The following is a 57671-nucleotide window of genomic DNA, read 5'->3' on the forward strand; positions in this document are numbered from 1 at the left end:
ATGGCTGAAGGCCCCCACCGGTGTTGGTGGGGGCCTTCAGAATGGTGTGTACGGCGGTGTCCTACTCTCCCGCACGGTCGCCCGTGAAGTACCATCGGCGCTGAGGGGCTTAGCTTCCGGGTTCGGAATGGGACCGGGCGTTTCCCCCTCGCTATTGCCGCCGTAACCTGGCGGAACCATCATCCAGTTGTATCTACCCTCCAAACCCATGACCACCTGGTGGGGTGGCCGGTTTGGGGGTGGGTGGTTCCAGAACCGTACAGTGGACGCGCAAAGTTGTTGCGTGTTGTGCTCGTTTCTTCCTCATGTCCCACCCTCGTATGCACGCGGTGCGTGCGTGTGGGGGTGTTGTGTGTTGGAAGTTGTCGGCCAATTAGTACCGGTCAGCTTCACGACTTTCGTCGCTTCCACATCCGGCCTATCAACCCCATGGTCTATAGGGGGCCTTCCCACCAAACGGTGGTGGAAACCTCATCTTGAAGCAGGCTTCCCGCTTAGATGCTTTCAGCGGTTATCCCTCCCGAACGTAGCCAACCAGCCGTGCTCCTGGCGGAACAACTGGCACACCAGAGGTTCGTCCGTCCCGGTCCTCTCGTACTAGGGACAGCCCTTCTCAAGTTTCCTGCGCGCGCAGCGGATAGGGACCGAACTGTCTCACGACGTTCTAAACCCAGCTCGCGTACCGCTTTAATGGGCGAACAGCCCAACCCTTGGGACCTACTCCAGCCCCAGGATGCGACGAGCCGACATCGAGGTGCCAAACCATGCCGTCGATATGGACTCTTGGGCAAGATCAGCCTGTTATCCCCGGGGTACCTTTTATCCGTTGAGCGACGGCGCTTCCACAAGCCACCGCCGGGTCACTAGTTCCGACTTTCGTCCCTGCTCGACATGTCTGTCTCGCAGTCAAGCTCCCTTGTGCACTTGCACTCAACACCTGATTGCCAACCAGGCTGAGGGAACCTTTGAGCGCCTCCGTTACTCTTTAGGAGGCAACCGCCCCAGTTAAACTACCCACCAGGCAATGTCCCTGGTCCGGATCACGGACCGAGGTTAGACGTTAGTAACGACCAGAGTGGTATTTCAACGATGACTCCACACACACTGGCGTGCATGCTTCACGGTCTCCCACCTATCCTACACAAGCCGCAACCAACACCAATACCAAGCTATAGTAAAGGTCCCGGGGTCTTTCCGTCCTGCTGCGCGTAACGAGCATCTTTACTCGTAATGCAATTTCGCCGAGTTCATGGTCGAGACAGCGGAGAAGTCGTTACGCCATTCGTGCAGGTCGGAACTTACCCGACAAGGAATTTCGCTACCTTAGGATGGTTATAGTTACCACCGCCGTTTACTGGGGCTTAAATTCTGAGCTTCACCCCCACAAGGGGGTTGACCCGTCCTCTTAACCTTCCAGCACCGGGCAGGCGTCAGTCCGTATACATCGTCTTGCGACTTCGCACGGACCTGTGTTTTTAGTAAACAGTCGCTTCTCCCTGGTCTCTGCGGCCCGCCAGGCTCACACCCGCTAGTGGTGATCACCCATAGGGCCCCCCTTCTCCCGAAGTTACGGGGGCATTTTGCCGAGTTCCTTAACCATGATTATCTCGATCGCCTTAGTATTCTCTACCTGACCACCTGAGTCGGTTTAGGGTACGGGCGGCTAGTCCCTCGCGTCGAGGCTTTTCTTGGCAGCAGAGGATCACCACTTTCCACCATACGGTGTCATCATCCGGCCTGAGGCTATGTGAGACACGGATTTACCTGTGTCTCGCCCTGCACCCTTGAACGATCCAAGCCATAAGGATCGCGCGGCTACCTTCCTGCGTCACCCCTGTTAATACGCTTACCTACTACCGGTTCGGGTCCCACGCGCCCCACCCACTCGCCCCGAAGGGCGATGAAGGTGGTTTGGGTGGTTAGCATCACCGGGCTCGGTATGGGCGGTCCTTCGCCGGTCACGGGAGTATCAACCCGTTGTCCATCGACTACGCCTGTCGGCCTCGCCTTAGGTCCCGACTAACCCAGGGCGGATTAACCTGGCCCTGGAACCCTTGGTCATTCGGCGGACGGGGTTCTCACCCGTCTTTCGCTACTCATGCCTGCATTCTCACTCGCGTAGGATCCACCACTGGGTCACCCCGCAGCTTCACCTCCCACGCGACGCTCCCCTACCCACCACAACCCCTGAACCACCCCACAAGGGGGGGCTTGGGACATGCTGTGGTGCCACGGCTTCGGCGGTGTGCTTGAGCCCCGCTACATTGTCGGCGCGGAATCACTTGACCAGTGAGCTATTACGCACTCTTTCAAGGATGGCTGCTTCTAAGCCAACCTCCTGGTTGTCACTGCAACTCCACATCCTTTCCCACTTAGCACACGCTTAGGGGCCTTAGCCGATGATCTGGGCTGTTTCCCTCTCGACTACGAAGCTTATCCCCCGCAGTCTCACTGCCGCGCTCACACTTACCGGCATTCGGAGTTTGGCTGACGTCAGTAACCTTGTAGGGCCCATCGGCCATCCAGTAGCTCTACCTCCGGCAAGAAGCACGCGACGCTGCACCTAAATGCATTTCGGGGAGAACCAGCTATCACGAAGTTTGATTGGCCTTTCACCCCTACCCACAGGTCATCCCCTCAGTTTTCAACCTAAGTGGGTTCGGTCCTCCACACGCTCTTACACGTGCTTCAACCTGCCCATGGGTAGATCACTTCGCTTCGGGTCTAGAACGCGCGACTCAAACGCCCTGTTCGGACTCGCTTTCGCTACGGCTTCCCCACACGGGTTAACCTCGCCACACGCCACTAACTCGCAGGCTCATTCTTCAAAAGGCACGCCGTCACCCCAACTATGGAGGCTCCGACGGATTGTAAGCATCCGGTTTCAGGTACTATTTCACTCCCCTCCCGGGGTACTTTTCACCTTTCCCTCACGGTACTTGTCCGCTATCGGTCACCAGGTAGTATTTAGGCTTAGCAAGTGGTCTTGCCAGATTCACACCGGATTTCACGGGCCCGGTGCTACTCGGGAACACATCCACACCACACGCGTCGCGGTACGCCTACAGGGGTCTCACCCTCTACGCCAGGCCTTCCCAGACCTTTCAGCTCCCACAACGATCACTGCAGCGCCCCTTTCGGCAGAAAGGAACGGACATGCCCCACAACCCCGCACGCACAACGCCTGCCGGCTCATCACGCACGCACGGTTTAGCCTGATCCGCTTTCGCTCGCCACTACTCACGGAATATCTCTTCCTGCGGGTACTGAGATGTTTCACTTCCCCGCGTTCCCTCACACGCCCTATACATTCAGGCGCGCGTGACCACCCATGACGGTGGCCGGGTTCCCCCATTCGGACATCCACGGATCACAGCTCGTTTGCCAGCTCCCCGCGGCTTATCGCAGGCTACGACGTCCTTCATCGGCTCCTGGTGCCAAGGCATCCACCGAATGCTCTTAAAAACTTCCCTCACCACCACCCACACACGAAAACGCGTGCGGACGGTGGAACACAATTAAGGAACACAACACTCAACAAAACATACAAAGATGCTCGCGTCCACTGTACAGTTCTCAAACAACCCACCCACACCCACCAACCCCCACCACAACAGTGGCAGGCTCGGTGAGCAGGGCACCAAGACAACCAACCCCACACCAACTCGTGGGGGTGGGTGGTCTCAGGACCCAACAGCGCGTGACCATCTCAGATGTTCCACCCATGAGCACCACCCACACCCCCAAGCACCAACGGCTCGGGCGGAACCAGCAGGCCACTCGGCCCACCAACCAACCCCCACACCAGCCGACCGGCCAACCGGGCCAGCTCCCGAAAAGAGGGGGCCGGCCCGCAGTGCCAGGACAGCGGACAGAAGGGGGTTTGTGAGTGCCAGATGCTCCTTAGAAAGGAGGTGATCCAGCCGCACCTTCCGGTACGGCTACCTTGTTACGACTTCGTCCCAATCGCCAGTCCCACCTTCGACGGCTCCCTCCACAAGGGTTGGGCCACCGGCTTCGGGTGTTACCGACTTTCGTGACGTGACGGGCGGTGTGTACAAGGCCCGGGAACGTATTCACCGCAGCGTTGCTGATCTGCGATTACTAGCGACTCCGACTTCATGGGGTCGAGTTGCAGACCCCAATCCGAACTGAGACCGGCTTTCTGGGATTCGCTCCACCTCGCGGTATCGCAGCCCTTTGTACCGGCCATTGTAGCATGCTTGAAGCCCAAGACATAAGGGGCATGATGATTTGACGTCATCCCCACCTTCCTCCGAGTTGACCCCGGCAGTCTCCCATGAGTCCCCACCATTACGTGCTGGCAACACAGGACAAGGGTTGCGCTCGTTGCGGGACTTAACCCAACATCTCACGACACGAGCTGACGACAACCATGCACCACCTGTATACCAGCCTTACGGGGCACCTATCTCTAGATGTTTCCGGTATATGTCAAGCCTTGGTAAGGTTCTTCGCGTTGCATCGAATTAATCAGCATGCTCCGCCGCTTGTGCGGGCCCCCGTCAATTCCTTTGAGTTTTAGCCTTGCGACCGTACTCCCCAGGCGGGGCACTTAGTGCGTTAGCTACGGCGCGGACCCCGTGGAAACAGGCCCCACACCTAGTGCCCAACGTTTACGGCATGGACTACCAGGGTATCTAATCCTGTTCGCTACCCATGCTTTCGCTCCTCAGCGTCAGTGATGGCCCAGAGACCCGCCTTCGCCACCGGTGTTCCTCCTGATATCTGCGCATTTTACCGCTACACCAGGAATTCCAGTCTCCCCTACCACACTCTAGTCTGCCCGTACCCACTGCAGGCGCGAGGTTGAGCCCCGCGTTTTCACAGCAGACGCGACAAACCGCCTACGAGCTCTTTACGCCCAATAATTCCGGACAACGCTTGCGCCCTACGTATTACCGCGGCTGCTGGCACGTAGTTAGCCGGCGCTTCTTCTGCAGGTACCGTCACTTTCGCTTCTTCCCTGCTGAAAGAGGTTTACAACCCGAAGGCCGTCATCCCTCACGCGGCGTCGCTGCATCAGGCTTTCGCCCATTGTGCAATATTCCCCACTGCTGCCTCCCGTAGGAGTCTGGGCCGTGTCTCAGTCCCAGTGTGGCCGGTCACCCTCTCAGGCCGGCTACCCGTCGACGCCTTGGTAGGCCATTACCCCACCAACAAGCTGATAGGCCGCGAGCCCATCCTCCACCGATAAATCTTTCCACACCCACTCATGCGAGCAGATGTCATATCCGGTATTAGCCCCGATTTCCCGAGGTTATCCCGAAGTGAAGGGCAGGTTACTCACGTGTTACTCACCCGTTCGCCACTGATCCACCCAGCAAGCTGAGCTTCACCGTTCGACTTGCATGTGTTAAGCACGCCGCCAGCGTTCGTCCTGAGCCAGGATCAAACTCTCCGTAAAAGTTTCGCACCCCAACCAACCCACAGGCCAGCCAGAGCGACTATCCATACGAAGACCAACCCAACCCCCAACAAGGAGCCAGGCGATCCCAACCAACCCCACCAACCCAGGAAAAACAAGCTGGCAGAGCCAAAAAAACAAACAAAAACATGCGAGGACACCAACACGCACAACCAACCCACAACGAGCCGGCCACGACGCATCGACACCCCCACACACATGGCATCAAAAACAATCACGCACTGTTGAGTTCTCAAACAACCCACCCACAACACCCAGACCCAGAAACACCCAGGCCCACAGCATCAGGGCAACTTGACTATCTTAACCACAAGTTCATCCGGCCTCTGACCACTTCTCGCGGTTTGTGACTGGACTTACTTCCGGTCCATCCTCCGGGGCGTCGGCTGAGCCAGCGCTCCTTGTGGATGTTGTGCCTTGGCCCGGCGGATCTGGGAGCTTGCGCCCCGTCCGATCCGGTGTCCCGGTCCGTGCGGCGAGATGCCACATTACGCGGGCCGGATCGACCAGGTCAACCTGATCCGGGCCCTTCGCAGGTGACCTGCCGCACCGCTCGGTGAGCGGGGGCACGGAGTCCTCGGCGCGTCGCTCGCCGCCCCTCGGGCTCAGCCCTGGTGGGTCTCCACGATCGCCATGTTCTTCTTGCCTCGACGCAGCACGACGACCCCGCCGGCGAGGAGGTCGCCCGCTGCGAGGAGTCGTTCGTCGTCGTCGATCTTGTGTCCGTTGACCGAGGCACCACCCGAGGCGATCGTCCGCCTGGCCGCGCCCCGGCCGGCCTCGAGGCCGGTCGCGACGAGCAGGTCGACGATGCTGGTCTCCCCCACGACCCCGGTGGCTCGCGGGAGCTCGGCGGTGGCGTCGCGCAGGGTGTCGGCGTCGAGGTCGCGCAGGTCGCCCTTGCCGAACACCGCGGCGGAGGCTGCCTGGACGCGTGCCGTCGCGTCGGCGCCGTGGACCAGGGTGGTGACGTCCTCGGCGAGCGTGCGCTGGGCGGCGCGGGCGAAGGGCCGGTCGGCGACCTCCGCGGCCAGCGCCTCGATCTCCTCGCGGGTGCGGAAGGTGAAGATCTTGAGGAAGCGGACCACGTCGTCGTCGGCCGTGTTGAGCCAGAACTGGTAGAAGGCGTACGGACTCATCATGTCCGGAGCCAGCCAGACGGCGCCGCCCTCGGTCTTGCCGAACTTCGTGCCGTCGGCCTTGGTGATGAGGGGGGTGGTGAGCACGTGGACGCTCGTGCCCTCGACCTTGCGGATGAGGTCGAGGCCGGAGACGAGGTTGCCCCACTGGTCGTTCCCGCCCGTCTGGAGGGTGACGTCGTGGCGGCGGTAGAGCTCGAGGAAGTCCATGCCCTGGAGCAGCTGGTAGCTGAACTCCGTGTAGCTGAGCCCCTCGCTCGAGGCGAGCCGCGTGGCCACGGTGTCCTTGGCGAGCATGGCGGACATGCGGAAGTGCTGGCCGACGTCGCGCAGGAGCTCGATCGCCGTCAGGCCCGCGGTCCAGTCGAGGTTGTTGACGACCGTCGCGGCGTTGTCCCCCTCGAAGGAGAGGAACCTCGAGACCTGGCCGCGCAGGCGCTCGGTCCACTCCGCGACGGTCTCGGCGGTGTTGAGCTTGCGCTCGCCGCTCATGCGTGGGTCACCGATCATGCCGGTCGCGCCGCCGACGAGCGCGTAGGGGTGGTGGCCGGCGTTCTGCAGGTGGCGCAGCAGCAGGAGCTGGACGAGGTGGCCGTGGTGGAGGGAGGGCGCCGTCGGGTCGAAGCCGCAGTAGTAGGAGACCGGTCCGTCGGCGAGGGCCGCGCGCAGCGCGTCCAGGTCGGTGTGCTGGGCGATGAGGCCCCGCCACTGCAGCTCGTCGAGGACGTCGGTCACGACGCGGACTCCTTCATGTCTCATGGGCGCGCCCGCCGGGCGCGGGCCGCCGTGCACGACGGCCGGGGCCCATCGTGCCACCAGGGCACCCTCCGTTCGGCGGTCGTGCCACGCCCGGGCCCGACGTCGTCGTTCACCGGCCGGACGGGGACGGCACCTCCGGGCGGTGCGGGGACGGGACCACGGCGGCCCCGGCGGCCCCGGCGAGCGGTCCGGCGCCGGCGTTGAGGCTCTCAGTGCGGAAGCGCCGCTGGTGGCGGGCGAGCAGAACGAGTCCGGCCACGTGGACGGCGCCGGCGGTGGCGAGGACCGGGACGTACCCGAAGGTGTCGGCGAGCGAGAGCGCGACCGCGCCACCGGCGAACGAGACGAGCATGGCGAACGAGCTCACCGCGGTGAAGTCGGTGCCGGGCGACTCGGCGCGCGCGTAGTCCATGTTGATCGTCCACACGATGATCGACCCGACGGCGTAGGCCGCGAAGAACACGGCGACCACGACGACGACGTACGCGGTCGGCGCCCAGCCGCCGGCGACCGGGAGGAACCCCGCGACGCCGAGCGCAGTGAGCGCGCCGACGGCGACCAGGCTCCGCAGCCGCCCGATCCGGCGCAGGATCGGACCGGCCCCCATGCTGACCAGCCCGGCGACGATCCCGCCGAACATCGTCAGCACGGCGGCGATCTCACCGACCGACCATCCCGCATCCACGAGCGCGGGGTTGAGGACGCCGTAGGCGGCGGTCAGCCCGCCCCAGGTCACGGGAACGGCGGCGAACACCCAGAGCGTCGCGCCGGGCTGGCGCAGGAGGGTCCAGGTCGCCGACCACGGCACGGGTCGCGCTGGGCGGCGGTGGGCGGGCTCGCACAGGGCGAGGACGGCGAGCGTCGGCAGGAGCGTGCAGACGGCGAGGGTGAGGAGCGCGACCTGCCAACCGGTCACCTCGTAGAGGATGGCGGTGAGGCCGCCGCCGAGGATGTTGCCGACGAAGCTGCCCGAGACCTGGATGCCGTTGACGGACTCGCGCTCGTGCGGGCGGACGAGCCGGACGGCCAAGGCGTCGACGGCGATGTCCTGCGTAGCACTGACCGCCACGTACAGGGCGGTCAGCGCGACGAAGATCCCGTACTGCTCGCCGATGTCCGTGAGGAAGGACATCGCCACGAGCACGGCGGCGCACGCGGGCTGCAGGACGAGGAGCCACGTACGGTAGTGGCCGCCGCGCCAGCCGGGGCCGACCCGGTCGATGAGCGGCGCCCAGAGGAACTTCAGCGCCCAGATCATCCCGAGCGAGGACAGCACGGCGAGCGAGTCGAGCGACGCGCCCATCTCCCGCAGGATCGACGCGGTCCCGTAGAAGAGGAACCCGATGCCGAGGTACTGGGAGACGTAGAGGGCGAGCAGCAGCGGGTAGCGCGGGACGCCGAGGGCCGGGAGCGGCGGTTCGACGTCGGTGGGGTGGGAGTTCGATCCGGCGGTCGAGCCGGAGCCTGCGCGGGCGATGGGGTCAACGGTGGGGTCAGAGGCGCGCACGGCCAACCTTCCAGAAGCCGGAGTACATGACGGCGCGGCGGTCCAGGCCGCGCTCCTTGACGAGGTGTCGGCGGGCGCCCGCCACGGCGGCGGCCTCGGCGCAGGCCCAGCCGTAGGTCGCGTCGTCGATGTCGGCGGCCGCCAGCGCCGGGGTAAGCGCACTGCCGGGCGGGTCCTCGCCCCGGAGCACGACGTCGATCTCCGTCTCGTCCACTTCGCCCGTGACGAGGTCGCGGCTCGGGACCTCGAGGATCGCCGTGAAGCGCCTACCGGGGTCGCCGCGGTGGGCATCGAGGATCGCGAGCATGCCGGGCAGACCGGTCTCGTCGGCGACGAGGACGTGATGGCCCTCGGCGGGGGCGTTGCCGTACGGGGCGGACTGGACGCGCACGCCGATCTCGTCGCCGACGGCCACGCGCTCGATCCACCGTGAGCCCGGTCCGTCGTGGCCGGTCGCGACGACGTCGACGTCGATCGTGTCCGAGCCGGGCTCCTGGGCGCGGATCGTGTACCAGCGCAGCTCGGGGCGTTCGGCCTCGGGGAGCTTCTTCAAGGGTCCGCGGGGGTTGATGGCCGGGGCGGGCAGGCGCAGCGGTGTGCCGGCCGGTGGCATGTAGATGCCGATGTACTCGTCGGGGCCGAGCCGATCGACGCCGGCCAGCTCCGGGGCGGTGATCCGCACCCGCCGGAAGGATGGCGTGAGGTCCGCCAGGCCGGTGACGCGGGCCGGGAACTCGGGGTAGACGTCGCGCAGCGGGGCCACGGACATCGTGCGGGCGTACAGGGCGTTGGCCGCGCTGACGGCGGTGCGCTTGTATGCGGGGTACTGCTCGGACATCGACACTCCCTCATTTAGGCCAGGCTTACCTAACTCGATCGGATGCCGGGCTGCAAGGGTGTCCGTGTGCGTCTTGCCGATCGGGCAGCGGGCGGTAGCGGTGTCGCGGGAGCGACGAGTGCCCCTGCGAGTGCTCAGTCCGTCGAGGTCTCGGGCCGCGGGTCGAACCGCTCCGTCGCCACTCTGAGGAGCTCCACCAGCTCCCACCGGTCGATCGCCAGCGGCTGATCGATCGTCACTCGCTCACCACGGATCTTGCGTGTGAGGGTCGTGCGGACCACCGGACGTCGGCCCATCCCGAACACTCTACTTGCGATGACCGACGGGTAGCTCGGTGCCTCGATCTGCTTGCCGAACCGGACCGTGGTCACCTCGAGGACGTTCCGCCATGGAACTCGGTGCATGTCCTGCTTGTCGTCGCCGACCCACCGGAAGAGGGGGACGTCCTCCGGCGTGAGCTCGAGGTGGTAGTTGTGCCGCATCCGTCTCAGGTGGACGACGCCGAACACGACGACGAAGAACAAGCCGGAGAACGCGACGACGCCTTCGGCTCCCATCACCAGGGGTGCCAGTCCGAGCAGTCCAAGGAGCACGCTGCCCACGATGCGAACGGTGGCGGTTGCTCTGGGCCGCACTCTCGAGGGTCGGCAACCGCACACTCGACGAACTGGGGGTCACCGGGAGCGCGGTTTGCCGGGGCGGTAGGCGGAGACGCCCACGCCGCCGGGCTCCCAGAACCGCCAGGGGAACCGCTCGCCGTCGCCGCCCTCGCCCGAGACGCCGACCCGCGGCCCCGACCGGTGCGCCACGCGATGCTCGGCGACCTCGAGCCAGATCCGGCCCTCGGGATCGAGCGCGGCTCCGGAGTCGTCCAGGGAGAGCCCAAGGGCTTGCCCGAAGTTCCCCGGCCCCCGGGCGAGGCCGGCGTCGGTCCTGGCCCCGCGCCGTCGGCCGCGTGCGAGCTCGTGGCCGCGCACCACCTCGCCGCCGCGCAAGAGCGCACCGGTCGCCTGCCCGTCCGTGCCGCACACGAGGTTGAGGCAGGTGTGCATCCCGTACGTGAAGTAGACGTACACGTGGCCCGCGGGACCGAACATCGGAGCGGTGCGTGCGGTCGGGACGCCGGACCGGGCGTGGGACCCGGGGTCGTCGGGGCCGAGGTAGGCCTCGACCTCCGTCAGCCGCACCGCGACCTCGCCCTCCTCGGACCGCACGACGACGACGCTCCCCAGCAGCTCCGGCGCCACCTCGGTCGCGGGCCGGGAGAGGAACTCGCGGACCGCGTCGGGAGTCAGGCGTCCTCCTCGTCGGACCGCTCCCCCACCAGTGCGCTGCGCAGCTGCCGGCTCAGCTCGCCCGCGCGGGCCAGCTGCTCGAGCACGCGCGCGGGCGCGGTGCCACCGTGGCCGTCGCGGGCGTCGACGGACCCCTCGGCGGACAGCACCTCGCGCACCTCCGGCGTGAGGTGCTCCGAGACGGACGCGAGCTCGGCGTCGGTGAGGTCCCACAGCTCCTTGTCCTGCGACTCGGCCACCCGCACGCAGCCGCCGGCGATCTCGTGGGCCTCCCGGAACGGCACCCGCTGGCGGACGAGCCACTCGGCGATGTCCGTGGCGAGCGAGAAACCCTGCGGCGCGAGCTCGGCCATCCGGTCGGTGTGGAACGTGAGCGTGGCGATCTGCCCGGCGACGGCAGGCAGCAGCACCGAGAGCGTGTCGACGGCGTCGAACACCGGCTCCTTGTCCTCCTGCAGGTCCCGGTCGTAGGCCAGCGGCAGTCCCTTGAGCGTGACGAGCAGCGCCGTGAGGTCGCCGATGAGGCGGCCGGCCTTGCCGCGGGTGAGCTCGGCGACGTCGGGGTTCTTCTTCTGCGGCATGATGCTCGACCCCGTGGAGTAGGAGTCGTCGAGGGTGACGAAACCGAACTCCTTGGTGGCCCACACGATGATCTCCTCGGAGATCCGGGACAGGTCGACGCCGACCATCGCGGTGATCCAGGCGAACTCGGCGACGACGTCGCGCGCGGAGGTGGCGTCTAGCGAATTCTCCTCGGCGCCCATGAACCCGAGCTCGGCGGCGACGGCGTGCGGGTCGAGGCCGAGCGTGTTGCCGGCGAGCGCCCCCGCGCCGTACGGGGACAGGGCGGCGCGAACGTCCCAGTCGAGGAGCCGCTCGACGTCGCGCATGATCGGCCACGCGTGGGCGAGCAGGTGGTGCGCGAGGAGGATCGGCTGGGCGTGCTGCATGTGCGTGCGGCCGGGCATGATCGCGTCCGGGTGGGCGGCGGCCTGGTCGATGAGCGCATCGACGACGTCGAGCAGGAGCGAGCCGACGTGGCGAGCCTCCTCGCGCAGATACCGGCGCACGAGCGTGGCGATCTGGTCGTTGCGCGAACGGCCGGCGCGCAGTCGGCCGCCGAGCTCGCTGCCGGCCCGCTCGATGAGGCCACGCTCGAGGGCGGTGTGGACGTCCTCGTCGTCGGGATGGGGGGCAAAGTCGCCGGAGACGACGTCGGCCTCGAGCCGGTCGAGGGCAGCCAGCATCCCGGTGAGCTCGTCGGCCGTGAGCAGGTCCGCCGCGGCAAGCGCCCGGGCGTGGGCGCGGGAGCCCGCGATGTCGTGCCGGGCGAGCCGCCAGTCGAAGTGCGTGGAGCGCGAGAGCTCGGTCAGCGCGTCGGCGGGCGCGACGGAGAAGCGGCCGCCCCACAGGCGGAGCTCGGCGGACTCGGGCGGCGACTGGGAGGCATCGGTCATGGGGTCCATCGTGCCGCGTCACGGGCGATGGGACGAACGGCGCCCACCGCACGACTCAGCGCGTCTGCCCCACCTGCGATCGTCGATAGGCCCGGATCAGGTTGTCCCGACGGTGCACACGAGCACCGGAGCACCGGAATCGTCCTCCTGAGGCATGTGCGCATTTTGCTACAATGACGCACATGGGACAGGTAGCAGTTCGGGACCTGCGCAACCACACGCGCGACGTGCTCAGGCGCGTCACCGACGGCGAGCGCCTCACCGTGACCCAGCACGGTCGTCCCGTGGCGGAGATCGGCCCCGTGACGTCGTCGCGGCCCACGTTTCTCTCCCGCACCGACCTCGCTGAGCTTCTCGCCACCAGCCAGGCCGACCCAGGGTTGCGCGCCGACCTTGCGGCCCTCGCCGGCGAGACGACGGACGAGCTCGGGCCGGTCAGGTGACGTCGACTGCCTCGCCCATGCCGCATGGCGTCGTGCGCGGCCTGCTTGACACGAGCGTGTTCATCGCACAGGAGTCGGGCCGACAGCTCGAGACGGCGTCGCTCCCCGACGAGGGCTATGTCTCCGTCATCACGCTCGCCGAGCTCGAGGCCGGGGTACTCGCCGCCCCCGATCACACTGTCCGATCCCGACGACTTGCCACCTTGACGCGAATCGCCGCACTCGAGGCACTCCCCGTCGATGCAGCCGCCGCCACGCACTGGGCCCGCATGAGGGTGCTGCTGGCCGAGAGCGGACGCCGCATCAACGTCAACGATCTTTGGATCGCCGCGGTCGCACTCGCGAACGACCTTGCGGTGTATACGCAAGACCTGGACTATGAGCCGCTCGCCGAACTCGGTGAGCTTCGCGTCATCACCGTCTGATCGGACGCTCAGCCGGTCAGGACTTCGGGTCGTCCTTGAGGGCCTCGGCGAGCTCCGCGACGAACGCACGGGACTCGGCCTCGGTCGATCCGTGGCTACGGCGGTGGTGCGCGGCGGCGTCGTCGAGCCAACCCATCTGGACGAGCTGGATGAGGCGGGCGTCCTCCGGCGCGACGGACGGGTCGATCGAGCTCTTCGCCTTGGGCACGAAGGTCACACTGATCGGGGCTCGCTCACCGTCTTCCTCGGGCGGCAGGAGCGGGGCGAGCTTCTCGAGGGTGCGGGCCAGCCGGTCCACCTCCGCACTGAGGTCGCCCACGCTGGTCTCGAGCCGGTACACGCGGTCGAACAGCTCGCGCAGGTCCTGCCGTAGACCCCAGTCCGAGAAGCTCATGACCCGACCGTAGTGGCGCGCATACCGTCCGCAGCCGGGCCGGCACGGGGAGGTCTCCACACTCCACTCGACACTCCACTCGACACTCCACTCGGGGTCTCGCGCGAGGGTGTCCCGCCGACGGCGGTCCGTCAGCGGGCGTCGGTCACCGGGCGCGCATCACCTCCGCCACCACCATCGACGACGACGCCTCCGCCCCGAAGGAGCACCCGGCTCCGATGCCGCGCCCTCCTCCGACCTCGACCCCGCCGTCCCGCCCTCGCCATCCGCCGGCTGCTCACGCGCTGCACACCAGCCGCGGACGATCTCCTCGACGTCAGCGGGCCTCACCGGCAGCACGGGCCCGGTCGGCATCCGGATCCACTCCACGACGCGGAGGTTGAGCTCGGAGACGCGCTCGCGCACGAGCTCCTCGGACGGCAGGGTGCGCACGGTCTCGGGCAGCTCGGCGAGCTCCTTGCGCAGGACGAGCACCGGCGGGAGCAGGGCGTCGTTGGGCAGGTTCTCGTCGCGGAGCTTGCGGCGGATCCACCAGTCCTCGTCGTGCTCATCGATGTCCCGCAGCGGCTTGCCGGCGCCGGGCAGGTTGTCGAACTCGCCGCGCTCCTGCGCCTCCCGGATCAGCTGGTCCACCCAGTTGCCCGTCGGCATCTCGGGCGGCTTGCGCTGCGTCATACCCGTCAGTGTCACCGAGCGATTGCCGCGCCGGCATCCCACTTCCGACGGACAGCTCGCACACACCGGAAACCGTCATCAATCCGCCCATTTACTATCAGTTCTGATGTAACTGACAGTAAGATGTCACTGTGGAATCAGTTCCCGCACCCGCCGAGCTGGCGATCACCCCTGTCGGTCACGACGAGCACACCTGGCTCGCCGAGACCGACGGCATGTCCAGCCGGGCTCAGATGCGCGCCGGCTCGGGGACCTACCGATCGACGATCCCCGCGCCGATCGCCGGCTGGAGGCCGTTGGTCCCCGCGGACCTGTCAGCGGACCTCGACGAGGCCACGGCGTCACTCGTCCGGCTCGACTGGCACGCCGCCAGCACCCTCGGCGAGAACCCTGGCGTGCTCGGTCCGATGAGCTCGGTGCTCCTGCGCACCGAGTCGGCCAGCTCGTCCCAGATCGAGAACATCACCGTCGGGGCGCGCCAGCTCGCACTGGCCGGCATCGGCGAGTCGCGGAGCCCGAACGCCCGGCTCGTCGCCGGGAACGTCCGCCAGATGGAGGCTGCTCTGGCGCTCGCCGACCGCCTCGACGTGGACTCCCTTCTCGCGATGCACGCCGCACTGCTGGGCAGCGAGCGGCATAACGCACACGACGACGCCGGCACGTTCCGCGACCAGCTGGTCTGGGTGGGTTCGAGCTCGATCAGCCCGCGCGGCGCGGACCACGTCGCCCCGCAGGCCGAGCTCGTCCCTGCTGCCGTGGCGGACCTCATGGCCTTCGTCGCGCGGGCCGACCTCCCGGGCCTCCTGCAGTGCGCGGTCGCGCACGCGCAGCTGGAGACGATCCACCCCTTCACCGACGGCAACGGCCGCACCGGACGTGCGCTCGTGGCAGCCATGCTGCGCGCCCTGCGCGTCACGGTCCTTACGACAGCGCCGCTCTCGGCCGGGCTGCTGACCAACACGAGCCGCTACATCGACGCACTGACGGCCTTCCGCGCGGGCGACGCCGCTCCCATCGCGCGACAGTTCGCACGGGCCGCGCGATTCGCGGCGAGTACCGGAGCTCGCCTGATCGACGACATCGCAGCCCAGCTCGACGACGCCCGCGAACGCCTCGGCGGCCTGCGCCCCCAGGCGGCCGGATGGCGGCTGCTCCCCCACCTCGTGGCCCAGCCGGTGGTCACCAGCAGATTCGTGGAGGACGCGCTCGGCGTGCCGAACGCCTCGGCGCAACGAGCGATCGCCCAGCTCGCGGCAGCCGGTGTGCTCACCGAGGAGACCGGCGGGCGTCGGAACCGGGTGTGGTCCCACCGCGGCATCCTCGACGTCCTCGACGCGTACGCAGAGTCCGCCCGTCGCGGCTGAGTCGCACCCACCGATGCGGCAGACTCCCCTGCCATGGACGACGCCGTGCCCGACACCCCTCCCGTGCCCTTCGTCGGCTCCGAGATCGGTCCACTGAGGGAAGTGATCGTGCACCGCCCGGGCGCGGAGCTCGAGCGGCTCACGCCGGCCACGATGGACGAGCTCCTGTGGGACGACCTGCTGTGGGTCTCCCGCGCCCAGGACGAGCACGATGCCTTCGTCGGCGTGCTCGAGGACGCAGGCGTGCTCGTCCACCAGCTCCCCGACCTGCTCACCCAGACCCTCGCCGTGCCCGAGGCCCGCGCCCACGTGCTCAACGCGACGTTCACCCGCGAGCACCTCGGCCCCTCGCTCGCCCCCGCGCTGCTCGCGCACGCGGACTCCCTCGACGGACGACGCCGAGCTCGCCGGCGTGCTCGTCGCCGGCCTCACGGGCCGAGAAGTCGCGGACCGGCTCGGCGGCGTCGACACCATCCCGCTGCACGTGCGCGGGCCGGAGGCACTCATCCTCGGGCCGCTACCCAACCACCTGTTCACCCGCGACGCGTCGTGCTGGGTCTACGACGGCGTGGCCGTCAACTCCATGCGCTACGCCGCCCGCGTGCGCGAGTCCGTCCACTACGAGGCGATCTACCGCTGGCACCCGAGGTTTGCGGGGCTGCGCCTGGGCGGGACTGCCGACGAGACCGGCCCCGGTCCCGGCGAGGTGGGCCTCGACGTCGGGACGGGACGGCCGGCGGGGCGCGGCTTCCACCGGTGGGCGGCCGGCCCGGCGGAGGGGGCGGCCAACGTCGAGGGCGGAGACGTCCTCGTGGTCGGCGGCGGCGCCGTGGTGGTCGGGATGAGCGAACGCACGACGCCGCAGGGGGTCGAGCACCTGGCCGCCCGCATGTTCGCGGCCGGGTCTGCGGACCGCGTGCTCGCGCTCGCGATGCCGAGCCAGCGCGAGCTCATGCACCTGGACACGGCGATGACGATGGTCGACGAGCGCACGTTCCTGCTCTACGGCGGGCTCGGGGACCTGCCCAGCTTCACCCTCACTCCCGACGGCGCCGGCGACGTGACGGTCACCGACCACGCCCCGGAGCGCATGCAGGCCGTGCTCGCCGAAATCGTCGGCCACGACGACCTGCGCTTCCTCACCCCGGACCTCGACGCGCGCACCGCGGCACGCGAACAGTGGGACGACGGCTGCAACGCACTCGCCCTCGCGCCCGGCGTGGCCGTCACCTACGACCGCGCGCCGGCCTCCAACGCGCACCTGCGCGCCAACGGCATCGAGGTGATCGAGGTGCCGGGCGGGGAGCTCGGCCGCGGGCGGGGTGGCCCCAGGTGCATGAGCTGCCCGGTGGTGCGAGAGGCTCGATGAGGTCCGCCGGTCCTCGACGCGGTCGTCGAGCTCCGGGGCTGCTCGCGTGACACGCCCGGCGTTCGGCAGTCCCCTCCGCGACGCCGACATTTCCACAACGGTAGGCTTGCGCAAGTCGCCGCTCACTGGCACGATCAAGCCTTATGCTGACGCTTCGTCAGCAACGTGCTGAACCTCGAACCTCCCGCGGGGCCTGAATGAGCGTCAACCTGTCCGAGCTGCTGCGGGACGCCACGCGCGCGGAGCACGAGCACGCGGAGACCCGCACCTTCGTCACCGACCTCATGGGTGGCGCTCTCGGCCGGGACGCCTACATCGTCCTCGCCCGCCAGCACCACGCGATCTACACCGCCCTCGAGGAGGCGGGCGCGCGTCTGGCCGACGACCCGGTCGCCGGCGCGTTCGTCCGCGACGAGCTCCTCCGCGAGCAGGCCGTCGCAGCCGACCTGCGCACGCTCGCGGGCGCCGACTGGGCCGACCTCGAGGTGCTCCCCGCGACTCACGACTACGTGGCGCGGCTGAACTCGATCGACGACGCCGCGACCTACCTCGCGCACGCCTACACCCGCTACCTCGGCGACCTCTCGGGCGGCCAGATCATCGCGCGGATGCTGCAGCGCCACTACGGGATGACTCCCGACGAGCTCGCCTTCTGCACGTTCGCCGAGATCCCCAAGACCAAGCCCTACAAGGACGAGTGGCGCGCGGCGATGGACGCCGCCGACCTCTCCGACGCCGACCGGGAGCGCTGCGTCGCCGAGGCGAAGCTCGCCTTCGACCTCAATGCGGCCGTGTTCGTGGCGCTCGGCGAGAAGCACCGGGCTGAGGCGGCCGTGACCGCCTGAGGCGCGAGCCAACCACCGACGCGAGAGCGGGCCGGACCGTCCATCGGACGGTCCGGCCCGTTCGGCCGTTCTGCTGTGCGATGGTCGCGCCCGCTACTCCTGCGGCTCGACGAAGATCTCCTCGTAGTCCGGCTCCTCGGAGATCATCCCCTGCTCGACGGCGGCCTCGCCGAATGCGCGCACGCTGTCCTGGTCGAGGCCCGGCACGTAGGTCGCGAGGTTCGCACCGGCCACGAGCTCCGGGTCGAGGTCGAGGGTCTCGGCGATCGTGGCCCGCACCTCGTCCGGGTTGTCCGTGGCGTACTCGTTCGCCCGGTCCATCGCGCGCTGGAAGCCGGCGACGACCTCGGGGTTGGCCTCGGCGAAGGCGCCGGAGGTGATGTAGTAGCCGAGCTGGGTGTCCGGGAACGACTCCACGAAGTTCGAGCTGAGGTTGACGAACCCGTGGCTCTCGGAGATCGAGCGGTGCGGCTCGACGGACCAGATCGCGTCCACGTCACCGCGCTCGAGGGCGGCCGGCATGTCGGAGTAGTTCATCGGCGTGAACTCCAGCGTGGAGCCGTCGACCCCCTGCTCCTCGAGCGCCCGGATGATCGTCAGGTCGCCGAGGTTGTTGACCGAGTTGACGGCGATGTTGGCGCCCTCGAGGTCCGCGGCCGTCTGGATCTCGCTGTCCGGGAGGACGAAGATCCCCGACGTGTCCGCCTCGGGGTCGCTGCCCGTGCCGCAGCAGTTGGAGACGAACTGGACGTCGAGGCCCTGGTCGATCGCCTGGAGGTCGCTGACGACGTTCGCGTAGCCGATCGGGCTCTCCTGGTTGACCACCGAGGGGACGATGGCGGAGCCGGCCTCGGCGATCTGGACGGTGACGTCGAGCCCCTCCTCCTCGAAGAAGCCCTGCTCCACGCCGAGGTGCAGCGGGCCTGCGTCCATCGTCGTGATCTGCATGACCGTGAGCTCGACGAGGCCGTCCTCGTTCTCGGCGACCTCCTCTCCCCCGCCGCCGCACGCGACGAGGGTGAAGGCGGCGGAGGCCAGTGCTGCTGCGGCGGCGAGGCGCCGGGGACGTGAGGTCATGAGGGGTCCTTCTCTGGATGGGTCGTGCGTTGGTCGAACGGTGGTGGTCAGGATCGGACGGCTCAGATCGAGTAGTCCGGGTCGGGCTGCGGGGCGACGACGAGCTCGCGGATCTCGGAGAAGACCTGCGCCCTGAGCTCGGCGAACCTCGGCAGTGCCTTGGTGCGGATCTGGTCGCGCTCGGCGGGCAGGTCGATGTCGACGATCGTCCCGATCCGGCTGGGCGACTTCGTCATCACCGCCACGCGGTCGGAGAGGTAGACGGACTCGTCGACGTCGTGGGTGACGAAGACGACCGTCATCTCGGACTCGGCCCGCAGCGTGAGGACGAGGTCCTCGAGGTCGGCGCGGGTCTGGGCGTCCACGGAGGCGAAGGGCTCGTCCATGATGAGCACCTTCGGCCGGTAGGCGAGCGCCCGGGCGATGGCCACGCGCTGCTGCATGCCGCCGGAGAGCTGCCAGGGATGCTTCGTGCCCACGCCCTCCAGGCCGACCTCCGCGAGCGCCCGCTCCACCCGCTCGGCGCGCTCGGCCTTGCCGACCCCGCGTGCCTTGAGCGGCAGGCCGACGTTGGACGCGACCGTGAACCACGGGAACAGCGAGCGGGAGTAGTCCTGAAGAACGACGGCGAACTCGTCGGGCACCGAGGTGACCGCCCGCCCGTCGAACTCCACGGAGCCGGACGTCGCGGGCTGCAGGCCGGCGAGGCAGCGCAGGAGCGTGGTCTTGCCGGCGCCGGAGGGCCCGACGATGGAGAGGAACTCGCCGTCGGCCACGTCCAGGGTGATGTCGGCGAGCGCCTGGAAGGCGGTCGGGCCGTCGCCGTAGGTCTTGGTGAGCGAGTCGATGCGGAGCATGTGTGCCTTCTCGAGGGTCGGGAGGAGGTGCGGGAGGGCGGTCAGTCGGCCTGGTCGTAGTGCCAGCGCAGCGTGCGGCGCTCGAGCGCGGCGAAGACGAGGTTGAGCAGCACCCCGAGCACGCCGAGGATGACGATGGCCCCCCAGACGGCGCTGAGGTTGAACGAGCTCTGCGCGGTGGTGAGGATGTAGCCGACGCCGAGGTTGGTGCCGGTCATCTCGGACGTGACCATGAGGATGAGGCCGAGCGGGATGGCCACGCGGATGCCGGACGCCGCGCGGGGAGCCACGGCGGGCACGACGACGAAGAGCTGGCGGAACGGGCCGCGGATGTTGAAGCTCCGCGTGGTGTCGTGCAACTGGGGCGGCAGGGCTCGGCAGGCGTCGACCACGTTGAGCAGGATGGGGAAGAAGCACCCCAGCGCGATGATGAAGGTCTTCATCTCGGTGCCGAGCCCGAACAGGACCATGGCGAACGGGACGAGCGCCGTGGCCGGGATGGCGCGGACGAACTCGAACGTCGGCGAGATCGCCTTGTCCACGAGCCGCACCTGTCCCACGAGCAGCCCGACGACGATCCCGAGCACGATGGCGATCGCGAGGCCGGCGAACAGGTTGACCAGCGAGGACACGAGGTGCTCGGTGCCCGGCCCGGTCAGCCAGTAGTCGACGACCCCGGTGAGGACGTCGGGCATCGGCGGGTAGTAGATGTTGGTCGACGCCGCGGACGTCGCCCACCAGATCACCAGCGCCAGGACCGCGCCGAGCACCTTGAGGAGGTTGAGCCTGGTCGTACGACTCATCGGGTCTCCTTCCGCACGGACGGGTGCCAGGAGATGGCGCGGTCGCCGATCCACCGGATGACCGCATTGAGGGAGAGCCCGACCACGCCGATCACCACGATGTAGGCGTACATCCGCGCGAGCTCGCCGCCCGACCGGGCGAGGTTGAGCCCCTGCCCGAGGCCGGGGACGCCGATGAGGATCTCGGTGGTCACCACGATGACGAGCGCCATGGCCGAGGCGATCCGCACGCCGGTGATGAGCTGCGGGAGCATCGACGGCAGGTAGACCCAGGCGATCCTCTGCCGGCCGGTGAGCCCGAAGGCGTTCGCGGTCTCGCGCGCGACCGGGTCGACGGAGCGGACCGAGTCGATCGCGGCGACGAGCATCTGCCAGAACGCCGCGAACGAGGCGAGGAAGACCTCGCCGGTGCGGCCGCCGCCGATGAGCAGGATGACGAGCGGGATGAGCGCGATCGACGGGAGGGGCCGCAGGAACTCCACGAGCGGGGTGGTCAGCGCGCGCAGGGAGTCGGACGAGCCGAGCAGGATCCCCACGGCGGTGCCGAGCACGGCGGCGATCGCGAGCGACATCGCCCATCCGGTGACGGTGGACCCGATGTGCCCCCATAGGGCCGCGCCGCCGAGCAGGCCGGCGAGCTCGCCGCCGATCTCGGTGGGCGGCGGCAGGTAGGCGGCCGGTATCGCGCCGGTGACCGCGAGGACCTGGAGCACGGCGAGAAGGACGACGACGACGCCGAGGGGCAGGAGCAGGTCACCGGCGCGGCGGATCCGCAGCCGGCTCCGCACGCGGTCGGGAGCGAGGCTCATAGATCGGGACCCTCCGCGGGTGCCGACGTGCTCGCGCCCGCACTCGGCGCGAACCGCTCGGCCGCCGGGTCGTCCGGGCTCCCCGCGTGGTCGTTCGGCCCTGCCGCCCGCTCGAGCGCGAGCCGCTCGAGGAGGTGCCGGTCGACCTTGTTGGTGCCGGACAGCGGGAGCTCGTCGATGACGTGCACGCGCCGCGGGTGGGCGTACGGCTCGAGGTGGTCCAGGGTGTGCCGGCGCAGCTCGTCCTCGGTCACGGACGCCCCCTCGGTGAGGACGACGAACGCGACCGGCTTGGCGCCCTTGATCTCGTCCGGGACGGGCACGACGGCGGCGTGCAACACGCCTGGGTAGGCCTGAAGCACCTGCTCGACGGCGAGGGGGTACACGTTCTCCCCGCCGGAGGAGAACATGTCGTCCTCGCGGCCGGCGAAGAAGTAGTAGCCGTCGTCGTCGACCTCGAAGAGGTCCTTGGAGTGGTAGAAGCCGTCCGCGGTGAGCGGGCTCGGCACGTCGGGGCGGTCGTGGTAGCCGCTCATCAGGGCCGGGACCCGGATCTCGAGGACGCCGCGGCGCGGGTCGATCTCACCGTCGGCGCCGACGAGCCGCAGCTCGACGTCCGGGGAGGCGAGCCCGACGCTGCCCTTCGGCGTCGGGCGGGCGAGGTCCTCCACGAACGCGACGGGGCCGGACTCGGTGGTCCCGTAACCGAAGCGCACGTGGGCGCGTGGAAAGAGGGCGCCGATCTCGTCCAGGAGGTCGTCGCTGGCGGGCGCGGAGCCGACGAACGCGAAGCGCACGGAGCCCAGGTCGAGGGACTCCACGAGGTCCCGCTCGCGCAGCAGCAGCGCGAACATCGGGGGCACGCCGGTCACCCGGGTGACGCGCTCATCAGCCGTGACCTGGAGGAACGCGCGAGCGTCGAAGGCCTCCAGCAGGACCACCGTGCCGCCCGCGGCGAAGGCGCCCTGGACGTTCGCGAGCGCGTTCATGTGGTACAGCGGCGCAGCCACGAGGGCGCGGTCGCCGCCCGCGCCGCCGCCGGAGCCCATCCCGACGCCGATGACCCACAGGTGGCTCGCGTGCGAGAGGACGACGCCCTTGGGCCGCCCGGTCGAGCCGGAGGTGTAGAGGATCATGCCGGGCTCATCGACGTCGACGCTCCGCCTGGCCGCGCGGGTGACCGGCGCGGTGCGGCCTGACGGCTCTGCGCCGTCGAGGACGCCGGCGAGCGGGGCGAGGGTGACGCCGGCGGGGACGCCGGTGACGACCGCCGGGTCCTCGGCGAGCAGGAGGCGGGCGCCGGAGTTCTCCAGCACGTAGCGGATGCCGTCGGCGGGCAGGCGGTGGCTGACCGGGACGGGCACGAGACCGGCGCGCTGGGCGGCGTAGAAGGCGACGAGCCAGGCGCCCGAGTTCTTCCCCAGGATCGCGATGCGCGCGCCGGGGGCGTGGCCGTCGGCGGCGAACCGGTCGGCCTGGGCCTCGATCGCGGTCTCGAGGTCGGCGTACGTCCAGCGCGTGGCCCGGCCGCCCTGGATCTCGACCAGCGCCTCGGCGCCCGGGTGGTCGGTCGAGACGGCGGTCCCGAGGTTGTCGGACGGCAGGGTCATGCGCGGGCGTCCTGGTCGGGTGAGGCGTCCCCCCGGCGGGCCTCGGCCGCGGCGCGGGCCTGCTCGGCGGCCGAAGAGAGGAAGGAGCCGCGTCCCACGGCGAGGAGGCGCCCGTCGGCGTCGCGGACCTCGGCCTCGGCGTGGCTGACCTGCCTACCCGGACGGACGGCGCGCCCCGTCACGGTGAGGGTGCCGGGGTGGGCGGCGCGCAGGTAGGAGATGGAGAAGTCGATCGTGGGCACGCCGGTACCGATCGCGCCGACGAGCGCCCAGTCGGCGGCGAGGTCGAGCAGCGTGGCGAGGATGCCGCCGTGGACGTACCCGGCGTCGACGTCGGCGATGAACTCCTCGCGGGCCTCGACCTCGATGGTGACGCTCTCGCGCGTCACGTCGGTGACCCTCAGGCCGAGCCAGCGGTGGAACGGGCTGCGCAGGAGCTCGGCCTCGACCTCGGCGGGGCTCGGGAGCGGAAGCTGCTCGCGGGGGCTCACGCGGACTCCTGCCCGGTGACCGGTCCGGACTGCTGCGCGTCCTCGAGCCACGGGTCGACGACGACCTTCCCGACGACGCCGCGGTCGCGCACGCGGGCCAGCCCCTCGGCGGCCCGCGACAGCGGGAGGACCTCGTCGACGACGGGCTCGAGGCGGCCGGCGGCGACGTCGTCGAGGAGGGCGACGAAGTCGGGCTCGGCGAAGCCGTTGGAGCCGATGATCTGCAGCTCGAAGGTCCAGATGTAGCGCAGGTCCTCGACCGGGTCGAAGCCGGCGGTGGCGCCGCAGACGAGGATCTTCCCGCCGAGCGCGGTGCTCCTGAGCGTGGGTGCCCAGGTGTCGCCGCCGGTGAAGTTGACGACGACGTCGAAGCCCGTGGTGTTGTTGAAGCGGTTCGGCTTGCCGAGGTGCTCCTTGGTCCACGAGTAGAAGTCCTGCTCGCGGTAGTTGATGACGTCGTCGGCGCCGAGCTCGCGCATGCGCTGAGCCTTCTCCTCGGAGCCGACGGCGGCCACCACCCAGGCACCGAGCTTCTTGGCCAGGAGGACGCTGGCGGTGCCGACGCCGCCGGACGCGCCGAGGACGAGCACGCGGTCGCCGGCCTTGATGGCGTCCTTGCCGACGATCATGCGGTGGGCGGTGCCGTAGGCGACGGGCAGGGCGGCGGCCTGCGGGAAGCTCACGCCCTCGGGGATGGCGATGAGCTGGTCGGCGGCGACGAGGGCGTACTGGGCGAGGCCGCCGTCGACCATCTCGCCCATGAGCTCGCCGGTCTCGCGCAGCGGGTTGACGAGCACGCGGTCGCCGGCCGCCCAGCCGGTCACGCCCTCGCCGAGCTCGTCGATCTCGCCGACCACGTCGAGGCCCGGGACGATCGGCATCGGCACGGTGATGCCGGGCATGCCCTTGACCGTGAAGATGTCGTGGTAGTTCAGCGAGGTCGCGCGGACCTTGACGACCGCGAAGCCGGGACGGACCTCGGGGCGGGGGTGGTTCTCCTCGAGCGTCAGGCCGTCGATCTCGCCGTGCTCGTGCAGGACGACTGCCCTCATGGTGTCCGTCATGGTCCTCTTCTCGTGGGTGGTGCTGCTGGTGTGTGCGGTCGGTGGCGCGTGGGCGTGGGGCGTGCTCGCGGCGGGCCGGCTCGGCGGCGCGCGTGGCCGGGGGGCCTAGAAGGTGATCTCGCCGGCGGGGCCGCGGACGGTGAGCCGGAGCCCGGTCTCCCCCGTCGTGACCTCGAGGTCGGTGCCCAGGGCGGTCAGCACGCGCTGGTACGGCCCGGGCTCGGGGTGGCTCGCGGTGAAGGAGACGAGCTCGAGGCGAGCGGCCGTGCTGGCGGCGGGCGAGGTGGTGCTCCCCCAGTCGATGAGGAACGGCACGAGCCCGGTGGGCTCGGCCAGCGGGCTGGTCAGCTGCCACTGGAGGAGCTCGCCGGCCTCGGTGCGGCGTGCGCCGTCGTAGGGGGCGCCGGGGTCGGTGCCGGCGTCGGTCGCGCGGGTGCGTGCGGCCTCGAGGTCGCCGGGGTGGATCGCCCAGGTCGAGACTGAGGTGGTGGTGACGTCGTCGAGCCGGAACGGGCGGCCGGAGGTGACCTCGGTGTTGGCGTGGTCGATGCCGAGCAGCTCGAGGTAGGTGTCCCCGCCGAAGGAGACGAGGTAGTTCGTGGTGCCGAAGCGCGGGTGGGCGCCGCCGGGCTCGGACGCGACGCCGGTGGCGCGCTCGACGGCCTCGACTGTGGCGGCGAGATCCGGCGTCGTGACCACGATGTGGTCCAGATGACGTGGCGTCGTCACGTGCTCTCCCTTCGACGTGGCGCCCCTAGGCCGCGGCCTCTGCGGGCCGGCCGGCTGATCAGGCAACCGATGGACCGTAACGCGCGAGGTGGACCACTCCATTCCCCCTGTCCGCGTCTGCTCACACCGTGAGACGGAGGGGTGGCGGGTTGCGGTGGGGCCGAGCGAGGTCGCGATCGATGTCACCGGCGGCAGTCGCGATCAGATGTCACTGGCGGCAGCCGATAGTTGCTCCGCGGGAGGTATCGATATAACGGAGATGTTCGGGGTGGCGTGGCGCACGGGAACTGATGCGCCGCCCATCATGTGCCGCCCCTCCCGCCACAGCTGCGCGGGTGCGGGCGCCGGCGCGACGGGCGACTCAGGGACTCCAGCCGCCTGCGATGAGCGCTGAGGCCGCGATGTCGCTCGTCACCGGTCAGCTGAAGGCGATGCCGCCGTCGACGATGAGGCTCTGCCCGGTGATGAAGCCCGCGGACTCCGATGCGAGGAACATCGCGGCACCGACGAGGTCCTCGGGAACCTCGGAGCGCTTGATGGCGCGCTGGGCGACGACCTTGGGCAGGTAGCCGGGGTCGTTGACGGCCAGGGTCGCCTCCGACTCCACCAGGCCGGGGACGACGACATTGACGGTGATGCCGTCGTCGCCGAGCTCTTTGGCCAGCGAACGGGTGATGGCGTGGACGGCGCCCTTGGAGGCCACGTAGTGGGCGTTGAAGGGGACGCCGTGGACGGTGGTGGAGCCGATGTTGATGATCCGGCCGCGGCCGCTCGCGCGCAGGAGCGGGTGGAGGGCCTTGATGGTCAGCCAGGTGCCGGTGGCGTTGACCCGCAGGACCTGGTCCCACTCCTCCAGCGTGATGTCGTCGAACGACTTCTTCGAGCCGATGCCCATGTAGTAGCTGGCGTTGTTGAGCAGGACGTCGACGTGGCCGAGGTGCTTCTCGCAGTGGGCGGCGAGGTCGGCGACGGAGTCCGGGGAGCCGACGTCGGTGGGGTGGAACGTGACTTCGTGGCCCTCGGCGGTGAGGCGGGCCGCGAGCTCCGGTCCCGGCTCGCGGTGGCCGGCGATGACGACGCGCGCCCCTGCTGCCGCGAACGCCTCGACGAACGTGGCGCCGATGCCGCGCGCGCCGCCGGTGATGACGGCGGTGGTGCCGGGGGTGATGGTCGGGCTCGGGAAGGATGCGGTGTCGCGGGCCTGTGCGGGCTCGTGCGCCGGGGGTGGGGTCTGGGAGGTCACCGGAGCGAGGGTACGGGAGCCGTCGGGGCGTCCGGATTCGTCTTGCGTCCGGACGGAGGCAGTGCCGGCCTCGTGCTGCCGGCGCGAATGGTGTCCTCCCTCACCGCCTCGGTGCAGCGGACTCCCGTGCCCTGGACGACGCCGAGCTCGCCGGCGTGCTCGTCGCCGGCCTCACGGGCCGAGAAGTCGCGGACCGGCTCGGCGGCGTCGACACCATCCCGCTGCACGTGCGCGGGCCGGAGGCACTCATCCTCGGGCCGCTACCCAACCACCTGTTCACCCGCGACGCGTCGTGCTGGGTCTACGACGGCGTGGCCGTCAACTCCGTGCGCTACGCCGCCCGCGTGCGCGAGTCCGTCCACTACGAGGCGATCTACCGCTGGCACCCGAGGTTCGCGGGACTGCGCCTGGGCGGGACCGCCGACGAGACCGGACCCGGCCCCGACGAGGTGAGCCCGCGCGTCGGGGCCGGCCTGCCCTCGAGATCCGTCCTCCCCCGATCACCATTACGGCCGAGATCACCGCGATCTGCACTGCCGGCTGACGAGCGCGAGGCTCCACCGTCCTACGTCAGCCCTCGCCCCCCGAGTGCTCCTCGATCAGCTCACGAGTCCGATCGAGGACCTCCTGCGAGTCGAAGTCGGCGCCGCTGTTGGCCTCCACCCACTCGTCAGCGAGCTCGCTCATGATCTGGTCCCATTCCGCGCGGTCGACCTCGCTCAGCTCCGTGATCTGGAAACTGTGCTCAGTCTCGGTCCACTCGACCGACTGCGCCACGTTGACGTCGTCGTGGTACTCGCTGGCGAACACCGACATCTCCTCGACGAGGGTGTCGATCTCGGTCCGGACGTCCTCGGGGAGCCCCTCGTAGTGTTCCTCGTCCATGAGGGCAACAAACGTGCCGCCGATGCCGAGCGGGTAGTCGACCATGTAGTTGAGGAACTCCCCCAGACCGAGGTCCTGCAGGACGTCGCGAGAGGACAGCGATCCCTGGAGCAGGTTCGTCTGGAGGCCCTGGGCCAGCTCCGGCGCAGGCAGGCTGACAGGGGTGATCCCCAGTTCCTCGGCCATGCGGACGAACGGACCAGGCGCACGTAGTTCCAGCCCGGCGACGTCGTCCGACCCCGTCACCTCGGTCGTGGTGAGGACGTAGGCCGGTTCAGTTGTGAACGCGGTCACCACGTGAAACCCGTCGAACTCGGAGGGATCGAACTCCTCGATCAGGTCGAGGAACACGGCGCTGGCTACCTGAGAGTTCGGGATCCCCAGCGGCAGGTTCATCACGGAGCTGAACGGAAAGCGGCTGGCGTCGTTGTGCGGGCTGTCGAGCCCGACGTCGACGACGCCCTCGTTGATGCCATCGTAGATATCGCCTGTTGCCAGGAGCGTGCCGCCGGCGAACGTCTCGACCGTCACCGCACCGTCGGTCCGCTCTTCGAGCAGGGACGCCCACTCGTCCATCTGGACCCCGGGGAACGAGGCCTGTGGGGCGTAGAAGGCATACCGCAGCGTGATCTGTTCGCCCGTCCCGCCCGCGTCGTCGTCTCCGTCCGAGCCGGTGCAGGCGGCGAGGAGAAGTGCGGTCGTGCTCGCGGCAGCGAGCGTAATGGTCCGCCTGCGATTTCGGGCACGGACCGTGTACTGAATCGTCATGTGTCTACCTCCTGGTACGCCGCGCCGTCGCGACGGTTGTGGGTGGGCTGGTGCTGGGAGGGGGCGGTCGTTCAGTGGTGGTCAGATCAGCGCGGTGACGTCCGGCTCCGAGCCTGTAGCGATGGTCCGCAGGGTTGCGAGTGTCTCGAGGTCGACAATCGCGACCTGGTTCCTGTCGAGCAGTGTCACGAAGGCGATCGGCTCTGATCGATGGAACGAGATGCCCGCCGGGATGGCGTCGAACTGCAGGGCGTCAACCTCTCGAAGATCGGTGTCGTAACGCGTGACAGTGCGATTCTCGATGTCGGTCGTCAGGAGCGCGCGGTCGCCAGGCACGACGTAGACCCGCAGCGGGTCTCCCTTCACGGCCACCCGCTTCTCCTCCCGCATAGTCTCGGCGTCGAGCCGGACCAGCGACTTGGCGCCGCGAACCCCCACATAGAGCTGCTTCTCGTCCCTGCTCAGGGCGCAGCTCTCCGGGAGCGGCCCCGGCGCCGCGACGAGAGGCGGCGCGGAGGCGTCGTGCGGGTCGACAGCGCTCACTGTCCCCGAGAGCAGTCCCGTGACGTAGGCCCGGGTTCCCGCGCGGTTGATCACCACCATGTGGGTCTTGATCCCGCCCGTCGCCACAGCGCCGGAGGGTGCCCCGGCCGTCGCGGGGTCGTCGATCCGCAGCAGAATCGCCTTCTCCTCGCTGAGGACATAGAGGCGGTCGTGATCGTCGATCGCGATTCCGTGAAGTCGATTGAACGGGCTCAGCTCGATGGTTCGCTCGAGCCTCCTCGCCGCTAGGTCGACGACGAACACGCGCGTCCCACCCGCTCCGGCGTCGCCCGACATCCGGACGCCGTAGTGAGCGACGTACGCGTATTTCCGGCCGGCGTCGATCACCATCTCGTGCGGGTACGCGCCGAGTTCGACGCGGCCCAGCAGCGACCCGTCGGACACGTCGTGGAACGCGATCGCGTGGCCGCTCTTCTCAACGACAGCAAGCTCCTCCGTCGTGTCTCCGATCGTCATCACGTACCACAGCCTTTCGTCGAGGCATGAACCGAGTCGTGGGCTTTACGAGGGCAACTCGACGGGATAGACCGCGTCCCGGCCGTCGAGCAGGCGCTTCACCTGGTCCACCGCGAGCAGGGCGAGCCCGTCGTAGGCCTCGTTGCTGTGCCCCGCGTTGTGCGGGGTCGCGATGACGTCGGGCCGGCGAAGCAATGGGTGGTCAGGCGGGGGCGGCTCTTCGGACCAGACGTCGACGGCCGCGCCGGCCACCTGTCCACGATCGAGAGCCTCGGCGAGCGCGATCTCGTCCACCACCCCGCCGCGCCCGACGTTGACCAGGAATGCACCGGACTTGATCACCTCGAACGCCGCCGAGTCGAGCAGCGCCCGGGTGCTGTTCGTCAGCGGTACCTGGACGCACACGACGTCGGACTCGCGCAACAGCTGCTCGAGCGGCACCACCTCGACGCCGGACAGCTCGCCCACCTGCGGGTCCGAGCCCACGAGCCGGCAGCCGAACGCGGCAAGCCGCTCGGCGACGGCACGTCCGATTCGGCCGAGCCCCACGAGACCGACGGTCCGGGTGCCGAGGAGTCCACCGACGTCGATCAGACGTTCCGCACCGGCAAGAAGGTTCGCCTCCTTGGCCTTGATGCGGTGAACGATCGACAGCGTCAGCGCCACAGCGGCCTCGGCCATCCCGACATAGTTCTCAGGCGCCGCCCCGTGGGCCACCGCGATACCGCGGTGTGCCAGGGCCTTGAGCGGCAGGTGGTCTGTGCCGATCACGGGGCTGACCACGGCGCGCAGCTCGCGCGCACGCTCCAGCTCGTCCACCGACAGCAGGCGCTCGGGTGGGACGATAAGCGCGACCGCACGCTCAAGCAGCTGATCGGCCGCCTCACCGGGCTCACCGAGCATCGCCCGCTCGAGGCCCGCCTCCTCAAGGGCGTCCTCGACGAGCGAACGTCGGAACTGGTCCTGACCGACGAGGACCAGACCTGCGGTCATCAGTCCCACCGCCCTGCGACGAGGAACTGCTCGATCGCGTCGGGCACCAGCTCGAAGCCATGGCCGACGGTGTCGGGAATGAGCGCGTGGCCGTTCTCGAACTGCAGCGGGCTGACGAGCCACTTGTCGACCCACGGGAACTGCTCGAGGTAGGCGGCATTGGGGTAGGCCGCCATGAGGTGGATGTGGATCTCGGGCAGGAAGTGGGGCGCGAGCGCGACGCCCTCGGACCGAGCCATCTCCGAGATCTGGAAGAACTCCGTCGGGCCGGCGAGCTGTCCGACGTCGGGCTGGAGGAGGTGGGCAGCGCCGCGCCGGGCGTACTCCTTGAACTCGCCGGCGCTCTGGAGGTGCTCGCCGACGGCGATCGGCACGTCGATGGCCTTGGCGAGGGCAACGTGGCCATCGACGTCCCGGGCGGGCATGGGCTCCTCGAACCAGTACACGCCGAGGTCAGCGAGACGCCGACCGAGCCAGATCGCCTCGGGCAGGACGAGGCGCTGATTGGCGTCGCACATGATGCGCAACGCGTCGCCGAACTCGGACCGCAGCGCGGAGACGCGGCTGAGGTCCTTCTCCGGGTCCATCCCCACGCGGAGCTTGACCGCCGTCAGTCCCATCTCCATCTGCTTGTGGACATTCTCGATGACCTTCTCCATCGGGAGTGTCGGTGCGAACTGCCCGCTCGAGTAGGCGGGGACAGAGGCGCGCACCTTGCCGACGTGGTCGGCCAGCGAAATGCCACGTTCGACAGCGGCCAGGTCCCACAGGGCCATGTCGACCGCGCCGATCGCGATCGACGCGAGGCCACGCCGGACACGGTCGATCCTGAGCATGCTCGTGTTCCAGATGTCCGCGACGTCGTGGCTGCTCCGGCCGATCACGGCCGGAAGGAGCACCATGTCGATGATGCTGCGGATGGCCTCGCTGCCGTCCCACTCCACGGTGAAGCCGAAACCGCGTCCGATGTGACCGTCGGCGGTCTCGAGGGTGACACCAGCGACATTGCAGTTGTTCTCGTCACCGACGACGTGGTCACCGGGAAGGGGGATGCGCAGGATCCAGCTTCGGGCGGCAACGATCTCAACCATGAACTCTCCTTAGATACCTAGTGACATGCTCGATCGATGACTCATTCGGCGAGGACGCCCTCCAGGAGCTCGACCTGCTCGCCGAGGTAGCTCTCGAACTCATCGCCCGTGAGGAACTCCGGCTGGAGCAGCGACGACTCGATGTAGGAGTCGTAGGCCTCGGACTCCGTGTACGCCTCGACCATGTCCTCCCAGTAGGCGCGCTGCTCCTCGGTGATGCCGGCCGGGGCGAGGACGCCGCGCAGCTGGCTCACCGAGACGTCGTACCCCTGCTCCACCGCCGTGGGGATGTCGCCCAGCGCGCTGTCCTCCGGGTACCGCTCGTCGGCGAACACCGCCACCGCAACGAGGTCCCCGCTCTCCAGCTGGCCGGCAACCTCGTTGGGATTGACGACCGCCATCTCGATGTTTCCCGCCAGGATCGCGGTCACGATCTCGGCTCCCGACTGGAAGACGACGCGGTCGAACTCGGAGCCCGTCTCACCGATGAGCACGTCCAGGGTCACGGAGTCCGGCCCGTCCTGCCCTGCAACACCAGCGCGGACCTCGCTCGAGTCGTCGATCACCCCTTCGAGGGAGTCCCACCCCGAGTCTGCTCGAACCACCGCGATCGAGACATCCGTCCCGACCATGGCGATCGGCGTGAAACTCTCCCAGGTGTAGCTGACGTCCGTGGTGATAGGCAGGGACAACGTCGAGATCGTGGCGGTCAGGAGGAAGTGAGGATCGCCCTCCTGCTGCTGCACGTAGGACGAACCTGTCGCGCTCGATCCACCGGGTCTGTTCTCCACCACGACGGTGACGTCGTCGTCGGTCTGCGAGAAGGAGTCGGCCATCGACCGAGCGAAGATGTCCTGACCGCCGCCGGCATTGGCCGGCACGATGAAACTGACGTCCTGCTCAGGTGACCACTCCCCGTCCGAGGTCTCACCGCTATCGGCGTCTCCCCCGGAGCAGGCTGCCAGCACCAGCGCAAGGGCGCCGATCGAGGCCGGCATGGTGATTCCCCGCAAGTTCCGTGTCATTACAGTCTTCCTCGCCAATCGTGTGAATGTCTTCGTCGTCAGAGATATGTGTTCTGCGGTCGTTCAACGTGATCTCGGTGGTCCTCAGCGCACGGGCCCTACCTGCTCACGAGCTTGTCTGCGGACCTGGTGCGCCGGGACCGGATCCCGCGCACCACGGGCGGCAGGACGAGGGCGAGCGCAGTGAGAGCGAGGAACACGAGCGCGAGCGGACGGTCCGCGAAGATGGCGTAGGAGCCCCCACCCATCTGCACCGACTGTGCGAGCCCCTGCTCAAGCATCGGTCCAAGGATCAGGCCGAGGATCAACGGCAGTAGGGGGTAGTCGTACTTCTGAAGGAAGTAGCCGACAATGCCGAACGCCACGGCGACCCACACGCCGGTCATGGAGTTCTCGACTGCATACGCGCCGATGATGCAGACCGCCAGGATTACGGGATACAGGCGCTTGTAAGGCACCGTGAGAACCGAGGCGAACAGCGGTGCGAGCGGCAGGTTCAGAATGAGCAGGATCGCGTTACCGATGAGGAACGAGGCGAGCACGCCCCACACGAGGACAGGCTGCTGCTCGATGAGAAGTGGTCCGGGCTGGATTCCATGAAGCGTGAGCGCGCCGAGCAGGACTGCCGTCGTCGCCGAGCCGGGGATCCCGAGCGATAGCGTGGGGATGAACGATCCGTTGGCGCCGGCGTTGTTCGCCGCTTCCGGACCGGCCACACCCTGGATGGCTCCCTTCCCGAAGCCCTTCCCCTTCGCGACGGTTCGCTCGACGCCGTAGCTCGCGAACGACGCGAGGGTCGAGCCGGCGCCGGGTACAACTCCCATGACGGTGCCGATGCCGGATCCTCGCACGATGGGGGCCGTGCTGACCTTGAGGTCGTTCTTGGACAGCATCATCTCGCCCCAGCTCGGGCGAGCGACCTGCGGGGAGTGGCGGGCGGACACGTTACGGAGAATCTCCGCGATCGCGAACACCCCGATCACGACCTCGATGAACCCCAGGCCGCCAAGCAGCTCGATGCGGCCGAACGTGAATCGTTCTGTCCCCAGCACGGGGTCGATGCCCACGGTCGCGACGACCAGACCCAGACCGAGGCAGAGCAGACCCTTGGTTCGCCCTCCAGCGGTGAACCCGACGGTGGCGACCAACGCCAGCAGGATGACTGCCACCATCTCGGGGGGGCCGAACTGCAGTGCGACGTTGGCGAGCAACGGTGAGACGAACATGACCACGACAAGGCTCAGCACGCCGGCGACGAACGAGGCGATGGCCGCGATCGCCAGGGCCTGGCCGGCTCGTCCGCGTCGGGCCATCTGGTGTCCCTCGAGAACCGTGACGGCCGTGGCGGCCTCGCCCGGTGCTCCGATCAGGACCGATGAGATCGTCCCGCCGTACTGGGCGCCGTAATAGATCCCGGCCAGCATGATGATCGCTGTCACCGGCTCGAGGCCGAAGGTCAGCGGAAGGAGCAGACCGACTCCCGAAGCGGAGCCGAGGCCGGGGAGCATACCAATGACGGTGCCGAGCGTAACGCCGATGAGGCAGTAGAGAAGGTTCGTCGCTGTGAATGCAGTCTCGAAGCCAAGAAGAATCTCAGTCATCGCCGATCACCACAAGGTCCCGGTGGGGACCGGTACCGCCAGCAGCTCCTGGAACAGGAACCACACGGCGCCACCGACGATCACCGCGAACAACGCGCTGTAGACGATCTTCCACCGTTCGATGAGGAGCGATACGAACAGCACGTAGGCGCCTACGGCCGGAGCCAACCCGATCAGCGGAATCGCTGCGGCCAGTGCGACCAGTCCTGCCACATTGATCCAGCGCTTCCACACCGCATCCGCTTCCGGGGCCTCGTCCGTCATCGGAAGCGTCTCTGCGATCTCCCGCCGACCGTCGTCCCGAGGAGCCATCGGCTGATCAACGGCGGAGTCACTCGATTCTGTCGTCGTAGCTCGCATCCGCTTGGCGACCGCGCCGAGCAGGAGCGCAGCAGCAAGCACCACCATGGTCGAGCCGACGACAGCGGGCAACATTCCAGCGCCGAGCGATCCGTTCTCGGTCGACAGGCCGAGCTCGAAGCCCCGGCGCGCGACCAGGACCCCGAGCAGCACGAACACTCCGCGGACGATCAGGTCGCCCAGCGGTACCGCCGCCTCAAGCTCCTCAACATCGTGTTCGTCACGCTCCGTGTGTGCTTCTGTCGAAGAGTCGGGCGGTGAATGAGCCATACGGGTATCTCCGTCGCGTAGTGGTCTAAGCGTCATTGCTACAGCTCGCTTTACGGCGTGAGACCCGACATTAGGGACTCTGGTCACGACCAGTAAGTACCCGTCCGGGTACAATGACGGCTTTGAAATCACCGCGACGACGGGACTGCTCCATGGGCATTTCTGTGTTCTCGCGCGACGCTTGATCGACGCACTTTTTACGGTCGGTACTCGGTTGATATGACCGTGATCGTTCGCGATCGGGCGGCCAGTGCGCACATCGCCGTGATGCACAGCGCGGGGCCGGAGACTCGACTAGTGGTCAGCTTCGACCCACGCGAGCATGGCTCAGCCTCCCGGCGGGCACTCCTGGCCGAGGTCGTGTCGCTCTGGATGAAAACGTCGATCACGCTCGTCTCGCGTGCGCGCTGCAGCACGCTGGCCGCCCAGCAGAGCAAGCCGCATTCGGGAGCGTGGCATCCCAGCTGTACGACGACGAGACGTGAAACACCAGCCGCCGCCCTACTCACTCCGGGCCCGCAGCACCGTCGCCGCGACTCCCAGCACGGCGGCGATCCCGAGCCCGATCGCGAACAACGTCACGAAGTCTCCCCGGTCCGCGAAGACCGCTCCGAGCGCCGTTCCGGCCGCGCTGCCGATGAACAGCGACGAGGCGAAGAGGCTGACGCTCGTCGCACGGGCGTCGGGCGCGACCTCGGTGGCCCACTTCTGCAGCGTGGAGTGCATGAACGCCCACGCTCCGGCCAGGAGGACACACGCGATGAGCACGCCGGCGGTGCCGGGGTCGATGACGAGCCCCACGAAGGCGCCGGCACCAGAAGCGCCCCCGACAGCGACGAGCTGCGCCTGCGTCATGCGGTCCGCGACGGCCTTGACGACGCGGGTGGCCAGGATGACGGCCACGCCGTAGGCCGCGGTGACGGCCCCGGAAAACGTGGTGCTCATCCCCTGGTTCTGCAGGACCGTCGGCAGGAAGTTGAGCACGCTGAGCAGCACCACACCCTCGACGAACGCCAGCGCGAACACGACGAGCGCCCATCGGTTACCGAGGACGCGCGTGAGCGCTGCCCGTACCGAGAGTCGCTCGCCCTGCGCCGCGACCTCCGGCAGACGGGACATCAGCACGACCACCAGCAGCACGACCGCGGCGGGGACCCCGAAGGCCAGCCGCCAGCTCGCGAGATCGGCCAGGAGAGCGCCGACGAGCGTGGCGGCTGCCATGCCGGTCGCCGTCATCATCATGACGTCCGTCAACGGGCCGTGACGCTGGGCGACAGGCACCGTGTCGCCGACGTAGATGAGCGCGCCGGGGACGATCGCCGCGAAGGCCCCACCGGCGACGAACCTGGCCAGCAGCAGCGTCGCCACGTCCGGCGCAGCCGCGGTGGCGATGCCGGCGACCGCCGCGAGGAGCAGCGCGAGCCGCATGGTGCGCACGCGCCCGAGCCGGTCCGAGACCATGCCCCACACGATCTGCATGACCCCGTAGCCCACGAGATAGACCGACGCGATGATGCCGGCATCCGCCAGCGAGATCCCGAGATCGTCCGCGATCGCCAGCAGCAACGGCGCGATGACGAGGCGGTCGAACGAGCTGCAGAAGACCGCCAGGTGCAGGAGACCCAGCGACGGAGCCTTGCTCATGGTGAGCTCGGTCCGCCGGCTCGACGACTCCGCGCCACTAGTACGGGTTGGCGACGAAAAGGTCCTGGGCGGGAAACTTGGTGAGGACCTCGATCCCGTAGTCCGTCACCACCACCTCCTCCTCGATGCGAGCGGCCGACGTGCCGTCCGAGGCCGGGCAGTAGGTCTCCATGGCGAACACCATGCCAGGTCGGATCTCCACCGGGTCCTTCATCGAGTTGAGCCTGGAGATGATCGGGCGCTCGTGCAGACCGAGGCCCAGGCCGTGCGCGAACTGCAGACCGAACGCCGCGAGCTCGTTCTCGAACCCGAAGTCCTCCGCCTTGGGCAGGACCGCCGCCACCTCGTCGCTCCCGACCCCGGGCCGGATCGAGTCGAGCGCCGTGTCCATCCATTCGCGGGCCTTCTTGTACGCGTCCTTCTGGCTCTCGGTCGCCCAACCCACGCCGAAGGTGCGGTAGTAGCAGGTCCGGTAGCCGTTGTAGGAGTGGATGATGTCGAAGAACGCCTGGTCGCCCGGCCGGATGATGCGGTCGGTGAAGTTGTGCGGGTGCGGGTTGCACCGCTCCCCCGAGATCGCGTTGACGGCCTCGACCTGGTCGCTGCCGTACTCGTAGAGCCGGGCGTTGGCCAGCGCCACGATCTCGTTCTCCCGGACGCCGGGCCGCAGCGCGTCCACGATGTCCTGGTAGACGCCGTCGACCATCGCCGCGGCCTGATTGAGCAGCATGATCTCGTCCTGGTTCTTGATCACGCGCGCATCGAGCATCGACTGCTGGGCGTCGGCCACACGGATGCCCTGCCGCTCGAGCTCGAACAGGAACGGCGGCTCGACGATGTCCAGCCCGAGCGGGGCGTCGGCGACACCCGCCTCCGTGAGGATCGACCTGATCTCGGAGACCGCGTCCCGCATGAGGCCGCCGCCCTCGGGGTCGACCGCACCGCGGAAGCCGAGGAACCCGGGCCGGTGATGCTCGTCCGGCATCCAGTCGCTGTACAGCTTGTGATGCCGCACGGCCGAGCCGAAGTCCCAGAGAATCGGTTCGCGATCCCGCAGGATCAGCGCGTACCTGATCATCTTGTCCCCGAGCGCCCCGCCGATCCACGTCTGGGTCGTGTACCGGATGTTGTAGAAGTCGAAGAGCAGGAACGCGCCGCACTCGCTCGCCTCCAGAGCCGCCTTGGCACGCCCGAGCCGGTACTTCCGCAACCGGTCCATGTCGACCCGATGCTCGTAGTCCACCGCCATCTGGCCGGGAGCGGGCAGGTCGCGGGCGCCGTGGGGCCGGGCGGACGGACGTGCGAACAGCTTTCCTCGTGCGGGCGGGTGGCTGTGCACCCCGCTCATCACTCGGCCTCGAGGCCGTCGCTGACGTCGGCCTCCTCGGACTGGATGTCCAGCCCCGAGCCACCGGCCACGGTGAGGACGAGCGAGGCGAAGTCCTGCTCGACGTTCCCGTTGCCCACCTCCTGCGCCACGAGGTCGCGGGTCAGGCCGGCGACCGGCATCACCACCCCGAGCTCCCGGCCCGCGGCCAGGCCCAGGTCGAAGTCCTTCTGGAGCAGCACGTTCGTGAAGGTGGGCGTGAAATCCAGGTTGACCAGCGCCGGCGTCTTGTAGCGGGAGAACACCGAGCCCATCACCGAGTCGTTGAGGAAGGACAGGAAGTCCGCCCGGCTGACTCCCGACTTCTCCGCGAGCACGGTGATCTCGGCCATCGACTGGATGACGACGCCGAGGAAGACGTTGTGGGCGATCTTGACGATGCGCGCCGCATCACCCTCGCCGACATAGGTGACGGAACGACCCCACGAGGCCAGCAGCGGCTCGACCTCGTCGAACGCGGCACGCGAGCCGGAGGCGGCCACGCTGAGCTTGCCGGAGGCGATGACCGCCGGGTTGCCGGAGACAGGAGTCGCGAGGAACTGGCCGCCACGCTCCTCCACCGCCGCGCGGACCGGCGCGCTGGCCTCGACGGACACCGTCGACGAGTCGCAGACCAGCCGGGGCGCGCGCTCCGGGTCGGTGAGCAGGCCGTCCTCACCCTGCATGACCTGGCCGAGGTCCTTGTCCGCGGCCACCATGCTGAAGACGACGTCACGCCCGGCGAGGTCGACCGGTCGGTCGACGACGGTCGCCCCGAACTCGGTCAGCGGCTCGGCCTTGGAGCGGGTGCGGTTGTAGACGGCGACGTCGTACCCGGCCGCCAGGAGTCGCTTGACAAGCTGGAACCCCATGCGTCCGGCGCCGATCCAGCCGACGGTGGGCTTCGAGTCACTCACGGTGGTTCTCCTTCGTAGACCTGGCTGAGGGCGTCGTTGCCCCTTCAGCAATCGATTGCAATTCTCGTTGGGTCACAGGGCAAAGTCAAGTGGTGGACGAGTCTCTCTGGCCGTGTCTCTCTACACGCCGGCGGGCGCCGCGGCGACCACGTGGAACTCGAAGCGCAGGCGGGGGTCGGTGGCCAACCTGGTCACCTCGACGGTGGTGCTGGTCGGGACGTGCCCGCCGAACCACTCCCCCTGGTGCTTGTTCACCACGTCCTGGTCCGCGTCCACGTCGGTGAAGAAGCGCATGATGTTGACGACGTCGTGCCGGTCGCACCCGGCTGCTCTCAGGGCGAGGTCCAGGTGGTCGAACGCGTTGGTCACCTGCCCCTTCGCGTCCATCGGCATGCTGTCGAACACCTCGGCGACGTGCGGATGGTCGTGGTAGACGGGAGCTCCGGTGACCCCGCTGATGAAGACGAGGCGTGCGCCGTCGACGGCGCGGATCGCCGGGACGAACGGGCTGACGATCGTCTCGTCGTAGCCCTCGTGGTGGATCACCTCGGCATTGCCGGTGCGACGGGGGGCGGGTACCTCGGTCATGCTGCTCTACCTCCTGGTGGGGCCGCCGCGGCGGTGGTGGGTGCTCGGTCTCGGGTGATGCTCGCGGCACGCAGGTCCGCGCGAGCGGCGATGCTCTCCGGCGGGGTGCGAACTGTGCTAGGCGGTTCGCAAACGTTTGCGGTATCAGCCTACGAGCGGTGTCATGACGTGTCAACGGACGCAGCTCGCCGTGCTCGTGGGGGCGCCTGCAGCGGGCCGGCGCCCCCACACGGCTCACACGAGCAGCGCCAGCGGGCTCTCGATCGCCCTGCGGAACTCCTGCATCCACCGCGCCCCGAGCGCGCCGTCCACGGCCCGGTGGTCGGCCGAGAGCGTGCAGCGCATGACCGTACCGACGATGACCTGACCGTCCTCGACCACGGGCTGCTCCAGCGCCGCACCGACGGCGAGGATCCCGGCGTGCGGCGGGTTGAGGATGGCGCTGAACTCTCGCGTGCCGAACATCCCGAGGTTCGACACCGTGAAGCTGCCGCCCTCGATCTCGTCCTGCTTGAGGCGTCCGGCCCGGGCTCGCCCGGCGAGCTCGGACACCGAGGTGGCGAGTGCGCTGATCGGCATCTGCTCGACCCCGCGCACGACCGGCGTGACCAGCCCGCCGTCGGTGGCGACGGCGACCGCGACGTCGACGCCCCGGTACCGGTGGATGACGTCCCCGCCCCAGGTCACGTTGACGTCCGGCACGGCCGCCATCGCCGCGGCGACCGCCTTGAGCACGAAGTCGTTGACCGAGACCTTGACGCCCTGCGACTCGTTGACCTGGCGGCGCAGGGCGAGCAGGGCGTCGACCCGGCACTCCTCGGTGACGTAGAAGTGCGGCACCGTGGACTTGGACTCGGTGAGGCGCCGGGCGATGGCGCGGCGCATGCCGCTCACCGGGACGTCCTCGACGGCGTCGGAGGTCACCCCGGCGACAGCCGCCCCGGCACCCGCTCCGGCAGCGGCCGGGGTCGTTTCCTCACGGGGCGCCGGCGACGCGGCGGCGAGCTGTGCGGCCTGCGCCTCGACGTCCCGCCGCGTGATCCGCCCGCCAGGTCCCGACCCGGTCAGCCGAGCAGGGTCGATACCACGCTCCCGCGCCATCTTGCGGGCGATCGGGCTGATGAAGATCCGCCCGCCGGGACGGGCATCCCTCTCGGCGAGCGGGGCGGATGGCTCGGGGGGCGCGCCCGCAGGTGCCTCCCGCAGGTCGCGCGCGGCATCGGCACCGTCGGCGCCGCTCGCCCGGCGCGCGGGTGTCGGCGTCTCGTCGTCGAGCCGCTCGCCGTCGGGCTGTTCGCCGTCGCCACGCGCACGATCACCACCCTGCGCCTCGCCGTCGCCCGGCGGCACGTCGACGAGCTCGGAGAGCTCGTAGGCCTCACCGGCCTCGGCGAGCAGGATCGCGATCGGCTCGCCGACCTGGACCGTGTCCCCCTCGGCGGCGAGAAGCCTGCCGATGACGCCCGCGTCCTCGGACTCGAAGTCGACGAGGGCCTTCTCGGTCTCGATCTCGGCGAGAACGGTTCCCTGGACGACCTCGTCGCCCTCGGCGACCTGCCAGCCGGCCACGATGCCCTCGGTCATGCTGGCGAGAACTCCCGGCATCCTGATGACGGTCGCCATCTCAACCACCGAATCCGTCGACGACGCGCCTGAGACCCGCGACGACCTCTTCCGTGCCTGCGATCGCCGCTCGCTCGAGGACCTTCGAGATCGACGGCGACGCCTCGGCGCCGGTCACGCGCGCCACGGGCTGGTCGAGGTGGTCGAAGTAGCGCCGCTGGATCTCGTCCGCGAGCCAGCCGCCGTAGGACGTCCCGACCGCTCCCTGCTCGACGACGAGGACGGCGTTGGTCTTCCTGATCGACCGCCCGATCGTCTCCCAGTCGATGCTCGCCCGGTCCAGCCAGCGCAGGTCGATGACCTCGGCGTCGACACCGACCTCGTCGACCGCCTCCAGCGCCTTCGCGACCATGCTGAGGTAGCTGATCACCGTCACGTCGTCGCCCTCGCGGCGGACGGCCGCGCTGCCCACGGGGATCTGGTAGTCGAGGTCGCTCACCGGGATCTCTCCCTGGGTGCCGTAGAGGTCGACGTGCTCGAGGACGAGGACCGGGTCGTCGAGCGCGAGCGCGGTGTTCATCAGACCCACGTAGTCGAACGGGGTCGAGGGCGCCACGATGCGCCAGCCCGGACTGGTCGCGAAGATGCCGGCGGGGTCCATCGAGTGCTGGGACCCGTAGCCGGTCCCGGCGGCAGCCTTCGTGCGCAGCACGAGCGGGACCGGGTTGTCGCCGCCGAACATGTGCCGGGCCTTGGCGATCTGGTTGAAGACCTGGTCGGCGGCCACCCAGAGGAAGTCGGGGTACATGAACTCGACGACGGGGACGAAGCGCCCGTCGAGCGCGATCCCGCCGCCGAGGCCGGCAAAGGCGTTCTCGCTGATCGGCGTCCCGAGGACGCGCCCGGGGTAGGCGGCGGCGAGTCCCTTCGTCGCACCGTTGGTGCCGCCGCCGAGGTTGTGGACGTCCTCGCCGAGGATGACGATGCGCTCGTCGGTTCCCATCCTCCGGTCCATCACGCGGGCGACCGCCTCGATGAACCTTCCCCGGCTCAGGTCCCCGCCGAAGGTCTCCTGCTCCTCGGTCCGCGCGCCCTCGACCTCGCTGAGGTCGCCGCGCACACCGACGTCGACGAAGTCGGTGCTCGGCCACAGGTCGGGTCGGATGCGGCGGGTGCCCGGCTTTCCGTCGGGGTCGGCCTCGAGGAGCTCGGCGACGACGTCGGTCATCGCCTCGGTCGCCTGACGCCGCACCGCCTGGACCGCCTCGTCGTCGACGAGATCGAGCGTCCGCATCTCGGTGGCCACGCGCTCCAGGGGGTCGCGGGCACGCCAGCCGGCCTCCTCGTCCTTGGTGCGGTACCCGAACGCGCTGCCCGGGTACGGGCCGTTCTGGTGGAAGAACCTGTAGACCTCGGCCTCGACGACCGTGGGCCCGTTGCCGGCGCGCATGTGCTCGAGCGCGGCCTGCGTCGCGAGGTGGACGGCGAGCGGGTCCATCCCGTCGACCCGCCACGAGGGGATGCCGAAGCCCGGGCCGCGGCCCGAGAGCCGCGGCTCGGCGGTCGCCTCGGCCACGGTCGTGGAGACGGCGTAGAGGTTGTTCTCCACGAAGAAGCACAGCGGGACGTCCCAGGCGCCCGTGAGGTTCATCGACTCGAGCACCGAGCCGATGTTCACGGCGCCGTCCCCGAAGTAGGAGATCGTCACGTCGTCGGTTCCGGCGTGGCGCTGGGCCCATGCGTTGCCGGCGGCGAGCGGGACGCCGCCGCCGACGATCGCGTTGGTGCCCAGTGCGCCGGCCTCGTGCCACTGCAGGTGCATCGACCCGCCCCGGCCGCGGCAGAACCCCTGGGCGAGCCCGAGGATCTCGGCGAGCGTGCGGCGCAGGACGGTCCGGATCTCGTCGTCGACGAGACTCTCCAGGTTGAGTCCGTCCGGCGCCACGTGGCCGATGGCCTTGGCCAGGAACTGGTGGTGGCCGCGGTGGGAGCCGTTGACGCCGTCGGAGGATCGCAGCCCGACCACGGACCCGACGGCGCCCCCCTCCTGGCCGATGCTCGAGTGTGCGGGGCCGTGGACGAGCCCCTCGCCGGCGAGCTCGAGGACGGTCTCCTCGAACGCCCGGATGAGGTGCATCTGGCCGAGCATCGTGGCCAGCAGGCCGGGGTCGGCGGCGCGCCAGTCCTCTGCGGTGGTGGACAGCTCGACCCAGGAGACCTCGGGCTCGAGCGGGACAAGTCGGGGCATCGGAGCGTTCTCCCTCGAACGGCGGTCAGGCAAGACGACGTGCTCTAGACCTTGACCAGATTACGTGAGCATTGGATACGATGACAAGACCAGGGCCGCGTGATCACCATGAATGACCACGGTGATCGAGCGCCAATGTATACATTACGAAGGAGTCGGTCATGGCAGGACTTCCCGGACTCGTCGGTACCGAGCACATCGGCTTCACGGTCCCCGACCTCGAGGAGGCCGAGCGGTTCTTCGTGGACGTCATCGGCTGCGAGCGGATCTACTCGCTCGGTCCGTACCAGCACGACGACGACTGGATGACCGAGCACCTGGGCGTCGACGCGCGCGCAGTGATGCGCGAGCTGCGCTTCTACCGGTGCCGGACCGGCCCCAACTTCGAGATCTTCCAGTACGAGACGCCGGGCGCGCAGGCGCCCCAGCCCCGCAACAGCGACATCGGCGGGCACCACCTGGCGTTCTACGTCGAGGACCTCGACGCCGGGGTCGAGCACCTGCGCGCCCATGGCATCCGCGTGCTCGGCGAGCCCACCGCGAGCACCAGCCACAGCACGGGCCAGCGATGGGTCTACTTCCTCAGCCCGTGGGGCATGCAGCTCGAGCTCGTCAGCTTCCCGAACGGGAAGGCCTACGAGAAGACGGCGCCCACGAAGCTGTGGCACCCGGCCGACCCGACCGCGTAGGCCCGGGATGACCGTCAGGGACAGGACCGCCTCCGCCCGCATCGTCGCCGGTCTGCGCGAGCGCATCCTCGCCGGCGAGCTCAGGCCCGGGGACCGCGTCCGGCAGGAGGAGGTGGCGGAGTACTTCGGCGCGAGCCGGCTGCCGGTGCGGGACGCCCTGCGCCAGCTCGAGGCGGAGGGACTGGTCCGGCTGGTCGCGAGCTCGGGCGCCTGGGTCGCGAGCCTGAGCCTGCAGGAGTGCACGGACGCGTACCTCATCCGCGAGCAGGTGGAGCCGCTGCTCATCGAGCAGTCGCTCCCCCACCTCGACGCCGAGACGATCGACCGGCTCGACGAGCTGGCCGACGAGATGGAGGGCGCCGACCTGCAGACGTTCCTGCAGCTCGACCGGGAGTTCCACCTGCTCAGCTTCAGCGCGGCGCGCCCGGGCATGGTCATCGACCTCGTCCACCGGCTGTGGAACACGACCCAGCACTACCGGCGCGCCTACGCCCTGCTCGTGGGTGACTCACGCGACCGGACCACCACGGCGGAGCACCGGCTGCTCGTCGACGCCGTCCGACGCCGAAGCGTCACCGACGCGCAGGCGGTGCAGCGGCTGCACGTCCGCCGCACCCGACTGGCGCTGGCGGAGCATCCCGAGCTGTTCGACGCCGACTGAGACCGGGGAGCCGGAGCCTGAGCCGGCGCGGCACACACTCATCGCGCGTGCGCCGAAGCGTCGTGGACGACCTGCCCACCGATCACCGTGAGGTCCGCTCGGATGGCCGGGAGCTCGCTCGCGTCGACCTCCAGGTAGTCCTGATCCAGGACCGCGACGTCCGCCAGGAATCCCGGCTGCAGCCGTCCTCTGCTCCCCTCCTCGAAGGAGAACCAGGCCGCCTGGGTGGTGAGCAGGGCGAGCGCCTCGTGGCGGTCGAGCACCACGGACTCGTCCCAGATCTGGGTGCCGGACAGCGAGCGACCGGTCGTGAGCCACTGCAGCGTGGCGAACGGGTTGTAGGTCGCGACGCGCATGCCGTCCGAGCCCGCGGCGATGCGGACGCCCGCGGCCTGGAGCGCGCGGACGTCCGGGGCGGCCCGGACGGCGTCCGCGCCCCACAGCTCGGCGATGTGCTCCCCCTCCATGCGCAGGATGGCCTCGCAGATGACACCGGCACTCATCGAGGCAAGGACCTCGGCGTGCTCGGCCGTGACCGACTCGCCGTGCACGATCGTCCAGCGCAGGTCGCTCAGCGGGATGGCCGCGTGGATGCGGCGCCACATGTCGACGACGACGTCGGTGGTCTCGGGCCGGAAGAGGTGCATCTGCACGGTCCAGCCGCGCTCGGCGCACGACCGCAGGATCGCCTCGATGCGGTCGCGGTGCTCCTGCGCGAGGTCCGGGAGGCGGTCGACGCCGTCGTGCATCGGCCACATCATGATCTCGCCGACGCCGAGCACCGAGAGCCGCTCGTCGCCCTGCCGGGGGTGCACGAACCGGGTGATGCCGTCGAGGTCCTCCTCCTCCCGACCCGGCCCGCTGGAGTGCACGGTCAGGCGCACGCGCGGCACGAGCTCGCCGCGGCGCCAGGTCTCGAACAGGGGCCGGTAGACGTCGGGGCCCGTGTTGGCGCCACCGCCGTCGATGAGGCCGACCACCCCGAACGTGGCGAGCTCGCGTCCGGCCGCGGCGGTCGAGGCCACCTGTTCCTCGAGGCTCGGCACGGGGAGCTGGGCGTAGAGCCACCTGAGCGCGGTCATGGTGCGGACGAGACCCGTCGGGGTGCCGGCGTCGTCGGTCTCCACGGTGGCGGGGTCGATGCCCTCGTCGATCGCACGGGCCAGGGGGACGCGGGCCAGGGCCGCGCTGTTGAGCATCCCGTACGAGTAGAGGTGCTGGATCATCACCGGGTGCTCGGGCGCGGCCTCGTCGAGCTCGTCACGGGTGGGGTGGCGCCGTTCGCTGAACTGCGCGGGGTCCCAGCCGCCGATGACCATGATCCAGGTGCCCGCCGGGCTGCTGCGAGCCCGCTCGGCGATGAGCGCAAGCCCCTCGGCGAGGCTGGTCACCGTGCCCCAGCGCACCTCGTCGTTCCAGGTGAAGCCGGCGCGGGCGAAGTGCACGTGGGTGTCGATGAGGCCCGGCACGACCCGGCGGCCGGCCAGGTCGACGATCCGGGTGTCCGGGCCGGTCCATCCGTCGATCTCGTCCGCGGTCCCGACGGCGGCGATGCGGTCACCGACGATCGCGAGCGCCTCGGCCTCGGCCGGGACGCCGGTGACGTCCTCAGCCATCGTCGTGACGAGCCCACCCGTGAGGACCAGGTCGGCAACTGTGCGTGACATCTGTCGATCTCCTTGTGCGGTGCGCGGATACGTCGTTGGTGGACAGGCGGTGGGTGTCGGGCTCCGATACTGCGCCCGGCGTCTGGCACGGACTCAGCTGGACGGAGCGGATGCGCCGATGGCGGCGTCCCGCATCGCCACGGCCTCGTCGAGGTCGCGCGCGCGGGCGACCTCCTCGGCGAAGTGGCACGCCGAGATCTGGCTGGTCCCGGGCACGGGCCGCGGCTCGGGCCGCTCTTCGCGGCACCGGTCCACGGCGAGCGGGCACCGCGGGTTGAACGGGCATCCGGCCGGGGTGTGCAGGGCGTCGGACGGCTCGCGCGCGGTGCCGGCGCTCGGCCGCCAACCGCCCTTGGCGGCGTTGGCCTTCGGGTTCGCGGTCAGTGTCGAGTCGAGCAGCAGCCGGGTGTACGGGTGCGCCGCGCGGGCGTAGACCTCGTCGGTCTCACCGACCTCGACGAGGCGGCCGAGGTACATGACGCCGACAGAGGTCGAGACGTGCTTGACGACCGTGAGGTCGTGAGCGATGAAGAGCATCGCGACGTCGGTCTCCCGCTGCAGGTCCATGAGCAGGTTGATGACCTGGCTCTGGGTGCTGACGTCGAGAGCGCTGACCGCCTCGTCGCAGATGACGAGCCGCGGCTGGATGATGAGGGCGCGCGCGATCGCGACCCGCTGGCACTGCCCGCCGGAGAGCTCGTTCGGCACGCGGTCGAGGTGGTGCTCGGACAGCCCGACGTGCTCCAGCGCCTCGACCACCGCTGCCTCGACCGCCTGGGCATCGGTGCTCACGTGCCGTCGGGCGACCTGGCTCAGGCTCTCGCGGACCGTCTGGCGGGGATTGAGCGAGGAGGTCGGGTCCTGGAAGATCACCTGGACGTCGCTGCGGTACTTCAGCGGCGTGCGGCGCCCGAAGCTCGAGATGTCGGTGCCGTCGAAGCGGATGGCACCGGACGCCCGGTCGACGAGCCGAAGGACGGCCCGCCCGGTGGTCGACTTGCCCGAGCCGGACTCCCCCACGAGGCCGAAGATCTCGCCGGCCCCGATGGTGAAGCTGACGTCGCGCACGGCGTGCAGGGTGCGGCGTCGGCCGATCCCTTCCCCCGGGAGCCGGAAGGTGATGCTGAGGTCCTCGACCTCGAGCAGCTGGTCAGCGCTCATGGGCAGGTCCCTCCAGGACGAGCTCGTCGACGCGGATGCATCGGGCATTGTCGGTCATCGGTATCCGGCCCACCGCGCAGTCCGGCGTCGCGAACTCGCACCGGGGGTGGAAGCGGCAGCCGGTGGGCCAGTCCCACGCGGGCGGGACGGTTCCGGGGATCGTGGGGAGCCGGTCCTGGGTCTCGGTGCCCTCGGCGGGCAGGGCGTTGAGCAGGGCCTCGGTGTACGGGTGACGCGGCCGGCTGAAGAGCTCGGCGGTGGTGCGCCGTTCGACGATCTGGCCGGCGTACATGACCGCGACGCGGTCGCACGTGCTGGCCACGACACCCATGTCGTGCGTGATGAGCAGGACCGACATGTCCAGCCGGTCGCGCAGGTCCACCAGGAGGTCGAGCACCTGGGCCTGCAGGGTGACGTCGAGCGCCGTCGTGGGCTCGTCCGCGATGAGCAGCTCGGGATCGCTCGCCAGCGCCGCGGCGATGCCGACGCGCTGGGCCATGCCTCCGGAGAACTGGTGCGGGTAGGCCTTGAGCCGCCCCGTCGCGTTGGGGACGCCGACGAGGGAGAGCAGCTCGCGCGCCCGGGCCTCGGCGGCCCGGGCCGAGACCTTCTGGTGCGCCCGCACCGCGTCGACGAGCTGGGCGCCCACGGTGTGGGTCGGTGACAGGCTGGAGATGGGGTTCTGGAACACCATCGCGATGCGCGCACCGCGGATCGCCCGCATGCGCTGTGCCGGCAGACCGACGAGCTCCTCCTCCTCGAGCATGATCGAGCCCGCCGTCACCTTGAGCTCCGGCGGCAGGAGGCCGGCGATCGCCTTACCGGTGACCGACTTGCCCGAGCCCGACTCACCGACGAGGCCGTAGATCTCGCCACGGTTGATCCCCAGCCCGATCGAGGAGATGAGCTCGATACCCTCCGACCCGCGCGGGGCCCGCACGGTCAGCCCCTCGAGGGTGAGCAGGTCACCCTTCTCCGAGTCCGCGAGCGGGATGAACTCGGTCCGTTCCGCACCGACGGAGGCCGTCTCGTCGTCCTCGTCGTCGTAGGCGTCCTCCAGCGGGTCCGGGGCCCCCGCCGGGGCGGGCACGACGTCGATGCCGCCTCGCACCCTGCGCACGGACAGCCGGTCGCCCAGCGCGTCGCCGGTGAGGTTGAACAGCAGGATCACCACGGTGATCGCGATGCCCGGGACGATCGCGAGGAGCGGGTGGTTGTAGAGCTCGCCGCGGGCCTCGTCAAGCATGAGACCCCAGCTGACCTGGTCCGGGCTCGCCCCGACGCCGATGAAGCTGAGCATCGACTCGATGAGCAGCGCGACGCCGAGCAGCACGGACCCCTGCACGATGAGCGGGCCGGCGATGTTGGGCAGGAGGTTCCGTACGACGACGTACCACGGGAGTCCCGTGACCCGCGCCGCGTCCATGTAGAGCATCTCCTTCTGCGAGAGGACCATCGCCCGGGTCACCCGGTAGCAGCTGTCGATGAAGACGATGCCCACGGCGGTCATCGCGTTGGTCAGTCCGGCGCCGAACACGGCGATGAAGGCCAGCGCGAAGAGCAGTGCCGGCACGGACTGCATGACGTCGGCGACGCGGGTGCCGATGCGGTCCCACCACCCGCCCCAGTAGGTGAACGCGATGCCGAGGCTGACGCCGACGCTCATCGCGATGGCGACGGCCTGGACGGAGGCGAGCATCGCGGTCTGTGCACCGCCCAGCAGCCGGGAGAAGACGTCACGCCCCAGCTGGTCGGTGCCGAGCAGGTGATCCGCGCTGGGCGGGGCGAGGCCGGGCCCCACGTTGAGCCGGGACGGATCGTACGGCGCCAACCACTGGGCCGTCACCGCCACGACGGTGATCAGCCCGAGGCCGACGAGGCAGGCCCACAGGAGGACGGAGCTACGGCTTTTCACGAGTGACGCACCTCACGCTCAGCTCGCCCGGATCCTGGGGTCGATCCCGCGGTAGACGATGTCCACCACCAGGTTCAGGAGCAGGACGAAGACGACGATGATCAGGACTCCTGCCTGCAGCAGGAACGGGTCGGAGCGCTGGACCGCCCGGGTGAGCTCGGTGCCCAGGCCCGGCTGCGAGAACACGCTCTCGACGACGAGGGTGCCGCCGACGATGATCGGCACCTGGATCCCGATGGTGGCGACGACGGGGACCATCGAGTTCTTGAAGATGTAGCGGTTGACGATCCGGTTCTCGCTGATCCCTCGCGAGCGCAGTGCGGTGACGAACTGGCTGTTCGACATGTCGCGCACCGCGCCGCGAGTCTGACGCGCGATGACCGCTGCGGGATTGAGGCCGAGCGCGATGCCGGGCAGGATCAACGAGCGCGCCCACTCCACCGGGTCCTCGGTGATCTCGGTGTACCCGGAGACCGGCAGCCATCCCAGCTGGACGCCGAGGAGGATGGCCAGCAGCAGGCCGACCCAGAAGTTCGGGACGGCGATCCACAGGGCGTTGATCACCGAGATGACGCGGTCCGCCCACGACCCGGCCCGCAGCCCGGCGATCGTGCCCAGCCCCAGGCCGAGGACGACGGCGCAGGCGATGCCGGCGATCGACAGGGAGATGGTGACGCCGACGCTGTCACCGATGAGCTCGGCGACCGGCCAGTTGGCGTACACCGAGTCTCCGAAGTCGCCCTGGACGGCATTCCACAGCCAGCTCCCGTACTGGACCGGCCAGGAGCGGTCGAGCCCGAGCTCGGCGCGGACCTCGGCGACCTGCGCGTCGGTCGCGCCGTCGCCCAGCAGCACGCGCGCCGGGTCGACCGGCATGAGCTTGGCGAGGACGAAGACGAAGATCGAGGCGGCGATCAGCACCGGGATCATCAGCGCGAGCCGGTTGAGGATCATCTTCAGCATGCGTGGTCACCCGTCCGACAGGCCGTGCGGACCGCCCCGCCCGTCCCCGCGACCCGGAGGCGCGACGAGGACGGCGGGACGGCCGGCACGGCAGGATGGTCGATCGTCGAGGGCATGGGTCAGCCGCTGATCTCGACGTCCATGTAGTTGAAGGTGTCGATCCGACCGGGGATGGCCTCGAGACCCGAGACAGCCTCGGGGTCGGAGATCCAGATGCCCGTGAGGTAGAACTGGCCGCAGTCGTAAGCTTCCTCGAGCGCGATCCGCGAGAACTCCTGGTAGGACTCCTCGGCGCTCTCCTCGTCCTCGGCGGCCGCGCCCTCCTGGACCGCGGCGAGCAGCTCCGGGTACTCCACGCCGTGGGCGTTGCGGCCCGACTCCGGCGCGTAGCGCGTGAGGTAGTAGGCGTAGGGACCGTGGGCGGCCAGGTTGCTGAAGAGGATCATGGGCGCCTCGCCGTTGTTGTACGTCGAGATGAACTCACCGAACGGCATGACGTCGAGGTTGACCGTGATGCCGATCTCCTCCATCTGGGAGGCGAACACCTGATAGATCGGCTGGTACTCGTCCGGGGTCGGGAGCGTGAACTCGACGTCCGGGTTTCCCGCCTCCTCGAGGAGTGCGATCGCGGCGTCGACGTCGTAGGGGTAGAGGTTGTCCACATCGGGGTTGAACCCCGAGGTGCCCTCCCGGAAGATCTGGCTCGCGGTCTCGCCGTGCCCGGAGTAGTGCGCGTCGAGGAACTGCTGCGAGTTGATGCCGTGGCAGACGGCCTGCCGGACGTTGACGTCGCTGAACACGCCCTCGACGTCGGACAGCATCGCCGCCCACTGGACCTTGGGGTAGACGACGACGTCCATGCCCTCGGCCTCGGCCTGGTCGATCTGGCCACCCTCGCCGTAGATGACGTTGGCCCGGCCGGTCTGCAGTGCGTTGAAGCGCTGCTCGGGCTCCGTCATCTCCAGGTAGGTGACGCTGCTGGGGCCGACCTCGTCGGCGTTGTAGTAGTCGGGGAACGCATCGACGACGATCTCGGAGCCGATCCGGGACTCGTCGGCGTTGTACTGGAACGCGGCGGAGCCGATGGGCTCGCGGAAGCTGCCCTCCTCGATCGTCGCCGGGGCGACGATCGAGCCGGGCCAGTCGGCAAGTGTCTCGAGGATGCCTCCGGTCGGCTCGGACAGCTCGAGGCGGACGGTCGTCTCGTCGACCGCGACGATCTCGGTGACGTTGGCGAACACGGCCTGGGAGTTGTGCGGCGTGTCCCGGATGCGCTCGATGTTCTGCACGACCGCATCGGCGTCGATCGGCGTGCCGTCGTGGAAGACCGCGTCGTCCCGCAGCACGAACTCGATGTGCTCCGGCGTCTGCTCCCACTCCGTGGCGAGCATCGGCTCGAAGCCGCTGCCGTCGGCGTTCCAGGCGATGAGCGTGTCGAAGACCATGGACATGTATGCCGGGTTGGCCTGCTGGAGCGGGTCCCAGTTGTCCAGCGGCTCGGGCCCGGCGATGACCAGCGCGCCGCCCTCCTCGCCGTCTCCACCGTCTCCGCCGCCGTTCTCCGCGGAGTCCCCGCCGCCGCAGGCGGCGAGCACCACGAGCGCGGCCGTCGCGGCGGCACCCGTGGCTGCACGGGCAGTTCTCTTTGACTGAGCCATCTTCTTCACCATTTCCCGCCGGAAGATCGGCGAACCAAGGTCGGTCGACACTGACAACACCTCAGGCGCTCACGTGACCTCCTGCGTCACGCGCCGTTCCTGCCCCTCGTCGACGAGGTCGGACGACACGATTGTCGCGAGGAATACAAACGATTGCGCTACGTGGCAGCCTCCTCCGTTCGGCGTGTTCTGTCAAGCACCGCACGGACTTGATGAACATTCTCGGGAAGGAGATCCACAGGACACCGCGATGCATGGTGCGAACGATTGCTGGAAAGTCGGGCCGCCCCACCGAGGCGAATGAACGGATCCCGGCGCCAGGTCAGGTGGTGAGGTCAACCTGCCAGACCGGAACGAAGCGTGCCCCGGATCAGGAGACGGGGACGGGACCGGTGGAGTCCCGGACGACCAGCTGAACCGGCAGCGAGACGGTGCGCGCATCGTCCGCCTTGGTCTCGAGCCGGCGGATCAGCAGACGCGCCGCCTCCGCACCGATCTCTGCGTGCGGCACGCGGACCGTCGTCACCGCCGGGGAGAGCTTGTCCATGAGCGGCATGTCGTTGTAGCCGACGACACTGACGTCCTCGGGGCAGCGGAGTCCCCGCTCCCGCAGCGCGTCGAGCACGCCCACGGCGATCTGGTCGTTGCCGGCGAGGATGGCCGTCGGGCGCGCGCGCCCCAGGATCTCGTGCGCGACGCGGGCGCCCTCCTCGATGGAGTACGTGCTCACCTCGCCGCTGAACGTGTCGTCGAGCTCACCACCCAGCTCGAACATCCACTGGCGGAACGCACGCGCACGGAGGGCGCCGGTCGAGATGCTGCTGGGGCCCGCGATGTGCCCGATCCTGCGATGGCCGAGGCCGAAGAGGTGCCGCATCGCCTGCTCGACACCGTGCCCGTCGTCGCCGAGCACGACGGGCAGCTGGGTGTGCTCGTCGCGCCGATTGATGAGCACGAGCGGGATGCCGGCCCGATGGGTCGCCTGGACCGTGTCGTCGTCCCGGCGGGCGGACGCGACGATCAGGCCGTCGACCTGGCGTGTCTGGAGCGCCTCGAAGGAGTCGCGCTCGCGAGCGGGGTCGTTGTCCGTGTCGGCGATCAGGGTCGTGTAGCCGGCGCGGGCGAGCTCGAAGTCAGCGCCGCGCACGATCGGCGGGAAGAGCGGGTTCGTGAGGTCGGGGATGACGATGCCGACCATCATCGACCGATTGGTCTTGAGCCCCTGCGCCATCGGGTTCGGCCGGTAGTTCAGCGCCTTGGCCGCCTGCTGCACCTTGCGAAGCGTCGCCTCGCTGACCAGGCCCTGGGTGGCCGGGTTGAGCGCACGCGAGGCCGTGCCCGCATGGACGCCGGCGCGGCGCGCCACCTCCTGGAGCGTGACCGACGACCGGCCCTCCGCCGACGCGCTCATCGACTCCCACCCCCTTCCGGCAGCACACGGCGACGTCGTGGTCAGGAACGATCCCGACCTCCCCGAGGTCTACCGGTCCCGACCGTCAGAGTGCCGATGCAAACGTTGTTGTCACCAGTCTACGGCGACGTACTTCGACTCCGCGTACTCCAGGAGACCCTCGTGCCCGCCCTCACGACCGAGGCCCGACTGCTTGGTGCCGCCGAACGGTGCGGCGGCGTCCGAGACGACCCCCCGGTTGAGACCGACCATCCCCGAGTCCAGCGCCTCGCTCACGCGCAGCCCGCGCGAGAGGTCGGTGGTGAACACGTAGGAGACGAGCCCGTACTCGGTGGCGTTGGCCCGCTCGATGGCCTCCTCGTCGGTGTCGAACACGACGACGGGGGCGACGGGACCGAAGATCTCCTCGCCGAGGATCTGGGAGTCGCCGTCGACGTCGGCGAGCACGGTCGGAGGGTAGAAGTAGCCGGATCCGTCCGTCTTCTCGCCGCCGGTAAGGATGCGGGCACCACGAGCCGTCGCGTCAGCGACGAGCTCCTCGATCTTGGTGATCGCGTCGTCGTTGATGAGCGGCCCCACCTCGGTGCCGACGTCGAGACCCGGCCCGACCGTCAACGCCTCCATCGCCCGCGCCAGGCGCGCCGCGAACTCCTCCGCGATCGGCCGCTGCACGTAGATCCGGTTGGCCGCCGTGCACGCCTCTCCCCCGTTGCGCATCTTCGCCAGCATCGCCCCGGCGACGGCCTTGTCGAGGTCGGCGTCGTCGAGCACGACGAACGGTGCGTTGCCACCGAGCTCCATCGAGCAGGAGATCACGCGGTCCGCCGCCGTCCTGAGGAGTCTGCGCCCCACCTCGGTCGAACCGGTGAAGGACAGCTTGCGTACGCGGGGGTCGTGCAGGATCTGATCCGCCACCGCGCCGGAACGACGCGAGGGCAGGACGTTGACGACGCCGTCGGGCACGCCGGCCTCCGCCAGGATCGCGCCGACCGCGAGAGCGGTCAGCGGCGTCTCGGACGCTGGCTTGAGTATCACGGTGCAGCCGGCGGCGAGGGCAGGACCGATCTTGCGGGTGGCCATCGCGGCGGGGAAGTTCCACGGCGTGATGAGCAGCGAGATGCCGATCGGTTGATGGATCACCATGATCCGGTTGGCCCCCGAGGGCGCCGTCTGGATCTCTCCCCTGACCCTGACCGCCTCCTCCGCGTACCAGCGGAAGAACTCGGCGGCGTACCGCACCTCACCCAGCGCGTCGGACAGCGCCTTGCCGTTCTCTCGGACGATGAGCTCGGCGATCTGCTGCTCACGCTCGATCATGAGGTCGAACGCCTTCATGAGAATGCCCGAGCGTTCCCGCGGGCTCGTGGCGGCCCAGCCGTCCGCGGCTGCTTCGGCGGAGTCGACGCATGCGGCGGCGTCGTCGAGCGTGCCGTTGGCGACGGTTGCGAGCACTTGCGCGGTCGCGGGGTCCGTGACCTCGAAGGTGCCACCGTCGCTCGCGGCGCGGACCTCGCCGTTGATGAGCACGCCGGTGGGGGTGTCGATGCCGACGACGATCTGCGTCATTGCGAGATGCCTTCCAGAGGATTGCAAGCGTTTGCAGTCAACGGTAGATCCGCGGTCGAGCGTGGTCAAGCGGCGTGACTCCGGAACGACGCCTGCATGCGCAGCAGGGCGGCGCGCGGACGACCCCCCGGCTGGACGCACGTGCGGCCCGACGCATGATCGCGTCGGGCCGCACGTGGTCGGTGGTGGCGGAGGGCCGGCTCGCAGCCCTCGCCCCGTCAGCTGGTGAGGACTACAGGACCCTCAGGTAGACCGGGTTCCCCGCGACCCAGGAGTTGGGTCCCACGCGGGTACCCATGCCCGGGTTCCAGGCGCCGATGTTCTGGCCGTTGCCCGTGTAGATGGCCACGTGGCCCGGCCACCAGATGAGGTCGCCCGGACGCGCCTGACTCGCCGGCACCTGCTGGTAGTGCGCGAACGCGCCCCACGCGGTGGTCCGCGGCAGGGTGACGCCGAACTGGGCGTACACGTACCCCGCGAAGCCGATGCAGTCCCAGCCCGACGGCGTGGTCCCGCCCCAGACGTACGGCGAGCCGAGGTACTGGTGCGCCACCGAGACGACGGCGTCGCCGCGCCACGCGGGTGCGGGAGCCGGCGCGGGGGCCGGCGCAGGAGCTGGCGCCGGTGCAGGAGCAGGCGCGGGGGCCGGTGCAGGAGCAGGCGCGGGGGCCGGTGCCGGTGCGGGTGCAGGAGCCGGCTCAGGCTCCGGCTCGGGAGCGGGCTCGGGAGCGGGCTCGGGCGCCGGCTCAGGCTCGGGAGCCGGTGCAGGCTCCGGCGACGGGGCGGGCTCAGGTTCGGGCGTCGGCTCCGGCTCCGGCTCGGAGGCCGGCACGGGAGCCGGCGTGGGCTCGGGCTCCGGGGTCGGCTCCGGCTCCGGCTCCGGCTCGGGCTCCGGCTCCGGCTCGGGCTCTGGGGCGGGCTCCGGCTCGGGCTCTGGGGCGGGCTCCGGCTCAGGGGTCGGCTCCGGCTCAGGGGTCGGCTCCGTCTCAGGCTCCGGCTCCGTCTCAGGCTCCGGCTCCGGCTCGGGAGCGGGCTCAGGCTCAGGAACGGGCTCGATCTCCGGCTCGGGCGCCGGCTCCGGCTCCGGCTCCACCAGCTGCCCACGGTCGATCGCGAAGGTGCTGCGACCGTCGGCGAGGCTCGAGACGACGATCGTGTCGCCGGCCTGCCCGTAGTGGAAGACGTGGTCGGCGGCGCCGTGGTCGCGGGCGTTGCGCACGTACATGGCGTTGCCGCGGCGGACGGTCACCGACGTGGCACCGTCGCCGTCCCAGTCGCCGACGAACAGCGCGTCGCCCTCGGCACCCAGGCTCACCGCCGTCGTGCTCGCGTCGTCCCCGGACAGCGGCGCCGCGGGCTCGTTGGACGGCCAGGAGGCCAGCGTGGGGGCCGCACCGAGCGGGCTCGTCGCGGCCGGCCCGAAGGTGAAGGCGCTCGACGTCACCGACCCGAACGTGAACGTGGACGACGACGCGGTCAGTCCGTGCAGCGCGATCCGTGTGACCTGGTCGGCCGGGGGTGTCGCTCCGACGTCGCCGTTGGTCCCGTAGGCGGCCGAGCTGGCCACGCACGCGATCGCCAGGCCCACCCCCGCACCAGCGGGCAGCCATCTCTTCAGACGCACAGGTTCTCTCCTCGTTCGCACTCAGGCCCCCCAGCCCCGTCCCACCTGCCTCGCTGCAAGCGATTCGCGGTGGCTGTCGACGGCACGACGTGCCGTGTTACTCGTGAGACTAGAGGTAACCAGAGTGAACCCGTGTGACTCAAGTGAAATGAGACCTACATCTCATCGAGACAGGGGCGGCCCCAGGTCGTGACCCGGCCGACCCCGGATCGTGATCCGACAACGAACCGTCCCGCACGGCTCGCCGAGCCGTCACCGGGCTCGAGCGCGCACGGCGCGGCAACTGCCGCCCACACGTCGCACGATCGGGCCTGGGTGAACCCGGGTCGGTACGTCACGCCCGTTCGGCGTGCTCAGCCCGCCCGGCGCTCCCCCGCCGGCTCCTCGACGCGCCGCTCCGGCGTGCGCCGCCGCTCCGACCGGTACGCCCGCACGACGGCCACCGCCACCACGAGGACGAACACCGCGAACCCGACCCAGATCATCCACTGGGCCGTGTTGAGGGGCGCACCGTCCACACCGGGCGTGCGTCCGCCGTCGCGGCCGGTGGCGGCGACCAGCAGGAGCACGAGGATCGTCGCGGTGGCGGCGACGCGCGCGACGAGCCGGCCGACGCGGGCGACCGTCGTCGCCCCGGGCCGGTAGGCGGGCCGCAGCAGCCGCACGAGGAGCAGCCCCGCGACCGGCAGCTGCAGCAGCCAGACCGTGGTCCGGAACGGACCGTCGAACCACACGCTCGTGCCGTACAGCAGGGTGTGCCAGGCGCTGAGGACGTAGACGACGATGACCGACGCGTGCAGCGCGCGCCACGTGCGCGGCCCCATCGCGCGGCGCGCGTAGAACGCGAGTCCCAGCGGGACCGCCAGGTAGAGCGCGAGCAGCCCGATGAGGATGGCGATCACGCCGGTGCCGCTGCTGTACCCGCCGGGCACCCACGACTGGACGAACGCCTCCCACACGCCGGCGGCCCAGCCCGACTCCGCGGTGTTCTGCCGCACCATCTCGGCGAAGAACCACACGACGTGGGCGAACATCAGCGCGATGGTGGTCAGGCTCGTCTGGCGGTGCCACCGCTCGAGCGTCCCGACGGACATCGGCATCCAGCTCGGGTGCCGGCTCGAGCGCATGAGCCCGAGCATCACCGTGATCCAGACCCACAGCATGGCCGTCCAGCCGAACGCCTGACTCACCCAGTACATCCAGTACTCGCCGGCGGCGAGGTCCGGCATCACCTCGATCGTGTCCGACGTGCCCTGCTCGATCCGCCACCAGAGCAGCGCGACGATCGCCAGCGTGGCCACGAGCGCCACGCTCGCGTCCAGCGCCGCTCCGCGGATGTCTCGCGTCAGCGCGGCGGAGTCGAACCACGCCCTGC

The 57671-nt window shown here is 69.3% G+C and carries 47 protein-coding genes, 3 rRNA genes and 1 pseudogene (1 of these 51 running past the window's edge); 9 read left to right on the forward strand and 42 right to left on the reverse strand.

Annotated elements, in window-relative coordinates; all coding sequences use genetic code 11:
- Nucleotides 1-48: 48 nt before the first annotated feature.
- From rrf to argH, 9 genes are all read right to left on the reverse strand, one after another.
- Nucleotides 49-165: ribosomal RNA gene (rrf, locus tag ACZLKG_RS09370) — 5S ribosomal RNA — on the reverse strand.
- Nucleotides 166-353: 188 nt separating this feature from the next.
- A 23S ribosomal RNA gene (locus ACZLKG_RS09375) occupies nt 354-3473 on the reverse strand.
- Between the two features lie 434 nt (nt 3474-3907).
- A 16S ribosomal RNA gene (locus ACZLKG_RS09380) occupies nt 3908-5428 on the reverse strand.
- The 16S, 23S and 5S rRNA genes sit together here, the layout of an rRNA operon.
- 626 nt (nt 5429-6054) lie before the next feature.
- The gene (gene tyrS, locus ACZLKG_RS09385; protein ID WP_463648584.1) at nt 6055-7323 is read right to left on the reverse strand and encodes a tyrosine--tRNA ligase; all 1269 of its coding nucleotides are present in this window, start codon (nt 7321-7323) and stop codon (nt 6055-6057) included.
- Between the two features lie 133 nt (nt 7324-7456).
- Nucleotides 7457-8854, reverse strand: coding sequence for an MFS transporter (locus tag ACZLKG_RS09390; RefSeq protein WP_425710185.1), 1398 nt, complete (start codon nt 8852-8854; stop codon nt 7457-7459).
- Nucleotides 8841-9692, reverse strand: a complete 852-nt coding sequence (locus ACZLKG_RS09395) for a siderophore-interacting protein (RefSeq protein WP_425710186.1) — start codon at nt 9690-9692, stop codon at nt 8841-8843. Before ACZLKG_RS09395 ends, ACZLKG_RS09390 begins: the two co-directional genes overlap by 14 nt.
- A gap of 134 nt (nt 9693-9826) precedes the next feature.
- Nucleotides 9827-10294 (reverse strand): hypothetical protein, encoded by a 468-nt coding sequence (locus tag ACZLKG_RS09400; RefSeq protein WP_463648585.1) that lies wholly within the window; start codon nt 10292-10294, stop codon nt 9827-9829.
- A 72-nt stretch (nt 10295-10366) separates the two neighbouring features.
- A complete protein-coding gene (locus tag ACZLKG_RS09405) occupies nt 10367-10939 on the reverse strand; it encodes a DNA-3-methyladenine glycosylase (RefSeq protein WP_463648586.1) in 573 nt (190 codons plus the stop codon).
- 44 nt (nt 10940-10983) lie between these two features.
- Nucleotides 10984-12444 (reverse strand): argininosuccinate lyase, encoded by a 1461-nt coding sequence (argH, locus tag ACZLKG_RS09410; protein ID WP_425710188.1) that lies wholly within the window; start codon nt 12442-12444, stop codon nt 10984-10986.
- 182 nt (nt 12445-12626) lie between these two features.
- Here argH and ACZLKG_RS09415 point away from each other — a divergent pair, with 182 nt between their 5' ends.
- Both ACZLKG_RS09415 and ACZLKG_RS09420 read left to right on the forward strand, forming a co-directional pair.
- Nucleotides 12627-12887, forward strand: coding sequence for a type II toxin-antitoxin system Phd/YefM family antitoxin (locus ACZLKG_RS09415; protein ID WP_425710189.1), 261 nt, complete (start codon nt 12627-12629; stop codon nt 12885-12887).
- Between the two features lie 17 nt (nt 12888-12904).
- Nucleotides 12905-13312 (forward strand): PIN domain-containing protein, encoded by a 408-nt coding sequence (locus ACZLKG_RS09420; RefSeq protein WP_463648689.1) that lies wholly within the window; start codon nt 12905-12907, stop codon nt 13310-13312.
- 16 nt (nt 13313-13328) lie between these two features.
- Here the strand turns inward: ACZLKG_RS09420 and ACZLKG_RS09425 are convergent, their stop codons facing one another.
- Together ACZLKG_RS09425 and ACZLKG_RS09430 are read right to left on the reverse strand one after the other, a co-directional pair.
- Nucleotides 13329-13706 carry a hypothetical protein gene (locus ACZLKG_RS09425; protein ID WP_425710191.1) on the reverse strand — a complete coding sequence of 126 codons (378 nt, stop codon included), beginning with the start codon at nt 13704-13706 and terminating at the stop codon, nt 13329-13331.
- 159 nt (nt 13707-13865) lie between these two features.
- Nucleotides 13866-14381 carry a DnaJ family domain-containing protein gene (locus ACZLKG_RS09430; protein ID WP_425710192.1) on the reverse strand — a complete coding sequence of 172 codons (516 nt, stop codon included), beginning with the start codon at nt 14379-14381 and terminating at the stop codon, nt 13866-13868.
- A gap of 131 nt (nt 14382-14512) precedes the next feature.
- Between ACZLKG_RS09430 and ACZLKG_RS09435 the strand changes: the two genes are divergently transcribed.
- From ACZLKG_RS09435 to ACZLKG_RS09445, 3 genes and pseudogenes are all read left to right on the forward strand, one after another.
- Nucleotides 14513-15745 carry a Fic family protein gene (locus ACZLKG_RS09435; protein ID WP_425710193.1) on the forward strand — a complete coding sequence of 411 codons (1233 nt, stop codon included), beginning with the start codon at nt 14513-14515 and terminating at the stop codon, nt 15743-15745.
- Nucleotides 15746-15778: 33 nt separating this feature from the next.
- Nucleotides 15779-17114: pseudogene (locus ACZLKG_RS09440) on the forward strand (arginine deiminase).
- Nucleotides 17115-17311: 197 nt separating this feature from the next.
- Nucleotides 17312-17959, forward strand: coding sequence for a biliverdin-producing heme oxygenase (locus ACZLKG_RS09445; RefSeq protein ID WP_463648587.1), 648 nt, complete (start codon nt 17312-17314; stop codon nt 17957-17959).
- A 93-nt stretch (nt 17960-18052) separates the two neighbouring features.
- On the opposite strand, the gene ACZLKG_RS09450 is transcribed toward ACZLKG_RS09445, so the two are convergent.
- The 9 genes from ACZLKG_RS09450 to ACZLKG_RS09490 all read right to left on the reverse strand — a co-directional run bounded on the left by ACZLKG_RS09450 (nt 18053) and on the right by ACZLKG_RS09490 (nt 26642).
- A complete protein-coding gene (locus ACZLKG_RS09450; RefSeq protein ID WP_463648588.1) occupies nt 18053-19036 on the reverse strand; it encodes an ABC transporter substrate-binding protein in 984 nt (327 codons plus the stop codon).
- A gap of 62 nt (nt 19037-19098) precedes the next feature.
- Complete coding sequence (locus ACZLKG_RS09455; RefSeq protein WP_425710197.1) at nt 19099-19893, reverse strand: ABC transporter ATP-binding protein; 795 nt, start codon at nt 19891-19893, stop codon at nt 19099-19101.
- Between the two features lie 41 nt (nt 19894-19934).
- A complete protein-coding gene (locus ACZLKG_RS09460) occupies nt 19935-20696 on the reverse strand; it encodes an ABC transporter permease (protein ID WP_463648589.1) in 762 nt (253 codons plus the stop codon).
- Nucleotides 20693-21505: an ABC transporter permease gene (locus ACZLKG_RS09465; RefSeq protein ID WP_463648591.1), complete on the reverse strand. Its 813-nt coding sequence runs from the start codon at nt 21503-21505 to the stop codon at nt 20693-20695. Before ACZLKG_RS09465 ends, ACZLKG_RS09460 begins: the two co-directional genes overlap by 4 nt.
- Nucleotides 21502-23115 (reverse strand): class I adenylate-forming enzyme family protein, encoded by a 1614-nt coding sequence (locus ACZLKG_RS09470; RefSeq protein WP_425710200.1) that lies wholly within the window; start codon nt 23113-23115, stop codon nt 21502-21504. The genes ACZLKG_RS09465 and ACZLKG_RS09470 overlap by 4 nt, the downstream gene beginning before the upstream one ends.
- Nucleotides 23112-23606: a PaaI family thioesterase gene (locus tag ACZLKG_RS09475; RefSeq protein WP_425710201.1), complete on the reverse strand. Its 495-nt coding sequence runs from the start codon at nt 23604-23606 to the stop codon at nt 23112-23114. The genes ACZLKG_RS09470 and ACZLKG_RS09475 overlap by 4 nt, the downstream gene beginning before the upstream one ends.
- On the reverse strand, nt 23603-24670 hold the full coding sequence (locus tag ACZLKG_RS09480) for a zinc-binding dehydrogenase (protein ID WP_425710202.1): 1068 nt from the start codon (nt 24668-24670) through the stop codon (nt 23603-23605). The genes ACZLKG_RS09475 and ACZLKG_RS09480 overlap by 4 nt, the downstream gene beginning before the upstream one ends.
- Nucleotides 24671-24775: 105 nt before the next feature.
- Complete coding sequence (locus ACZLKG_RS09485; RefSeq protein WP_425710203.1) at nt 24776-25399, reverse strand: VOC family protein; 624 nt, start codon at nt 25397-25399, stop codon at nt 24776-24778.
- A gap of 418 nt (nt 25400-25817) precedes the next feature.
- Complete coding sequence (locus ACZLKG_RS09490; RefSeq protein ID WP_425710204.1) at nt 25818-26642, reverse strand: SDR family NAD(P)-dependent oxidoreductase; 825 nt, start codon at nt 26640-26642, stop codon at nt 25818-25820.
- Here ACZLKG_RS09490 and ACZLKG_RS09495 point away from each other — a divergent pair.
- Entirely contained in the window at nt 26585-27331 is a 747-nt protein-coding gene (locus ACZLKG_RS09495) for an arginine deiminase family protein (RefSeq protein ID WP_463648592.1), read from the forward strand. The two genes, ACZLKG_RS09490 and ACZLKG_RS09495, sit on opposite strands and share 58 nt — an antisense overlap.
- Here the strand turns inward: ACZLKG_RS09495 and dctP are convergent.
- Nucleotides 27213-28295, reverse strand: coding sequence for a TRAP transporter substrate-binding protein DctP (gene dctP, locus ACZLKG_RS09500; RefSeq protein WP_425710274.1), 1083 nt, complete (start codon nt 28293-28295; stop codon nt 27213-27215). The two genes, ACZLKG_RS09495 and dctP, sit on opposite strands and share 119 nt — an antisense overlap.
- An 81-nt stretch (nt 28296-28376) precedes the next feature.
- A complete protein-coding gene (locus tag ACZLKG_RS09505; protein ID WP_425710273.1) occupies nt 28377-28898 on the reverse strand; it encodes a YncE family protein in 522 nt (173 codons plus the stop codon).
- A 249-nt stretch (nt 28899-29147) separates the two neighbouring features.
- Between ACZLKG_RS09505 and ACZLKG_RS09510 the strand changes: the two genes are divergently transcribed.
- Nucleotides 29148-29345, forward strand: a complete 198-nt coding sequence (locus ACZLKG_RS09510; protein ID WP_425710272.1) for a hypothetical protein — start codon at nt 29148-29150, stop codon at nt 29343-29345.
- Between the two features lie 15 nt (nt 29346-29360).
- On the opposite strand, the gene ACZLKG_RS09515 is transcribed toward ACZLKG_RS09510, so the two are convergent.
- From ACZLKG_RS09515 to ACZLKG_RS09565, 11 genes are all read right to left on the reverse strand, one after another.
- Nucleotides 29361-30218: an NAD(P)-dependent oxidoreductase gene (locus tag ACZLKG_RS09515; RefSeq protein ID WP_425710271.1), complete on the reverse strand. Its 858-nt coding sequence runs from the start codon at nt 30216-30218 to the stop codon at nt 29361-29363.
- A gap of 89 nt (nt 30219-30307) precedes the next feature.
- Nucleotides 30308-31399, reverse strand: a complete 1092-nt coding sequence (locus ACZLKG_RS09520) for a mandelate racemase/muconate lactonizing enzyme family protein (RefSeq protein WP_425710270.1) — start codon at nt 31397-31399, stop codon at nt 30308-30310.
- Nucleotides 31400-31440: 41 nt separating this feature from the next.
- Nucleotides 31441-32424: a Bug family tripartite tricarboxylate transporter substrate binding protein gene (locus ACZLKG_RS09525; protein WP_425710269.1), complete on the reverse strand. Its 984-nt coding sequence runs from the start codon at nt 32422-32424 to the stop codon at nt 31441-31443.
- A 98-nt stretch (nt 32425-32522) separates the two neighbouring features.
- A complete protein-coding gene (locus ACZLKG_RS09530; RefSeq protein ID WP_425710268.1) occupies nt 32523-34025 on the reverse strand; it encodes a tripartite tricarboxylate transporter permease in 1503 nt (500 codons plus the stop codon).
- A gap of 6 nt (nt 34026-34031) precedes the next feature.
- Nucleotides 34032-34655 (reverse strand): tripartite tricarboxylate transporter TctB family protein, encoded by a 624-nt coding sequence (locus tag ACZLKG_RS09535; RefSeq protein WP_425710267.1) that lies wholly within the window; start codon nt 34653-34655, stop codon nt 34032-34034.
- A gap of 501 nt (nt 34656-35156) precedes the next feature.
- Nucleotides 35157-36299, reverse strand: a complete 1143-nt coding sequence (locus ACZLKG_RS09540; RefSeq protein ID WP_425708613.1) for an MFS transporter — start codon at nt 36297-36299, stop codon at nt 35157-35159.
- A gap of 37 nt (nt 36300-36336) precedes the next feature.
- Nucleotides 36337-37548 carry a M24 family metallopeptidase gene (locus ACZLKG_RS09545; RefSeq protein ID WP_463648690.1) on the reverse strand — a complete coding sequence of 404 codons (1212 nt, stop codon included), beginning with the start codon at nt 37546-37548 and terminating at the stop codon, nt 36337-36339.
- Between the two features lie 98 nt (nt 37549-37646).
- Nucleotides 37647-38582 (reverse strand): NAD(P)-dependent oxidoreductase, encoded by a 936-nt coding sequence (locus ACZLKG_RS09550; protein ID WP_425708615.1) that lies wholly within the window; start codon nt 38580-38582, stop codon nt 37647-37649.
- Nucleotides 38583-38702: 120 nt separating this feature from the next.
- A complete protein-coding gene (locus ACZLKG_RS09555; protein WP_463648593.1) occupies nt 38703-39170 on the reverse strand; it encodes a RidA family protein in 468 nt (155 codons plus the stop codon).
- A 234-nt stretch (nt 39171-39404) separates the two neighbouring features.
- A complete protein-coding gene (locus ACZLKG_RS09560) occupies nt 39405-40793 on the reverse strand; it encodes a dihydrolipoamide acetyltransferase family protein (RefSeq protein ID WP_463648594.1) in 1389 nt (462 codons plus the stop codon).
- A gap of 1 nt (nt 40794) precedes the next feature.
- A complete protein-coding gene (locus ACZLKG_RS09565) occupies nt 40795-42981 on the reverse strand; it encodes an alpha-ketoacid dehydrogenase subunit alpha/beta (RefSeq protein WP_463648595.1) in 2187 nt (728 codons plus the stop codon).
- Nucleotides 42982-43142: 161 nt separating this feature from the next.
- Between ACZLKG_RS09565 and ACZLKG_RS09570 the strand changes: the two genes are divergently transcribed.
- Entirely contained in the window at nt 43143-43670 is a 528-nt protein-coding gene (locus ACZLKG_RS09570; RefSeq protein ID WP_425708619.1) for a VOC family protein, read from the forward strand.
- A 7-nt stretch (nt 43671-43677) separates the two neighbouring features.
- Nucleotides 43678-44331: a GntR family transcriptional regulator gene (locus ACZLKG_RS09575; protein WP_463648596.1), complete on the forward strand. Its 654-nt coding sequence runs from the start codon at nt 43678-43680 to the stop codon at nt 44329-44331.
- Between the two features lie 38 nt (nt 44332-44369).
- Here the strand turns inward: ACZLKG_RS09575 and ACZLKG_RS09580 are convergent, their stop codons facing one another.
- From ACZLKG_RS09580 to ACZLKG_RS09620, 9 genes are all read right to left on the reverse strand, one after another.
- A complete protein-coding gene (locus tag ACZLKG_RS09580; RefSeq protein ID WP_463648597.1) occupies nt 44370-45998 on the reverse strand; it encodes an amidohydrolase in 1629 nt (542 codons plus the stop codon).
- 93 nt (nt 45999-46091) lie between these two features.
- Nucleotides 46092-47159: an ABC transporter ATP-binding protein gene (locus tag ACZLKG_RS09585; protein ID WP_463648598.1), complete on the reverse strand. Its 1068-nt coding sequence runs from the start codon at nt 47157-47159 to the stop codon at nt 46092-46094.
- Nucleotides 47149-49074: a dipeptide/oligopeptide/nickel ABC transporter permease/ATP-binding protein gene (locus ACZLKG_RS09590; RefSeq protein ID WP_463648599.1), complete on the reverse strand. Its 1926-nt coding sequence runs from the start codon at nt 49072-49074 to the stop codon at nt 47149-47151. The genes ACZLKG_RS09585 and ACZLKG_RS09590 overlap by 11 nt, the downstream gene beginning before the upstream one ends.
- An 18-nt stretch (nt 49075-49092) precedes the next feature.
- Nucleotides 49093-50037 (reverse strand): ABC transporter permease, encoded by a 945-nt coding sequence (locus ACZLKG_RS09595; protein WP_425708624.1) that lies wholly within the window; start codon nt 50035-50037, stop codon nt 49093-49095.
- 119 nt (nt 50038-50156) lie between these two features.
- On the reverse strand, nt 50157-51695 hold the full coding sequence (locus ACZLKG_RS09600; RefSeq protein WP_463648600.1) for an ABC transporter substrate-binding protein: 1539 nt from the start codon (nt 51693-51695) through the stop codon (nt 50157-50159).
- 370 nt (nt 51696-52065) lie between these two features.
- Nucleotides 52066-53106, reverse strand: coding sequence for a LacI family DNA-binding transcriptional regulator (locus tag ACZLKG_RS09605; protein WP_425708626.1), 1041 nt, complete (start codon nt 53104-53106; stop codon nt 52066-52068).
- A 111-nt stretch (nt 53107-53217) separates the two neighbouring features.
- The gene (locus tag ACZLKG_RS09610) at nt 53218-54672 is read right to left on the reverse strand and encodes an NAD-dependent succinate-semialdehyde dehydrogenase (RefSeq protein WP_463648602.1); all 1455 of its coding nucleotides are present in this window, start codon (nt 54670-54672) and stop codon (nt 53218-53220) included.
- A 232-nt stretch (nt 54673-54904) separates the two neighbouring features.
- The gene (locus ACZLKG_RS09615) at nt 54905-56296 is read right to left on the reverse strand and encodes a C40 family peptidase (RefSeq protein WP_463648603.1); all 1392 of its coding nucleotides are present in this window, start codon (nt 56294-56296) and stop codon (nt 54905-54907) included.
- Nucleotides 56297-56649: 353 nt separating this feature from the next.
- On the reverse strand, nt 56650-57671 hold the 3' portion of the coding sequence (locus tag ACZLKG_RS09620; RefSeq protein WP_463648604.1) for a ferric reductase-like transmembrane domain-containing protein. It continues 25 nt past the right edge of the window; 1022 of the gene's 1047 nt are visible here — the last part of the coding sequence; the start codon falls outside the window, past its right edge; it ends in the stop codon at nt 56650-56652.

It is taken from the genome of Georgenia sp. Z2081, assembly GCF_055326445.1.

Coding starts and splice junctions, on each gene's coding strand:
- ACZLKG_RS09395 (WP_425710186.1), bottom strand. CDS start 9,692: ATGTCCGAGCAGTACCCCGCATACAAGCGCACCGCCGTCAGCGCGGCC.
- argH (WP_425710188.1), bottom strand. CDS start 12,444: ATGACCGATGCCTCCCAGTCGCCGCCCGAGTCCGCCGAGCTCCGCCTG.
- ACZLKG_RS09415 (WP_425710189.1), top strand. CDS start 12,627: ATGGGACAGGTAGCAGTTCGGGACCTGCGCAACCACACGCGCGACGTG.
- ACZLKG_RS09420 (WP_463648689.1), top strand. CDS start 12,905: ATGCCGCATGGCGTCGTGCGCGGCCTGCTTGACACGAGCGTGTTCATC.
- ACZLKG_RS09425 (WP_425710191.1), bottom strand. CDS start 13,706: ATGAGCTTCTCGGACTGGGGTCTACGGCAGGACCTGCGCGAGCTGTTC.
- ACZLKG_RS09430 (WP_425710192.1), bottom strand. CDS start 14,381: ATGACGCAGCGCAAGCCGCCCGAGATGCCGACGGGCAACTGGGTGGAC.
- ACZLKG_RS09445 (WP_463648587.1), top strand. CDS start 17,312: ATGAGCGTCAACCTGTCCGAGCTGCTGCGGGACGCCACGCGCGCGGAG.
- ACZLKG_RS09450 (WP_463648588.1), bottom strand. CDS start 19,036: ATGACCTCACGTCCCCGGCGCCTCGCCGCCGCAGCAGCACTGGCCTCC.
- ACZLKG_RS09455 (WP_425710197.1), bottom strand. CDS start 19,893: ATGCTCCGCATCGACTCGCTCACCAAGACCTACGGCGACGGCCCGACC.
- ACZLKG_RS09460 (WP_463648589.1), bottom strand. CDS start 20,696: ATGAGTCGTACGACCAGGCTCAACCTCCTCAAGGTGCTCGGCGCGGTC.
- ACZLKG_RS09465 (WP_463648591.1), bottom strand. CDS start 21,505: ATGAGCCTCGCTCCCGACCGCGTGCGGAGCCGGCTGCGGATCCGCCGC.
- ACZLKG_RS09470 (WP_425710200.1), bottom strand. CDS start 23,115: ATGACCCTGCCGTCCGACAACCTCGGGACCGCCGTCTCGACCGACCAC.
- ACZLKG_RS09480 (WP_425710202.1), bottom strand. CDS start 24,670: ATGACGGACACCATGAGGGCAGTCGTCCTGCACGAGCACGGCGAGATC.
- ACZLKG_RS09495 (WP_463648592.1), top strand. CDS start 26,585: ATGCGGTGTCGCGGGCCTGTGCGGGCTCGTGCGCCGGGGGTGGGGTCT.
- dctP (WP_425710274.1), bottom strand. CDS start 28,295: ATGACGATTCAGTACACGGTCCGTGCCCGAAATCGCAGGCGGACCATT.
- ACZLKG_RS09505 (WP_425710273.1), bottom strand. CDS start 28,898: ATGGTGGTGATCAACCGCGCGGGAACCCGGGCCTACGTCACGGGACTG.
- ACZLKG_RS09515 (WP_425710271.1), bottom strand. CDS start 30,218: ATGCTCGGTGAGCCCGGTGAGGCGGCCGATCAGCTGCTTGAGCGTGCG.
- ACZLKG_RS09520 (WP_425710270.1), bottom strand. CDS start 31,399: ATGGTTGAGATCGTTGCCGCCCGAAGCTGGATCCTGCGCATCCCCCTT.
- ACZLKG_RS09525 (WP_425710269.1), bottom strand. CDS start 32,424: ATGACACGGAACTTGCGGGGAATCACCATGCCGGCCTCGATCGGCGCC.
- ACZLKG_RS09530 (WP_425710268.1), bottom strand. CDS start 34,025: ATGACTGAGATTCTTCTTGGCTTCGAGACTGCATTCACAGCGACGAAC.
- ACZLKG_RS09535 (WP_425710267.1), bottom strand. CDS start 34,655: ATGGCTCATTCACCGCCCGACTCTTCGACAGAAGCACACACGGAGCGT.
- ACZLKG_RS09540 (WP_425708613.1), bottom strand. CDS start 36,299: ATGAGCAAGGCTCCGTCGCTGGGTCTCCTGCACCTGGCGGTCTTCTGC.
- ACZLKG_RS09545 (WP_463648690.1), bottom strand. CDS start 37,548: ATGGCGGTGGACTACGAGCATCGGGTCGACATGGACCGGTTGCGGAAG.
- ACZLKG_RS09555 (WP_463648593.1), bottom strand. CDS start 39,170: ATGACCGAGGTACCCGCCCCCCGTCGCACCGGCAATGCCGAGGTGATC.
- ACZLKG_RS09560 (WP_463648594.1), bottom strand. CDS start 40,793: ATGGCGACCGTCATCAGGATGCCGGGAGTTCTCGCCAGCATGACCGAG.
- ACZLKG_RS09565 (WP_463648595.1), bottom strand. CDS start 42,981: ATGCCCCGACTTGTCCCGCTCGAGCCCGAGGTCTCCTGGGTCGAGCTG.
- ACZLKG_RS09570 (WP_425708619.1), top strand. CDS start 43,143: ATGGCAGGACTTCCCGGACTCGTCGGTACCGAGCACATCGGCTTCACG.
- ACZLKG_RS09575 (WP_463648596.1), top strand. CDS start 43,678: ATGACCGTCAGGGACAGGACCGCCTCCGCCCGCATCGTCGCCGGTCTG.
- ACZLKG_RS09580 (WP_463648597.1), bottom strand. CDS start 45,998: ATGTCACGCACAGTTGCCGACCTGGTCCTCACGGGTGGGCTCGTCACG.
- ACZLKG_RS09585 (WP_463648598.1), bottom strand. CDS start 47,159: ATGAGCGCTGACCAGCTGCTCGAGGTCGAGGACCTCAGCATCACCTTC.
- ACZLKG_RS09595 (WP_425708624.1), bottom strand. CDS start 50,037: ATGCTGAAGATGATCCTCAACCGGCTCGCGCTGATGATCCCGGTGCTG.
- ACZLKG_RS09600 (WP_463648600.1), bottom strand. CDS start 51,695: ATGGCTCAGTCAAAGAGAACTGCCCGTGCAGCCACGGGTGCCGCCGCG.
- ACZLKG_RS09605 (WP_425708626.1), bottom strand. CDS start 53,106: ATGAGCGCGTCGGCGGAGGGCCGGTCGTCGGTCACGCTCCAGGAGGTG.
- ACZLKG_RS09610 (WP_463648602.1), bottom strand. CDS start 54,672: ATGACGCAGATCGTCGTCGGCATCGACACCCCCACCGGCGTGCTCATC.